The 57,671-nt window shown below is 70.6% G+C and carries 41 protein-coding genes and 1 tRNA gene (2 of these 42 running past the window's edge); 20 read left to right on the top strand and 22 right to left on the bottom strand.

Annotation, left to right across the window (positions count from 1 at the left end):
* On the bottom strand, positions 1-111 hold the start of the coding sequence (locus tag AB0H56_RS08930; protein ID WP_357159439.1) for a DNA-formamidopyrimidine glycosylase family protein. It extends 669 nt beyond the left edge of the window; 111 of the gene's 780 nt are visible here — the first part of the coding sequence; it begins with the start codon at positions 109-111; its stop codon lies beyond the left edge, outside the window.
* Between the two features lie 4 nt (positions 112-115).
* Positions 116-5,491, bottom strand: a complete 5,376-nt coding sequence (locus AB0H56_RS08925; protein ID WP_357159436.1) for a DEAD/DEAH box helicase — start codon at positions 5,489-5,491, stop codon at positions 116-118.
* An 80-nt stretch (positions 5,492-5,571) separates the two neighbouring features.
* Here AB0H56_RS08925 and AB0H56_RS08920 point away from each other — a divergent pair, with 80 nt between their 5' ends.
* On the top strand, positions 5,572-6,129 hold the full coding sequence (locus tag AB0H56_RS08920) for a histidine phosphatase family protein (protein ID WP_357159433.1): 558 nt from the start codon (positions 5,572-5,574) through the stop codon (positions 6,127-6,129).
* A 49-nt stretch (positions 6,130-6,178) separates the two neighbouring features.
* Here AB0H56_RS08920 and AB0H56_RS08915 read toward each other — a convergent pair.
* Together AB0H56_RS08915 and AB0H56_RS08910 are read right to left on the bottom strand one after the other, a co-directional pair.
* Positions 6,179-6,252: transfer RNA gene (locus AB0H56_RS08915), tRNA-Met, on the bottom strand.
* Positions 6,253-6,304: 52 nt separating this feature from the next.
* Positions 6,305-7,828: an aldehyde dehydrogenase family protein gene (locus AB0H56_RS08910; protein WP_357159430.1), complete on the bottom strand. Its 1,524-nt coding sequence runs from the start codon at positions 7,826-7,828 to the stop codon at positions 6,305-6,307.
* A 114-nt stretch (positions 7,829-7,942) separates the two neighbouring features.
* On the opposite strand from AB0H56_RS08910, the gene AB0H56_RS08905 reads away from it, so the two are divergent.
* Positions 7,943-8,395 carry an Lrp/AsnC family transcriptional regulator gene (locus tag AB0H56_RS08905; protein WP_071926582.1) on the top strand — a complete coding sequence of 151 codons (453 nt, stop codon included), beginning with the start codon at positions 7,943-7,945 and terminating at the stop codon, positions 8,393-8,395.
* A 65-nt stretch (positions 8,396-8,460) separates the two neighbouring features.
* Positions 8,461-9,801 (top strand): L-lysine 6-transaminase, encoded by a 1,341-nt coding sequence (lat, locus tag AB0H56_RS08900; RefSeq protein WP_357159427.1) that lies wholly within the window; start codon positions 8,461-8,463, stop codon positions 9,799-9,801.
* A 55-nt stretch (positions 9,802-9,856) separates the two neighbouring features.
* Here the strand turns inward: lat and AB0H56_RS08895 are convergent, their stop codons facing one another.
* The 5 genes from AB0H56_RS08895 to AB0H56_RS08875 all read right to left on the bottom strand — a co-directional run bounded on the left by AB0H56_RS08895 (position 9,857) and on the right by AB0H56_RS08875 (position 15,710).
* Positions 9,857-10,204, bottom strand: coding sequence for a hypothetical protein (locus AB0H56_RS08895; RefSeq protein ID WP_357159424.1), 348 nt, complete (start codon positions 10,202-10,204; stop codon positions 9,857-9,859).
* A gap of 21 nt (positions 10,205-10,225) precedes the next feature.
* Positions 10,226-11,605 carry a DoxX family protein gene (locus tag AB0H56_RS08890; RefSeq protein WP_357159421.1) on the bottom strand — a complete coding sequence of 460 codons (1,380 nt, stop codon included), beginning with the start codon at positions 11,603-11,605 and terminating at the stop codon, positions 10,226-10,228.
* A 103-nt stretch (positions 11,606-11,708) separates the two neighbouring features.
* A complete protein-coding gene (locus tag AB0H56_RS08885) occupies positions 11,709-12,677 on the bottom strand; it encodes a patatin family protein (protein WP_357159418.1) in 969 nt (322 codons plus the stop codon).
* Positions 12,678-12,825: 148 nt separating this feature from the next.
* Entirely contained in the window at positions 12,826-14,631 is a 1,806-nt protein-coding gene (locus AB0H56_RS08880; RefSeq protein ID WP_357159415.1) for an acetyl/propionyl/methylcrotonyl-CoA carboxylase subunit alpha, read from the bottom strand.
* Positions 14,632-14,819: 188 nt separating this feature from the next.
* On the bottom strand, positions 14,820-15,710 hold the full coding sequence (locus tag AB0H56_RS08875) for a sulfurtransferase (RefSeq protein ID WP_357160245.1): 891 nt from the start codon (positions 15,708-15,710) through the stop codon (positions 14,820-14,822).
* A 154-nt stretch (positions 15,711-15,864) separates the two neighbouring features.
* Between AB0H56_RS08875 and AB0H56_RS08870 the strand changes: the two genes are divergently transcribed.
* Positions 15,865-16,638, top strand: coding sequence for a transcriptional regulator (locus AB0H56_RS08870; RefSeq protein WP_357159412.1), 774 nt, complete (start codon positions 15,865-15,867; stop codon positions 16,636-16,638).
* Here AB0H56_RS08870 and AB0H56_RS08865 read toward each other — a convergent pair.
* The 3 genes from AB0H56_RS08865 to AB0H56_RS08855 all read right to left on the bottom strand — a co-directional run bounded on the left by AB0H56_RS08865 (position 16,564) and on the right by AB0H56_RS08855 (position 19,335).
* Entirely contained in the window at positions 16,564-17,199 is a 636-nt protein-coding gene (locus tag AB0H56_RS08865) for a nucleoside triphosphate pyrophosphatase (RefSeq protein ID WP_357159409.1), read from the bottom strand. The genes AB0H56_RS08870 and AB0H56_RS08865 overlap by 75 nt on opposite strands.
* A gap of 1 nt (position 17,200) precedes the next feature.
* Positions 17,201-17,530, bottom strand: coding sequence for an acyl-CoA carboxylase epsilon subunit (locus AB0H56_RS08860; RefSeq protein WP_357159406.1), 330 nt, complete (start codon positions 17,528-17,530; stop codon positions 17,201-17,203).
* Between the two features lie 164 nt (positions 17,531-17,694).
* Positions 17,695-19,335 (bottom strand): acyl-CoA carboxylase subunit beta, encoded by a 1,641-nt coding sequence (locus AB0H56_RS08855; protein WP_110036979.1) that lies wholly within the window; start codon positions 19,333-19,335, stop codon positions 17,695-17,697.
* A gap of 123 nt (positions 19,336-19,458) precedes the next feature.
* Between AB0H56_RS08855 and AB0H56_RS08850 the strand changes: the two genes are divergently transcribed.
* Positions 19,459-20,253 carry a biotin--[acetyl-CoA-carboxylase] ligase gene (locus AB0H56_RS08850; protein WP_357159403.1) on the top strand — a complete coding sequence of 265 codons (795 nt, stop codon included), beginning with the start codon at positions 19,459-19,461 and terminating at the stop codon, positions 20,251-20,253.
* Positions 20,254-20,336: 83 nt separating this feature from the next.
* Here AB0H56_RS08850 and AB0H56_RS08845 read toward each other — a convergent pair whose 3' ends face one another.
* Positions 20,337-21,302 (bottom strand): acyl-ACP desaturase, encoded by a 966-nt coding sequence (locus AB0H56_RS08845; protein WP_357159400.1) that lies wholly within the window; start codon positions 21,300-21,302, stop codon positions 20,337-20,339.
* Between the two features lie 127 nt (positions 21,303-21,429).
* On the opposite strand from AB0H56_RS08845, the gene AB0H56_RS08840 reads away from it, so the two are divergent.
* Genes AB0H56_RS08840 through AB0H56_RS08830 form a run of 3 tightly spaced genes read left to right on the top strand, consistent with a single transcriptional unit; the run spans position 21,430 to position 23,995 of the window.
* Positions 21,430-21,960, top strand: a complete 531-nt coding sequence (locus AB0H56_RS08840) for a PH domain-containing protein (RefSeq protein WP_110036976.1) — start codon at positions 21,430-21,432, stop codon at positions 21,958-21,960.
* A gap of 29 nt (positions 21,961-21,989) precedes the next feature.
* Positions 21,990-22,688, top strand: a complete 699-nt coding sequence (locus AB0H56_RS08835) for a response regulator transcription factor (protein ID WP_110036975.1) — start codon at positions 21,990-21,992, stop codon at positions 22,686-22,688.
* Positions 22,688-23,995, top strand: a complete 1,308-nt coding sequence (locus AB0H56_RS08830; protein WP_357159397.1) for a HAMP domain-containing sensor histidine kinase — start codon at positions 22,688-22,690, stop codon at positions 23,993-23,995. The genes AB0H56_RS08835 and AB0H56_RS08830 overlap by 1 nt, the downstream gene beginning before the upstream one ends.
* 1 nt (position 23,996) lies before the next feature.
* Here AB0H56_RS08830 and AB0H56_RS08825 read toward each other — a convergent pair whose 3' ends face one another.
* Positions 23,997-24,545 carry a GtrA family protein gene (locus tag AB0H56_RS08825; RefSeq protein ID WP_357159394.1) on the bottom strand — a complete coding sequence of 183 codons (549 nt, stop codon included), beginning with the start codon at positions 24,543-24,545 and terminating at the stop codon, positions 23,997-23,999.
* Between the two features lie 39 nt (positions 24,546-24,584).
* On the opposite strand from AB0H56_RS08825, the gene AB0H56_RS08820 reads away from it, so the two are divergent.
* From AB0H56_RS08820 to AB0H56_RS08795, 6 genes are all read left to right on the top strand, one after another.
* Positions 24,585-25,811, top strand: a complete 1,227-nt coding sequence (locus AB0H56_RS08820) for a 5-(carboxyamino)imidazole ribonucleotide synthase (protein WP_357159392.1) — start codon at positions 24,585-24,587, stop codon at positions 25,809-25,811.
* An 81-nt stretch (positions 25,812-25,892) separates the two neighbouring features.
* Complete coding sequence (gene purE / locus AB0H56_RS08815) at positions 25,893-26,396, top strand: 5-(carboxyamino)imidazole ribonucleotide mutase (RefSeq protein ID WP_357159389.1); 504 nt, start codon at positions 25,893-25,895, stop codon at positions 26,394-26,396.
* 36 nt (positions 26,397-26,432) lie between these two features.
* Positions 26,433-27,092 (top strand): TetR family transcriptional regulator, encoded by a 660-nt coding sequence (locus tag AB0H56_RS08810; RefSeq protein WP_357159386.1) that lies wholly within the window; start codon positions 26,433-26,435, stop codon positions 27,090-27,092.
* Between the two features lie 165 nt (positions 27,093-27,257).
* Entirely contained in the window at positions 27,258-28,415 is a 1,158-nt protein-coding gene (locus AB0H56_RS08805) for an acyl-CoA dehydrogenase (protein ID WP_110036969.1), read from the top strand.
* Between the two features lie 522 nt (positions 28,416-28,937).
* Positions 28,938-29,621 (top strand): DUF6875 domain-containing protein, encoded by a 684-nt coding sequence (locus tag AB0H56_RS08800; protein WP_357159383.1) that lies wholly within the window; start codon positions 28,938-28,940, stop codon positions 29,619-29,621.
* Positions 29,618-43,792 carry an amino acid adenylation domain-containing protein gene (locus tag AB0H56_RS08795; RefSeq protein ID WP_357159380.1) on the top strand — a complete coding sequence of 4,725 codons (14,175 nt, stop codon included), beginning with the start codon at positions 29,618-29,620 and terminating at the stop codon, positions 43,790-43,792. Before AB0H56_RS08800 ends, AB0H56_RS08795 begins: the two co-directional genes overlap by 4 nt.
* Here AB0H56_RS08795 and AB0H56_RS08790 read toward each other — a convergent pair.
* Both AB0H56_RS08790 and AB0H56_RS08785 read right to left on the bottom strand, forming a co-directional pair.
* Positions 43,789-44,073 carry a GNAT family N-acetyltransferase gene (locus tag AB0H56_RS08790; RefSeq protein WP_357159377.1) on the bottom strand — a complete coding sequence of 95 codons (285 nt, stop codon included), beginning with the start codon at positions 44,071-44,073 and terminating at the stop codon, positions 43,789-43,791. The two genes, AB0H56_RS08795 and AB0H56_RS08790, sit on opposite strands and share 4 nt — an antisense overlap.
* 37 nt (positions 44,074-44,110) lie before the next feature.
* Positions 44,111-45,484: an FAD-linked oxidase C-terminal domain-containing protein gene (locus AB0H56_RS08785; RefSeq protein WP_357159374.1), complete on the bottom strand. Its 1,374-nt coding sequence runs from the start codon at positions 45,482-45,484 to the stop codon at positions 44,111-44,113.
* Between the two features lie 298 nt (positions 45,485-45,782).
* Between AB0H56_RS08785 and AB0H56_RS08780 the strand changes: the two genes are divergently transcribed.
* Both AB0H56_RS08780 and AB0H56_RS08775 read left to right on the top strand, forming a co-directional pair.
* Positions 45,783-46,121 carry a hypothetical protein gene (locus tag AB0H56_RS08780; RefSeq protein WP_357159371.1) on the top strand — a complete coding sequence of 113 codons (339 nt, stop codon included), beginning with the start codon at positions 45,783-45,785 and terminating at the stop codon, positions 46,119-46,121.
* A gap of 59 nt (positions 46,122-46,180) precedes the next feature.
* Positions 46,181-46,684: a GtrA family protein gene (locus tag AB0H56_RS08775; RefSeq protein WP_357159368.1), complete on the top strand. Its 504-nt coding sequence runs from the start codon at positions 46,181-46,183 to the stop codon at positions 46,682-46,684.
* On the opposite strand, the gene AB0H56_RS08770 is transcribed toward AB0H56_RS08775, so the two are convergent.
* The 3 genes from AB0H56_RS08770 to AB0H56_RS08760 are packed head-to-tail and all read right to left on the bottom strand — an operon-like array spanning position 46,655 to position 48,611.
* Positions 46,655-47,326: a Type 1 glutamine amidotransferase-like domain-containing protein gene (locus tag AB0H56_RS08770; RefSeq protein ID WP_357159365.1), complete on the bottom strand. Its 672-nt coding sequence runs from the start codon at positions 47,324-47,326 to the stop codon at positions 46,655-46,657. The genes AB0H56_RS08775 and AB0H56_RS08770 overlap by 30 nt on opposite strands.
* Entirely contained in the window at positions 47,326-48,168 is an 843-nt protein-coding gene (locus tag AB0H56_RS08765; protein WP_357159362.1) for a maleylpyruvate isomerase family mycothiol-dependent enzyme, read from the bottom strand. Before AB0H56_RS08765 ends, AB0H56_RS08770 begins: the two co-directional genes overlap by 1 nt.
* Positions 48,165-48,611, bottom strand: coding sequence for an HIT family protein (locus AB0H56_RS08760; protein ID WP_357159359.1), 447 nt, complete (start codon positions 48,609-48,611; stop codon positions 48,165-48,167). The genes AB0H56_RS08765 and AB0H56_RS08760 overlap by 4 nt, the downstream gene beginning before the upstream one ends.
* 375 nt (positions 48,612-48,986) lie before the next feature.
* Here AB0H56_RS08760 and AB0H56_RS08755 point away from each other — a divergent pair, with 375 nt between their 5' ends.
* The 4 genes from AB0H56_RS08755 (at position 48,987) to AB0H56_RS08740 (ending at position 53,043) form a co-directional block, all read left to right on the top strand.
* The gene (locus tag AB0H56_RS08755) at positions 48,987-50,105 is read left to right on the top strand and encodes a Re/Si-specific NAD(P)(+) transhydrogenase subunit alpha (RefSeq protein ID WP_357159356.1); all 1,119 of its coding nucleotides are present in this window, start codon (positions 48,987-48,989) and stop codon (positions 50,103-50,105) included.
* Positions 50,105-50,407: an NAD(P) transhydrogenase subunit alpha gene (locus AB0H56_RS08750; protein WP_056818017.1), complete on the top strand. Its 303-nt coding sequence runs from the start codon at positions 50,105-50,107 to the stop codon at positions 50,405-50,407. Before AB0H56_RS08755 ends, AB0H56_RS08750 begins: the two co-directional genes overlap by 1 nt.
* Positions 50,408-50,424: 17 nt before the next feature.
* The gene (locus AB0H56_RS08745; RefSeq protein ID WP_357160242.1) at positions 50,425-51,846 is read left to right on the top strand and encodes an NAD(P)(+) transhydrogenase (Re/Si-specific) subunit beta; all 1,422 of its coding nucleotides are present in this window, start codon (positions 50,425-50,427) and stop codon (positions 51,844-51,846) included.
* Positions 51,847-52,026: 180 nt separating this feature from the next.
* Positions 52,027-53,043, top strand: coding sequence for a hypothetical protein (locus tag AB0H56_RS08740; protein ID WP_357159353.1), 1,017 nt, complete (start codon positions 52,027-52,029; stop codon positions 53,041-53,043).
* A gap of 103 nt (positions 53,044-53,146) precedes the next feature.
* On the opposite strand, the gene AB0H56_RS08735 is transcribed toward AB0H56_RS08740, so the two are convergent.
* The 3 genes from AB0H56_RS08735 to AB0H56_RS08725 all read right to left on the bottom strand — a co-directional run.
* On the bottom strand, positions 53,147-53,890 hold the full coding sequence (locus AB0H56_RS08735; protein ID WP_357159351.1) for a hypothetical protein: 744 nt from the start codon (positions 53,888-53,890) through the stop codon (positions 53,147-53,149).
* Between the two features lie 156 nt (positions 53,891-54,046).
* Positions 54,047-55,048, bottom strand: a complete 1,002-nt coding sequence (locus tag AB0H56_RS08730; RefSeq protein WP_357159348.1) for an ABC transporter substrate-binding protein — start codon at positions 55,046-55,048, stop codon at positions 54,047-54,049.
* A gap of 32 nt (positions 55,049-55,080) precedes the next feature.
* On the bottom strand, positions 55,081-57,671 hold the end of the coding sequence (locus AB0H56_RS08725) for an amino acid adenylation domain-containing protein (RefSeq protein ID WP_357159345.1). 6,658 nt of this gene lie beyond the right edge of the window; only the last 2,591 of its 9,249 coding nucleotides appear in the window; its start codon lies off the right edge, out of view; it ends in the stop codon at positions 55,081-55,083.

Here is a 57,671-nt window from a genome sequence, read left to right as displayed (position 1 = left end):
GTCCACCGTGGCGTAACGCGGCACGCGGAAGTCGCTGCGGGTGAGCGTCTTTCCGGCCAGGGCCGCGCGCAGGCGCTCGGCGGTACGGAACACGGTGTCGCCCTCCGGCATCCGGCTACACCTGCCTGCGCAAGCGCAATCCGCGCGGCGTCATCGAGAAGCCCGCTTCGACCAGGACGTCGGCGAAGGTGTTGCCGTGCACGGATTCCCCGTTGGCCTTGTCGATCACCAGGCTGTCGACGCGGCGGTCGTGAACCAGGCCGGCGAGCGCGACCGCGGCCGTGCGGCGGAGCCCGGGATCCTCCGTGAAACTGAGCAGCGTCTTGCCGCCGCGCTCGACATAGAGCACCAGCTCGCCGCCGACCAGCACCACCAGCGCTCCCGCCTTGCGGCCGGGACGATGCCCGCCCTCGGCGTCACCTTTCGGCCACGGCAGGGCGGCGCCGTACGGATTGGCGGGATCGCAGGCGGCCATGGCCAGCGCCGCGCCGGGCTCGGCGGCGCCGCGGTCGGTGTCGAACGAGCGCAACCGGTCGACGGTGTCGGTGGTGGAGAACTGGGCGCCGCCGAGGGTGTCGACGAAGTAGCCTCGCCGGCAACGGCCGCGGTCCTCGAACTCGGTGAGCACCCGGTACATGAGCGCGAAACCACCCGGGACGCCCTCGTTCTGCACCGATCCGCGCGTCAGGACGCCGTAGCGTTCCAGCAGCTGGTCGGCGGTGGCGTGGGCGCGCAGGGTGTTGTCCCGCACGCGTTCCGGCAGGATCGACCAGCGACCGGCCAGGGTCGGCGGGCCGGAACGGGTCGGCATGGCCGGGCGCGGCAGGTAGGCGCGTGCGCGGGGCGCCCGGCGCGGGGTGCGGTGCGCGGTGGTGCTGCGGGCGGTGCCGGACAGCAGGGCGCGGACGGGGGCGAAGGTGTCGCCGGAGACGTAGCCTGCCCAGACCAGCTGCCACAGGGCATCGCCGACGGCCTTGTCGTCGAGCAGGCCGGTGGCGTCGGAGAGCTGCCGGAAGAAGTACGCGCCACCGCCGCGCAGGGTCTTCGGCAGGATGAACTGTCCGCCCGGGGCCGCGTCTTCGGTGTTCGGGTCGCCGTCGTCGTCGGGCATGCCGCTGCCATCGCCGCGCACGCCGCTGCCATCGCCGCGCACGCCGCGCATGCCGCTGTCGACGCCGCGCACGCCGCCGGCGGCCCGCCGGCCGGGGGCGGTGTCGCGGGGCACTCCGCCGAGGGCGTCGAGGGCGCCATCCCGGTCACCCGCCCTTGTTGTCCGCGAGGCGGATTCGGGGGTCTGCCCGGTCGGGGCGCCTATCTGCCCAGTGGGTTCGGTGTCGGAGATGGATGTGAGTGGCTCGTGGCGAGCGGTGTCGCGGCGCTTCCTTCTGGACTCGGGCGTTGCATCTATGGCGTCGAGATCGACCGGTGGGTGTCGGTCGGCGCGGGCGGTCTGCGGTGGCTTCAGGTCGGCGCCGAGGGCGGCGAGCAGGCCGAGCTGGATGTCGGTGGGATCGATGTCGTCGGGCGGCGGCAGGGTGTACGGCGCCTGATCGGCCAGGTGCAGGGCGATCCAGCCGTCCTTGGCGGTGATCGCGCCGTGCCCGGACCAGATCACCTCACCGCCGGCCATCAGCTCGTCCAGCATGGCGGGGGAGTAGTCGCGGACGCGGGTCGGCAGGATCAGCGACTCCCAGGCGGAGGCCGGAATCGGCACGCCCGCGAGCTGTTCCACGACCGTCGCCACGCCGTCGATGCCACGCAGCTCGCCGGAGCCGACGTGCTGCCAGGTGGGCAGGAAGCGGCCGAAGGCTGCGGTGGTGACCGGCTCCACCTCGTGCCTGGCCGCCGCCAGCGACCGGCGGCGCAACCGGCGCAGGACCTGGGCGTCACACCATTCGGTGCCCGCGGTGGCCGGCGTGAATTCGCCCTCGACGACACGCTTCTCGGCCAGCAGGTGATGCAGCGCCGTTGCCGCGACGGCCGTGCCGAGCCCGAAGCGAGCCGCCACGTCGGCGGTGGTGAACGGTGCGTGGGTGCGCGCGTACCGGCCGACGAGGTCGCCGAGCGGGTCGGGCACCGGCTCGATGAACGCGGCGGGCACCCCGATCGGTAGCGGTACGCCCAGCGCGTCCCGCAGTCGCGCGGCGTCCTCGATAGCGACCCACCAGGTGCGCCCGGCGAACGAAACCTCCAGCGCGCGACGGGCGTCGCGCAGTTCGGCGAACCAGGCCGGGGCATCGGAGTCGTCGAGGGGGTCAGTGGCGTCGCCGAGGCGCCCAGCGGTGTCGCCGGAGTCGTCGAGGGGATCTGTGGCGTCGCCGAGGCGCCCAGCGGTGTCGCCGGAGTCGTCGCGGGGTGCAGTGGCGTCACCGGACTGGTCGAGCAGGCCGGCACCATCGCGTCCATCGCGCCGCACACAGCGGGCAGCGGCCTCGGTGGGAGTGAGTGGGCCGAGTAAGCGCAGCAGGTCGGCGAGGCCCTCGGCGTCGCGGGCCCAGCGTTCGGGGGTGAGGCGCTGGAGTTCGCGTTCGGTGAGCGCGATGACCTCGGGGTCGAGGAGTTCGCGGAGTTCGACCCGGCCGAGGAGTTCGGCCAGCAGGCTGGAGTCCAGAGCCAATGCGGCGGCGCGGCGTTCGGCCAGCGGGCTGTCACCGTCGTAGAGGAACTGGCCCACGTAGGAGAACAGCAGGGCGTTGGCGAACGGGGACGGGCTCGCGGTCTCGACATCGATCAGCCGCACCTCCCGGCGCGCGACCTTGGTCAGCAGGTCGCGCAGGGAAGGCAGGTCGTAGACATCGCGCAGGCACTCGCGCACCGTCTCCAGCAGGATCGGGAACTCCGGGAATTTGCGTGCCACATCCAGCAATTGGGCCGAGCGCTGCCGCTGCTGCCACAACGGCGCCCGCTTGCCGGGATCGCGGCGCGGCAGCAGCAGCGCCCTGGCCGCGCACTCGCGGAACCGGGACGCGAACAGCGCCGAACCGCCGACCTGCTCGGTGACGATGTCGTCGATCTCGTCGGGTTCGAAGACGAACAGCTCGGCGCCGGGCGGATCGTCGGTGGTGTCGGGGAGCCGGACCACGATGCCGTCGTCAGAGGCCGTCGGCGCGGCATCGATGCCGAAGCGCTCCTGCAAGCGGGCGCCGACGGCCAGCGCCCACGGCGCGTGCACGGGGGTGCCGAAGGGGGAGTGCAGCACCAGGCGCCAGTCGCCGAGCTCGTCGCGGAACCGCTCGACGATCAGCGTGCGGTCGGTCGGCAATTGGCCAGTGGCCGTGCGCTGTTCGTCGAGCAGGCCGACCATGTTGGCCGTCGCGTTCTGATCGAGGCCGGCTGTGCGCACCAACTGGTCGAGGCGGGCGGCGGGTTTGCTGAGTTCCCCGCCTCGCTTCGCTGACGAGCTGCCCTTGCCGCGGCGGCCGGCGGCCGACCGAGTGCCGCGACCGCCTCCGTCGCTGTCCTCGGCGCCCGCGTGTCCGTCGCGGTCAGCCGGGCGGTTCAGCGGGTCGACGCCCTGAGCCACCTCATCGCCCGCTCCGGCGCCGTCGCCAGAAGTGGGCGCGGTGGGTGCCTGGGCTTGGGGTAGCGGCGCATACGCACGATCCCCCGGGGCCATTCCGGCCACGATGCGGGCGAGCTCGTCGGCGGCCACCTGACCGGCGGTGCGCACGAATTCGCCCAGCGCGGAACCCAATTCGGCGGGTCGGCCCAGTCCGTCACCGTGCCAGAACGGCAGCCGTCCGGGCAGCCCGAAAGCGGGAGTCACCAGTACCCGGTCGAAGGTGATCTCCTCGATCCGCCAGCTGGTCGCACCGAGCGCGAACACGTCACCGACGCGCGACTCGTAGACCATCTCCTCATCGAGTTCGCCCACCCGCGAGGCCTTCTCGCCCACCATGAAGACCGCGAACATGCCGCGGTCCGGGATGGCGCCACCGGAGGTGACGGCCAGCCGCTGCGCGCCGGGACGGCCGGTGAGCGTGCCCGCGTCGCGGTCCCAGACCACGCGCGGCCGCAGCTCGGCGAACTCGTCGGAGGGATAGCGACCGGCCAGCAGATCGAGGACGGACTCGTAGGCCGAACGCGGCAGATTCGCGTAACTGCCGGTGGCGCGGACGATGTCGAACCAGCCGTCGACATCGATCGGCTCCAGGGCGCAGGCGGCGACGGTCTGCTGGGCCAGGATGTCGAGCGGATGCGCGGGGATCTGCAGCACCTCGATCTCCCCGGCCAGCATGCGCTGGGCCGCCACGGTGCAGTGGATGACATCGGTGCGGTGTTTGGGAAACAGCACGCCACGCGACACCTCGCCCACCTGGTGTCCGGCTCGCCCGACCCGCTGCAGCCCGCTGGCCACCGATGGCGGCGCCTCCACCTGCACCACCAGGTCGACCGCGCCCATGTCGATGCCGAGTTCGAGACTGCTGGTGGCGACCACGCAGCGCAGCCGCCCGCTCTTGAGATCGTCCTCGATGATCGCCCGCTGTTCCTTGCTCACCGACCCGTGGTGGGCCCGGGCCAGCAGCTGGTCGGCACCGTGGATCACCTCGGTGGAGGGGCCGAGCTGCGCGGGGGGCGCGTGCTCGGTCTCCACCGGTTCGCCCAGGCGGGTGGCGTAGGCCTCGTTGAGCCGGGCCGTGAGCCGCTCGGCGAGGCGGCGCGAGTTCGCGAACACGATCGAGGACCGGTGCTCGAGCACCAGGTCGACGATGGCCTCGTCGACGTGCGGCCAGATCGAGCCGGGCTGTTCGGAATCGCCCGGGTCGGTCATGTCGGCCACCGGCACCCGCACCGACAGGTCGAAGGTCTTGGGCGCGGGCGGCCGCACGATGGTGATCGGCGCCGACCCCACCAGGAACCGGCCCACCTCCTCGGGTGGGCGCACCGTCGCCGACAGCCCGATCCGCTGCGCGGGCCGCTCGGTGAGCTGGTCGAGCCGGGCCAGTGACAACGCCAGGTGCGCGCCCCGCTTGGTGCCCGCGATGGCGTGCACCTCGTCGACGATCACCGTGTCGACCTGTGCCAGGCTCTCCCGCGCGGCCGAGGTGAGCAGCAGGAACAGCGACTCCGGCGTCGTGATCAGGATGTCGGGCGGGGTGCGCTGCATGGCGCGGCGCTGCGCGGGCGTGGTGTCGCCCGAGCGCACACCCACCGAGATCTCCGGCGGATCCAGCCCGAGCCGTTTCGCGGTCTGCGTGACCCCGACCAGCGGCGCCCGCAGGTTGCGCTCCACGTCGACCGCCAGTGCCTTGAGCGGCGAGACGTACAGCACCGACGTGCCGCGCGGCGTCCCCGGCTCCGGCGCGGGGCGGTTGGCCAGCCGGTCGATGGCCCAGAGGAAGGCCGACAGCGTCTTGCCCGACCCCGTCGGCGCGATGACCAGCGTGTTCTCGCCCCGGGAGATGGCATCCCACGCGCCGAGCTGGGCCGACGTCGGGCCGGCGAAGGCCCCGTCGAACCACTGCGCCGTAGCGGGTGAGAACCGTTCCATGGGATTCAGTGTGCACCGCGGCACCGACAAACCCGTCCAGGTGAACGGCGTCACTGTGACCGGCGCTACTCTGGGCACTCGTGCAAACGGTGCTCAGAGTCGACCTCGTCGGCCACGGCCTGACCGAGGCGGTGCGCAAGGCGCGATTCCCTGTTGACGAACCCCTGGACGAATCAGGGCGGGCCGCGGTGCGGCGCGTCGCGGTGCGGCAGTACACGCCGCCTGCCGACGCCCAGGTGCGGACCGCGCCGGAGCGGCGGGCCCGCGAGACCGCGGAGGCGCTGGGCGTGGTGGGCGAGGTCGACGCGCGATTGCGCGACCTCGACGCGGGCTCGTGGCGCGGCACCGAGATGAGCTCGCTGGCACAGGATCAGTTGTTCGCGTGGCTGACCGATCCCGAATTCCGTGGACACGGCGGCGAATCGGTGATCGACCTGGTGGACCGGGCGCGCTTCTGGCTGGCCGAGATCGCCTCGGCCCGCCGCGACACGGTCGCGGTGACCCACCCCGCGGTGATCAGGGCGGCGCTGCTGGTGGTCCTCGACGCGCCACCGAAGTCGTTCTGGCGCATGGACATCCCACCCGGCAGCGTCACCCGGCTGCATTTCCGCGGCACGTGGACCCTGCGCCTGGGCTGACCCTGGACACGAAGAAAGGCCCCGGAAGAATCCGGGGCCTTTCCACCAGTAGCGGGAACAGGATTTGAACCTGCGACCTCTGGGTTATGAGCCCAGCGAGCTACCGAGCTGCTCCATCCCGCGTCGTAAATACCACTGTACACGGCCCGGCGCGGATGACGAAATCGCTTTCTGATCAGCCGAAATGTATGCCCTGTGCCAAGGGGAGCTCGGTGGAGTAGTTGATGGTGTTGGTCGCCCTGCGCATGTAGGCCTTCCACGAATCGGACCCGGACTCGCGACCGCCGCCCGTGTGCTTCTCGCCGCCGAACGCGCCGCCGATCTCCGCGCCGGAGGTGCCGATGTTGACATTGGCGATGCCGCAATCGGATCCGGCGAGGAACAGCTCGGCCTCGCGCTGGTCCAGAGTGAAGATCGCCGAGGACAGGCCCTGCGTCACATCGTTGTTCAGCGCGATGGCGGTCTCGACGTCGTCATAGGTGAGGACGTAGAGGATCGGCGCGAAGGTCTCCTCGCGTACCAGCTCGGTCTGCTCCGGCATGCGCACCACGGCCGGTCGCACGTAGTAGGCGTCCGGCCCGACCAGCTCCACTCGCTCACCGCCGCAGACGATCTCACCGCCGGAGTCGACCGCGCGCGAGAGCGCCTTCTGCATGGCGGTGAAGGCGCGCTCGTTGATCAGCGGGCCGACGAGCACCCCGTCGTCGAGCGGATTGCCCACGCGCAGTTGGCCGTACGCGGCGGCAAGGCGCTCGACGAGCCGATCCGCCACGGAGGTGTGCGCGATCAACCGGCGCAGGGTGGTGCAGCGTTGGCCGGCGGTGCCCGCGGCCGCGAAGACGATGCCGCGCACCGCCAGCTCCAGATCAGCGCTCGGCGCGACGATCGCGGCATTGTTGCCGCCCAGTTCCAGCAGGCACCGGCCGAACCTGGCCGCCACCTTCGGCGCGACCGTGCCGCCCATCCGGATCGAGCCGGTGGCGCTGAGCAGGGCCACCCGCGAGTCCTCGACCAGGGTCTCGCCGACCGCGACCCCGCCCTGGACCAGCTGGTGCACTTCGGGATCGGCGCCAACGTCGACCGCCGCGCGGCGCAGCAGCGTGTGACAGGCCAGCGCCGTCAGCGGGGTGGTCTCCGAGGGCTTCCACACCACCGTGTCGCCGCAGACCAGCGCGATCGCGGTGTTCCACGACCACACCGCGACCGGGAAGTTGAACGCCGAGATCACCCCGACCACGCCCAGCGGATGCCAGGTCTCCATGAGCCGATGGCCGGGCCGCTCCGACGGCATGGTCGCGCCGTAGAGCTGGCGCGAGAGCCCGATCGCGAACTCGCAGACGTCGATCATCTCCTGCACTTCGCCCAGCGCCTCGGCGCCGATCTTGCCCGCTTCCAGCGTCACCAGCTCGGCGAGCTCACCCTTGTGCGCGACCAGCAGTTCGGCCAGCCGGCGCACCAGCGCCGCGCGGACCGGCGCCGGGACGGTGCGCCAGCTCTCGAACGCGGTGGCCGCCCGGTCGATCGCAGCGTCGACGGCGGCGGGGGTGTCGGCGGTCAGCTGGAGCAGGGTGCCGCCGGAGATGGGTGTGCGGGCGAGCCAGGTGCCCGGCTCCGGCACGCTCGCTCCGAGGCCGTGCAGCAGGGCCCTGGCGCGCAGCGAGAGCTGCTCGGAGAAGTGCTCGGTCACGGTGTGGGTCATCGCTGCTCACCTTCTGCTCATTGGTACGGCTCACGGAAAAGTTGGGTCGAATTCGGTGGGGGAACAGAAAGAAGTTTTCCCCGCGCGACCCTCGCGCTGGGTTAGCCTTCGCTGATGGCGGATACACCGGCGAGACCTCAGCTCGACGACATCGATCGACTATTGATCAAAGAACTCATGAGCGACGGTCGCGCCACGTTGTCGAACCTGGCGGAGAAGGCCAGCCTCTCGGTCTCGGCGGTCCAGTCGCGGGTGCGCAGGCTCGAAGCGCGCGGGGTGATCCGCGGATACGCGGCACACGTGGACCCCGAGGCACTCGGGCACCTGTTGTCGGCGTTCGTCGCGATCACTCCTCTCGACCCGTCCCAGCCCGATGACGCGCCCGCCCTGTTGCAGCACATCCCCGGGATCGAGGCGTGCCACTCGGTGGCGGGCGAGGAAAGCTATGTGCTGCTGGTCCGGGTCGCCTCCCCGCGGCATCTGGAGCAGCTGCTGCAGGAGATCAGAGCCACCGCCAATGTGCGGACGCGCAGCACCATCATCCTGCAGACATTCTACGACAGGTAACGATTCCTCGTAATTGTTCCGCGATTTCGTAGAGGTTCCGTAAATATTTGCGTACCCTCGGTGGCGTGACCATCGAACTGGAGCGCCCCGGCGCGGCGGTCACCCCCGCCAACCGGGTCAACGAAATACTGTCCTCGCACATCCTCGCGGACGGCTTCGAGCTGGTGCTCGACCTACACAAGTCGCACGGCCGCACGCTCATCGACGAGCGCGACGGCACCGCCTACCTCGACATGTTCGGCTTCTTCGCCTCCAACGCGCTCGGGATGAACCACCCGGCACTGGCCGACGACGAACGCTTCCGCGCCGAACTGGCCACCGCCGCGATCAACAAACCCAGCAACTCCGACATCTACACCGTGGAGATGGCTCGCTTCGTCGAGACCTTCGCCCGGGTGCTCGGTGATCCAGCGCTGCCGCACCTGTTCTTCGTCGACGGCGGTGCCCTCGCCGTCGAGAACGCGCTCAAGGTGGCATTCGACTGGAAGAGCAGGCACAACGAATCACACGGCCGCTCACCGGAACTCGGCACCAAGGTGCTGCATCTGACCGGGGCGTTCCACGGGCGCAGCGGATACACGCTGTCGCTGACCAACACCGATCCGATCAAGACCGCGCGCTTCCCCAAGTTCGACTGGCCGCGCATCGAGACGCCACATCTGTTCGCGGGCCCCGACATCGAGGCACTGGAGGCCCGCGCCATCGCCCAGGCCGCGCAGGCCTTCGCCGATCATCCGCACGACATCGCCTGCTTCATCGCCGAACCGATCCAGGGCGAGGGTGGCGATCGGCACCTGCGTCCGCAGTTCCTCGGCGCCATGCGCAGGCTGTGTCACGACAACGACGCGCTGTTCGTGCTCGACGAGGTGCAGACCGGCGTCGGCATGACCGGAAGCACCTGGGCCTACCAGCAATTGGACGTCCAGCCCGATGTCGTGGCCTTCGGCAAGAAGACGCAGGTGTGCGGGATCATGGCCGGTGGCCGCGTGGACGAGGTGCCCGACAACGTCTTCCGGGTGAGCTCGCGGCTGAACTCCACCTGGGGCGGCAACCTCACCGACATGGTGCGCACCCGCCGCATTCTCGAAGTGCTGGAACGGGATCGGCTGATCGAGAAGTCGGTGCCGCTGGGCGCCTACCTGCTCGGCGAGCTCACCCAGCTCGCGGTCGCGCATCCGGACAAGGTGAGCGAGCCCCGCGGCCGCGGCCTGATGTGCGCGATCACGCTGGCGACCCCGGACCTCCGGGACCGGGTGGTGACCGCGCTGCGGGAACGTCAGCACGTGCTGCTGCTCGGCACGGGGGAGCGGGGCATCCGGTTCCGTCCGCCACTCACCGTCACCGAGGACGAACTCCGGCACGTCGTGGACGCGCTCGACGCGGTGCTCCTGCGCGAACACCTCTAGCGCACGGGGGTTGCCCGGCCGAAGCCGCCGCGCTTCGGCGGGCGGCCCACCGCCGCTATTCGACCGGGGTCACGGTGAGACCCAGTGCGCCCGCGACGAAGCGGTGCACCGAGGCCAGGCCGGCGGCCAGCGCTTCGTCCTCGCCGGGCCTGGCCCAGCCGGTGACGGTGGCTGTGCCGTCCGGGCCGGGTGTCACGCCGATCTCGGCGACCAGTTCGGCGGTGGTCGGCACGCAGACGGCCCAGGAGAAGTGGGTCTCGTCGGCCCACTGCGCGGCGCGGGTCGCGACGTAGCCGGGGTCGGTGACGCCGCCGTCGGCGAGCGCGGGGCGATCGTCGATGCGTTCGTCGGCGCGCAGGGCGCGCAGGTACCAGGCGCCTGCGTTGATCTCGATCGGTTCCACGGGCCGAGCCTAGTGCGGCGGCTAGCGGTAGTACGGCGTGGCCTGTACCCAGTGGAATCCGCGGGAGACGGCCGGGAAGCCGGCCAGGTCAACCAGGTCCAGCCGCATGCGCACCGCGCGGCCGCCGAGCGTGCCCGTCAGAACGAGTTGGTCGGGTTGCGGCCGAACGTAGTCGAAGACCGCGATCTTCCACTGGTGCCCGGTGTCCTTCGACAGCGTGATGGTGTGCCGTTCGGTGTCGACGCGTGCGGGGAAGGACACCAGGGAGTCGTCGAGCCGCTGGGCCGTCACGCCCTGCGGGATGTCGAAGATGATGCGGCGGAATCGTTCCGTGGCGCTCGGGAGCCTGCCGTCGTCCGGTGCGCGGAAGTCGACGACGGCGGGGACCGGCTCGCCCGCCACCGAGTACTCGGTGACGTTCCAGATGCCGTACAGCGGGGACTTCGGCCGCGCGCCGCCGTAGGTGTGCCACCCGTCGTAGGCCTCGACGGCGGTGGCGCACAGCAGCCACAGCCCGAGCAGCACCTGGGCGACCGAGAGGACCCGCCGGCCGCGCGGTGTGGTGAGCGGGAGCGCCTGCGTGTGGGCGGGAACCTGCTGCCCGAGCAGTGCCCGCACGATCCGGACGATGTGCGGCGCCGCCAGGATCGCGGCGTACAGGAGTACCTGCAGGGCGAACAGCTTCACCGGCACGTCGAAGGTGAGATTCACCAGTACCACCTGCAGCGCCACGAGCACGGCGAGCACCGCGCCGAGGCCGGCGGTGAGCGGCAGGATCAGCAGCAGCGCGGCGGTGACCTCCGCGGCGCCGAGCGCGATCTCGTAGGGCTCCGACAGCGAGGACTGCGCCCACAGCACCGCCATCGGGCTCATGTGCCCGAACGGTTCGACCAGCCGCTCGAGGTTGAACGACATCTGCGTGGGCAGCACCTTGATCATTCCGTACAGCAGCAGCGCGCTCACCAGGGTGAACCGCAGCAGCAACCGGAACCACGCGAACAGGCGGACGTAGTTCGGGCGGCGACGGTCGAGCACCGACCACGCGACGGTGACCGGCACCGCCACCAGCATCAGGGTTGACACGGCGACCCACTTCGCCGCGGTGTCGCCGCTGCCGGTGACCACGTAGTCGACCCGAACGTCGAACACGTGCGCGCCGATCCAGTCGGTGAGGGGATGCAGCGCCGCCCACTTGGCGACCCCGGCCACCGTCTCCTGCGACAACCCCAGGGTGCGCAGCAGTGCGTGCAGCAGCCACGTCCCCGCCATCCCGACACCGACCGTCACGAACGCGAACCGGAACAGGACGAGGGCAGCCGGATGCCACCGCTCGACGGATTCCGGACCGAGGTCGTGACGAGCGACCTCGGGCTCCCGCCGAGCCAACACCTCTGTACTCACCCGTCACTCCTCGTTTCGACCGCCCTGCGGGTGAAACGCTATGGGCGCGGGTCGAACCGGGAAATCCGGCAAAGTTGGTGCCCCGAGGATTCGGGCCAGTGGTTCAGGCGGGGCGCACCGCGGGGCCGAGCAGGGTGTGCACGGCGGTGCGGCCGATGTCGAGCGCGCGCGTGAGCAGGTCGGTGTCGCGGGCGGCGCTGTCGATGGCGGGGGAGTCGGCGGGCGGATGGACCTGGAGCACGCGCGTGCCGAGGCCGGCCAGGAAGTCGTCCTCCACTGCCTGCTGACCCGGTCGCTGCGACCATGCCCGGAACGCGCCGGGCGCGATGGCGCGCATGTAGCCGCCGCCGACGACGCGATGCAGCCACGGCGCGGGCGGGCGGACCTCGTCGGTGCGGCGGGTGCGCAACACCAGGGCGTGCGTGGTGCCCGCCGCGACCGCCGAACGGATCGGCACGGTCTCGGAGAGCCCACCGTCGAAGTAGCTGCGCCCGCCCAGATCCACCGGCGGACCGGCGAGCAGGGGCAGGCCCGCCGAGGCGCGCAGCGCGGTCATCAGCGTGGTCTTGTCGACGATGTGCGGGCCGAGGTCCACCGGTTCACCGGTGCGGACGTCGGTCGCGATGGGGTGGAAGGTGGTGGGGTTGGCCAGGATGGCCGGGAAATCCATCGGCTCGATGCCGTCGTAGACCTGGTGGACGAGGTAGCGCAGGTCGAACACAGGCCGTCCGCGCAGGATCCGCACCGGATCGACCACGCGCCGCATGATCGTCGCGTCGGTCCAGGACCGCATCCCCGTCGCCGCGCGCCCGCACAGCAGCCACGCGCCGTTGATCGCGCCTGCCGAGGTGCCGTACACCGCGTCGAACACCCCGGACAGCCCGAGCTCCTCGAGCGCCTGCACCATGCCGCTGGAATAGACACCGCGACTGCCGCCGCCCTCGATCACCAGCGCCAGCCGGTGCCCGTCGGCGCGCTCGCCCGTCTCGCGCCGCCCGCTGATCACCTCGGCGACCGTGGCCGGACCCGGGGAAGCCGACGGGTCCTGATCGATCTGCGCACTGCTGGTCACCCGATCCACGATACGACAGCGCGCGGGCGTCCGGCCTGGCACGAAGGCTGATCTTCGCCACTCGTTCACCCGGGCTGCGGGCGGAGTTGGGGTGGAACGAGAGCGGGCGCCGGTCGATGTCGACCGGCGCCCGCGCTACGTCTGCGTGCTACTTGATCTCCGCCAGGACCGTGCCCTGGGTGATCGCGGCGCCGGCCTCGACGCTCAGCCCGGTGACGACACCGGCCTTGTGCGCGTTGACCGGGTTCTCCATCTTCATGGCCTCGAGCACCACGATCAGGTCGCCCGCCTCGACGGTCTGGCCCTCTTCGACGGCGACCTTCACCACGGTGCCCTGCATGGGCGCGGTGACCGCGTCACCGGAGGCCGCACCGGCACCGGCACCGCCACGCTTGCGCGCCTTCGGCTTCTTGCGGATGACGCCCGCGCCGTTACCGGCCGAACCGGCCGCACCGCCACCGAGGGTGAACTGACCGGGCAGCGACACCTCGACGCGACGGCCACCGACCTCGACGACGACCTTCTGCCGGGGCAGGGCCTCCTCGTCGTCCTCGGCGACGCCACCGGCCGTGAACGGCTCGACGGTGTTCTTCCACTCGGTTTCGATCCACTTGGTGTAGACGTCGAACTTCTCGCCGTCACCGATGAACGCCGGATCCTCGACGATCGCGCGGTGGAACGGGATGACCGTGGCCAGGCCGTCGACCTCGAACTCGGCCAGCGCGCGCCGGGCGCGCTGCAGGGCCTGCTCGCGGTTCTCGCCGGTGACGATCAGCTTGGCCAGCATGGAGTCGAACTGACCGCCGATGACGCTGCCTGCCACCACGCCGGAGTCGACGCGCACGCCGGGGCCCGAGGGCTCGCGATAGACGCTGACCGGGCCGGGCGCGGGCAGGAAGCCGCGACCGGCGTCCTCACCGTTGATCCGGAACTCGAAGGAGTGCCCGCGCGGGGTGGGGTCTTCCTTGATGGTCAGCTCTTCGCCGTTGGCGATGCGGAACTGCTGACGCACCAGGTCGATGCCCGCGGTCTCCTCGGTGACCGGGTGCTCGACCTGCAGGCGGGTGTTCACCTCGAGGAAGGACACCGTCTCGCCCTGCACCAGGTACTCCACGGTGCCCGCGCCGTAGTAGCCCGCCTCGCGGCAGATGCGCTTGGCCGACTCGTGGATCTTCGCGCGGACCTCGTCGGACAGGAACGGCGCGGGCGCCTCCTCGACGAGCTTCTGGAAGCGGCGCTGCAGCGAGCAGTCGCGGGTGCCCGCGACGACGACGTTGCCGTGCTGGTCGGCGATGACCTGGGCCTCGACGTGGCGGGCCTTGTCCAGGTACTGCTCGACGAAGCACTCGCCACGGCCGAAGGCGGCCACGGCCTCGCGGGTCGCCGACTCGAACAGCTCGGGGATCTCCTCGATGGTGTGGGCGACCTTCATGCCGCGGCCACCGCCACCGAAGGCGGCCTTGATGGCGACCGGGACGCCGTACTCCTTGGCGAAGGCGACGACCTCGTCGGCGTTCTTGACCGGGTCCTTGGTGCCCGCGGCCATCGGGGCCTGCGCCCGCTCGGCGATGTGGCGCGCGGTGACCTTGTCGCCCAGGTCGCGGATGGACTGCGGCGAGGGGCCGATCCAGATCAGCCCGGCGTCGAGGACGGCCTGGGCGAAGTCGGCGTTCTCGGAGAGGAAGCCGTAACCCGGGTGGATGGCGTCGGCGCCGGACTTGGCCGCGGCGTCGAGGATCTTGTCGAACACGAGGTACGACTCGGCCGAGGTCTGACCGCCGAGGGCGAAGGCCTCGTCGGCGAGCTTCACGAAGGGAGCGTCGGCATCGGGCTCGGCGTACACCGCGACGCTGGTGATCCCCGCGTCCTTGGCAGCCCGGATCACGCGGACCGCGATCTCGCCGCGGTTAGCTACGAGTACCTTCGTGATCCGTGCGCTGGCATGGCTGGGCACTGAGCCTCCTGTGTGCAATCTTTGGTCGCTTCGGGGGACGGGTCGCCGTGTAGGCCCCGCGCCCGGTATCGACAACTTTCGTCTCGGGCGAGTGTAGGCAGTGTGCCAATTCGGCCCGCACTCGGCTAGCCCTACTGTCGAGTAGGTCGCAGGTCACACTACTCGCCGTACCTGGCTGTGAACACGTTTCAATTGATCCGGCTATGGCTGCCCGGTTCGGCGCCGCGCGCGATGGGCAGGCGAACCGAATTCCCCCATTCGATCCAGGAGCCGTCGTAATTGCGCACCGACCTGCGACCGAGCAGGAAGGCCAGGACGAACCAGGTGTGGCTGGAACGCTCGCCCACCCGGCTGTAGACGACCAGATCCTCGGCGGGCAGCGCGCCGTAGACCGCGTCCAGCTCGGCCCGGCTGCGGAAACGGCCGTCCGGCCCGCAGGCGGCGGTCCACGGAATGTTCACCGCCGACGGGATGTGCCCGCCGCGCAGCGCCGCGTACTCCTGATCGAGCGGCTTGTCCTCCAGCTCGCCGGAGTACTCCTGGGCCGAGCGCACGTCGACCAGCGGGGCACCGAGCCGGGCCAGCACATCGTCACGGAACGCGCGCGCGAGCGAGTCGTCCCTGGCGACGAGGGGGTAGTCGCTTGGCGCGAGGAGGGGCAGGTCGAAGGTGGTGTCGCGCTCCTCCGAGATCCAGGCGTCGCGGCCACCGTCGAGCAGGCGCACGTCCTCGTGGCCGAAGAGGGTGAAGATCCAGGCGGTGTGCGCGGCCTGGGCGTTGCCGCGGTCGCCGTAGATCACCACTGTGTCCTCGCGCCGGATGCCCTTGGCCCGCATCAGTTCGGTGAAGCGCGGGCCGTCGACGTAGTCGCGGGTCACCGGGTCGCTCAGATCGCCACGCCAATCGATCTTGACCGCTCCCGGGACATGGCCGATGTCGTAGAGCAGGATGTCATCGTTGGACTCGATGATCTTCACCCCGGGCACTCCGATGTTTGCGGAGAGCCATTCTGTGGTTACCAATCGATGCGGGACTGCGTAGGAACCGAAGGCGGGGTGCGGATCCGGGGCGACGGGCACGGTGTGGTCCTTCACGCGAGAGTATGGGCGGGTGCGAGGAGTGTGATCTCGTCGCAGCCGATGGTATGTCTGTGGTGGCACATCACGAATCGACACAATGGTCGAATAAAGCGCAGGGCCGTCCGATAAAGTCTCTGGAGAGGAGGGGTGAGCTATGTCCGATTCTTGGCCGCGGCGGCGACTGCTCGCGATCCTACGTGGCGCGACCGAGCCCCTCGACGCCCAGGAACTGGCCAGGATCACCGGACAGCACGTCACGACCGTGCGTTTCCACCTCGATGTGCTCACCCGCGAATCGCTGGTCCGCCAGTTCCAGCAACCCCCGCGCGGCCGTGGCCGCCCGCGCATCGGCTATCGCGCCGTCCAGCGCTCGGTGGGTTACCAGGAACTCGCCCAGGTCCTCGCCGATCACCTCGGACCCGATCCGATCACCCGCTCCGCCGCCGCGATCGCCGCCGGCCGCGCCTGGGGCGCGCGGATGGACATCGGCGCGCACCCGGTCGAGACGCTGGCCGACGCCAGGGACATCACGATGTCGCTGATGTCGGAACTCGGCTTCGCCCCCGAGAAGGACCCGGTCGGCGAGACCGAGGAACACGTGCAGATCACGCTCACCGCGTGCCCGCTGCGCGAACTGGCCCGCTCGCACTCCGAGGTGGTGTGCGGTGTGCACATGGGGCTCATGCGGGAGGTTCTCGACCGCAACGGCGCCCGCGGCCGCGTGGACGTGCGGCTGCATCCCTTCGTCGAGCCGGAGCTGTGCCAGGCCAGGCTGGAACTCACCCTCGGCGCGGAGAACTCCGCCACGGCACCCGGGGTGCCCGCCGCGGCCGACGAGCCGGTGATCGCGCCGTCAGGCCCGCGCGTCCCGCCACAGCTGCGTGACACCGACGCCGACATCTTCGAGCAGCCTGCGCAGCAGCGGTAGCCCGATCCCGATGACGCTGGACGGATCGCCCTCGATCCGGTCGACGAACCAGCCACCCAGCCCGTCGAGGGTGAACGCCCCGGCGACCTGCAGCGGTTCGCCGGTGGCGATGTAGGCGTCGAGCTCGTCCGGCTCGGGTTTCGCGAAATGCACGGTGGTGCCGCTGCATTCGGCCGACTCGGCCACGATCGCGCCGTCGCGCAGCCGCAGCACGCAATGGCCGGTGAGCAGGTCGGCACTGCGGCCCGCCATCTCGGCCCAGCGGGCCCTGGCGACCTCGGGCGTGTGTGGCTTGCCCTGCAGCCGTCCGTCGACGAGCAGCATGGAATCGCAGCCGACGACGACACAGTCGGTGGCGAACTCGGGAATCGAGGCCGCGACGTCGGCCGCCTTGGCGCGGGCCAGGGCGACGACGACGTCCTGCGGGGAGGTGCCGGGTGGGAGTGCGGCCGCGACCGCGTCCTCGTCGACGCCGGAGACCCGCACGACGGGATCGATGCCCGCCGTGCGCAGGACCCCGAGGCGGGCCGGGGACGCGGAGGCCAGGACCAGCCGGGTCACCTCAGCGCAGGTGCGACAGCAGCGGGTACGCGTACGGCGAGAACGGGGAGTTGCCCCGGTGCTGCAGCGTCGGCACACCCCAGCTGTCGGCCGGGCCGGCGGGGGCGCTCGCCGGTGCCGCCGCGGCGGCCGCGCTCAGCACGGCGACCAGGGCCGCGATGTCCTCGTCGGTGGGCGCGCCCTTGACGATGCGGAACAGGGGCTCACCGAGTGCCTCGGCGGATTCGCCGGTCACCGCGCTCGCGGACAGTTCGACCTCGTCGACGAGTGGTTCGACAGCGAGCTCGAGCTCGGCGGCGGTCAACACGTCTTCTTCTGCCACAGTGGTCACAGTGCCAGATCCTTCCTGCCTCATCCGGGAGGTCCTCCCGGGCGATGCTGTACTACTCCGAATGACTACAGCGCGGTTGCCGCGATCATTCCCGGTAGGGACGCGACGATCAACTGTTGCGTCTCATAGTCAAGTGTGCGCGGCCTACCGGGGATATCGCGTTTTCAGAGCGGAATGTTGCCGTGTTTCTTCGGCGGAAGGGTCACCATCTTGCGCTCGAGCAGGCGCAGCGCCGACACGATCTGACCGCGCGTGTGCGACGGCGGGATGACCGCGTCGACGTAACCGCGCTCGGCCGCCACGTACGGGTTGACGAGGGTGTCCTCGTACTCGTTCTGCAGCTCGAGGCGCAAAGCGTCCACGTCGGCGCCGCTCTTGGCGGCCTCCGACAGCTGCTTGCGGTAGACGAAACCGACGGCGCCCGAAGCACCCATGACGGCGATCTGCGCGGTCGGCCACGCCAGGTTCACATCGGCGCCCATGTGCTTGGAGCCCATGACGTCGTAGGCGCCGCCGTAGGCCTTGCGGGTGATGATGGTGATCTTTCCCACAGTGGCCTCGCCGTAGGCGTAGAGCAGCTTCGCGCCGCGGCGGATGATGCCGTTGTATTCCTGGCCGGTGCCGGGCAGGAAGCCGGGCACGTCGACCAGGGTGATGATCGGGACGTTGAAGGCGTCGCAGGTGCGTACGAAGCGCGCGGCCTTCTCCGAGGCGTCGATGTCGAGGCAGCCGGCGAACTGGGTCGGCTGGTTGGCGACGATGCCGACGCTGCGGCCGTCGACGCGACCGAAACCGCAGATGATGTTCATCGCGCGCTCGGCCTGCACCTCGAGGAACTCGTCGTCGTCGAGCAGCCGGGTGATGACCTCGTGCATGTCGTACGGCTGATTCGGCGAGTCCGGGATGATCGTGTCGAGCTCGAGGTCCTCGTCGGTGAGCGAGTCCTCGATCGCGCCGGTGATCGGGTCGCTCGGCTCGTGCCGGGGCGCCTCGGCGCGGTTGTTGCTCGGCAGGTAGCTGAGCAGGTCCTTGACGTAGTCGAGGGCGTCCTGCTCGCCGGAGGCCACGTAGTGGGCCACGCCGGACTTGGTCATGTGGGTGTGCGCGCCGCCGAGGTCCTCCATGGTGACCTCTTCACCGGTGACGGTCTTGATCACGTCGGGGCCGGTGACGAACATCTGCGAGGTCTGGTCGACCATCACCACGAAGTCGGTGAGCGCGGGGGAGTACACGTGGCCGCCCGCGGCGGGGCCCATGATCAGCGAGATCTGCGGGATCACGCCGGAGGCCTGCACGTTGCGGTGGAAGATCTCGCCGTAGAGGCCGAGGGAGACCACGCCCTCCTGGATACGCGCGCCCGCGCCCTCGTTGATGCCGACGAGCGGACGGCCGGTCTTGAGCGCCAGGTCCATGACCTTGACGATCTTCTCGCCGTAGACCTCGCCGAGGGAGCCACCGAAGACGGTGACGTCCTGGGAGAAGATGCACACGTCGCGACCGTCGATGGTGCCGTAACCGGTGACCACACCGTCGCCGAGCGGGCGGTTGTTCTCCAGGCCGAAATTCACGCTGCGATGCTTGGCGAGGGCGTCGAGCTCGACGAAGGAACCCTCGTCGAGCAGGGCCAGGATGCGCTCACGCGCGGTCATCTTGCCCTTGGCGTGCACCTTGTCGACTGCGGCCTCACCCATCGGGTGTTGCGCTTCTTCCAGCCGATTCCGCAGGTCAGCCAGCTTCCCGGCGGTCGTGTGGATATCGGGGGCGCCCGCCGATTCCGATGCGGGCTGCTGCTGGACACTCGTCATGGGTTGCGAGTGTAACGAGTGACACCTCGTCGCACTACGGCAGTACGGCTACTCGCCGGTAGAGAAATCCCAGCTAGGTGCGGCCCCAAGATCGTCGCCCGCGGGCCGAGTAGCGTGCCGGGAATGAACAGGGCACCGATCGATGCGCAGCGTCTGCACAGCTCCCTGGCCGATGGGCCGCTGTCGTTCTACGACCGGATCGACGTCGTCGAATCGACCGGATCGACCAATGCCGATCTGGTGGCCCGTGCCGCCGATACCGCCCTGGATCGGCACGCGCTGCTCGCCGAGACCCAACTCACCGGGCGCGGCAGGCACTCGCGCTCGTGGGTGAGTCCGCCGCGCGCGCAGATCTCGCTGTCGGTCCTGGTGCGACTGCCCGACATCGACCCCACCACGCTCGGCTGGCTGCCGTTGCTCACCGGCGTCGCCGTGGTCGACGCGCTGCGCGAGACGCCGGGTGTGCGCGCCGACCTGAAGTGGCCCAACGACGTCCTGCTCGGCGGCCGCAAGCTGGCCGGGATCCTGGCCGAGGTGGCCGCCACCGGCGCCGCGCCGGCCGTGGTGGTCGGCGTCGGGCTCAATGTCGATCTCGACGAGTCCGAACTGCCCGTCCCGCACGCGACGTCGCTGACGCTGTCCGGGGTGGACACCGATCGCACCGCGCTGGTCGCCGCGATCCTGACCCAGTTCGCCGCCCGCTTCACCGCGTGGCAGCGGGCGGGCTGGGCGACCGATGAACTCGCTGCGGCCTACCGCGAGCGGTGCGCCACCATCGGCGTCGACGTGCGCGCCGAACTGCCCGGCGGCCAGGTGATCACCGGCGTCGCGACCGGGGTGGACGACACCGGCAGGCTGCTCATCGGTGACCGGGCCGTCTCGGCGGGCGATGTGTCCCATCTGCGCGGGCAGTACTGACTGCTCGCGCGGCCCGGCCCGCCGGTCAGGCGCTCTTGCGTCGCGGTGGCGACTGACCGGTGGTCCGGGCCGCGAACCGGGACTCAGCGGGCCGCGACTCCGGCGTTGCGCTCGGCGACCTCGCGCTCGCGGGCGAGCAGCCGGTCGCGCTGCTCCTCGAACTTGAGCACGTCCTTCTCCAGCTTCACCAGGAACTGCGCGAGCTCGTCGCGCGCGATCTCGCCGGCGGGCCCGAAGTCGTTGCGGCCGAAGATGTCCCACTGCTTGAGCACGGGCCGCACCACCTCGTCGAGGTGCTGGCGCAGGTCGTAGATGCCGTGCTTGGCCATCAGCACGCCGTTGCGCCGCCAGTTCGGCATACCCGCGCCGGGCATCTCGAAGTTGGTGAGCACCTTGGTGATCGCGGGCATGGCCTGGTCGGGAACCAGGTCGAGGGCGGCCGCGCACAGGTTGCGGTAGAAGATCATGTGCAGGTTCTCGTCGGTGGCGACGCGCGCCAGCATGCGGTCGGCGATCGGGTCGTCGCAGACGCGGCCGGTGTTGCGGTGGCTGACCCGGGTGGCCAGCTCCTGGAACGTCACGTAGGCCACGTTGACCAGGAACCCGCCCCAGTTCGCCGGGGCGTGCGCGCCCTGGGTCATGTGGACCATGCGCGCCTGCTCCAGCGCCACCGGGTCGACGCCGCGGGTGACGACCAGATAGTCGCGGATCACGATGCCGTGGCGGTTCTCCTCGGCGGTCCAGCGGCCCACCCAGGTGCCCCAGGCGCCGTCCTGGGAGAAGTTCTCGGCGATCTCGCGGTGGTAGGAGGGCAGGTTGTCCTCGGTGAGCAGATTGGTGATCATCGCGGCCTTGGCGACATCGGTGAGCTTGGATTGCTCCGGCTCCCAGTCGATTCCGCCCATCGCGGCGAAGTTGCGGCCCTCGTCCCACGGCACGTAGTCGTGCGGGTGCCAGTCCTTGGCGATCGAGAGGTGCCGGTTCAGATTCTGTTCGGCCACCGGTTCCAGGGCCGTGAGGATTTCGAGCTGAGTCAGGGCTTTGGTCACGCGTGCCTCCACTGTCGGGTGTCGAGCAAGCAGAAATGGGCAAAACCTGGCAACGAGCGTCGAATCACAGTATCGCCTCGGCCGTGGCATCGAGAAATGCGGTGTGACAACGGGGTATCGTTCGGCCATGGGGTACCCGGAGGACGTTCTCGCGCCCGACGAACAGCTGATCCTGCACCGCCACCCGCATTGGAAGATGCTGGTGTGGCCGGTGATCACACTCATCGGCGGGACCGCGATCGCCGGGTTCCTCGGTGGCCTCGCCTGGCGCAACACCGAAGGCCACGTGCGCACCGTGCTGCTGATCCTCATCGGGCTGATCTGGCTCGGGCTCATCCTGTGGCGCTGCGTGGGCAAGGTGATCGCCTGGAAGTCCACTCATTTCATCATCACCGACCGGCGAGTGCTGGTGCGACAGGGCGTGATCACCCACACCGGCATCGACATCCCCCTCAGCCGCATCTCCAGCGTGCAGTTCCAGCACGGAGTGTTCGACCGGATGCTCGGCACCGGCACGCTGATCATCGGCTCCTCGTCGGAGGAACCGCTCGAATACGACGACATCCCGCAGGTCCAGCAGGTGCACGCGCTGCTCTACCACGAGGTGTTCGAGGCGGGCAGCCGCCGCGACCAGTCGTGGGGCGGCGGTTACCGGTGAGCGCGCGGCGGCATCCGTAATCTGAGCACATGACCGCCGTACTGCTCGCCGAGGACGACGAGGCGATCGCCGCCCCGCTCTCCCGCGCCCTCGGCCGCGAGGGTTACACCGTCACCGTCGAACGGTTCGGGCCCGCCGTGCTGCGCCGTGCCCTCGAAGGCGACCACGACCTGCTGATCCTCGACCTCGGCCTGCCCGGCATGGACGGGCTGGAGGTGTGCCGTCAGGTCAGGGCCAGCGGCGCCGATCTGGCGGTGCTGATGCTCACCGCGCGCACCGACGAGGTCGACTTCGTCGTCGGGCTCGACGCGGGCGCCGACGACTACGTCGGCAAGCCGTTCCGGCTCGCCGAACTGCTGGCCAGGGTACGGGCCCTGCTGCGGCGCAGCGGCATCGGTGACGACGCGGTGGAGGTCGGCGGTATCCGGCTCGAACCGGCGGCTCGGCGCGTGCTGGTCAACGGGGCCGAGGTGAACCTGGCCAACAAGGAGTACGAGCTGCTCAAGGTGCTCATCGACCGGGCCGGGCAGGTGGTGCCGCGCGAGACCATCCTGCGCGAGGTGTGGGGCGACGCCGACCTGCGCGGCTCCAAGACCCTCGACATGCACATGTCCTGGCTGCGCCGCAAGATCGGGGACGAGGGGCCGATGGCGGAGCGGCGCATCGTCACCGTGCGCGGCGTCGGCTTCCGGTTGAACACCGACGGACCGTCGACCGGCAGAGGCTAGTGCGTCGCCGCATCCTGCGCTCGATCCTGACCGTGCTGACCATCACCACGGTCGTGCTCGGCGTGCCGCTGATCTACACGGCCTGGCTCTGGGTCGAGGACATCACCCGCAACGACCTGCAGAGCAGGCTCGAGCGCATCGCCGCCGAGGTGATCGCCCAGGAACGCGCCGACGGCATCGTGCCCGACGGGCTGGACACCCGCGCGATGCGGGCGCTGGTGCCGGAGGGCGGCAAACTCACGATTGTCTATCCGGCGCCGCACGACAACGCCGCCCGCAGCGACATCGGCGTCGAGCACGTCGACGATCCGCTGGTGGAATCGCTGTCGATGGGCACCTCGGGGTCGCTGCGGCTGGAAGTGCCCGCGGGGCCGATGAAGGCCAGGCAGGAGCAGGCGGTGGCCGCCGTGGCGCTGGCCGTGCTCGCCTCGCTCGGCGCCGCCTTCTCGGTCGCGGTGGTGACCGCGCGGCGGGTTGCCGATCCGCTGCGTGACGTGGCCGCGCGCGCCGCCCGGCTGGCGATGGGCGACTTCCGGCCCGACCCGCGCAGGCACGGGATCGCCGAACTGGATCGCGTCTCCGATGTGCTCGACTCCGCGACCGTCGAGATCGCGGGCCGATTGCAGCGGGAGCACGCGCTCGTCGCCGACGTCTCGCACCAGCTGCGCAGCCGCCTGACCGCCGTGCGGCTGCGCCTGGACGAGCTGTCGACGCACGCCGATCCCGAGGTGGTGCACGAGGCCGAGGAGGCCATGGCGCAGGTCGACCGGCTCACCGACGCCATCGACGACCTGGTGCGCGCCTCCCGCGACGAGGACGCCGCCGACCGCGATCCCGTGCCCGTGATGGCCGAGCTGCGCGGGGTGATGGCCGAATGGGCGCATCCCTTCACCGAGGAGGGCCGCGAGCTGCGGCTGATCGGTGACGAGTCGCTGCGCGCGCCGATCACCGGCTCGCGGCTGCGCGAGGCGGTCGCGGTGCTGGTCGACAACGCCCTGATGCACGGCGGCGGCACCTGCACGGTGTCGGTGCGCACGGTGCCGACGATGAGCGCGCGTGACCCGCTGATCTGCGTGGAGGTGGCCGACGAGGGCGAGGGGGTGCGCGACGAACTCGCGCCGCACATCTTCGATCGCGGGTTCTCGGCAGGCGGATCGACCGGTGTGGGCCTGGCCCTGGCCCGTGCCCTGGTGGAGGCCGACGGTGGGCGGTTGGAGCTGCAGCGGCGGCGTCCGGCGCTGTTCGCGGTGTTCCTGGGGTCCAAGGTCAACCGGTCACCGAACGCGACCCTCACCGAGCCACGCTGACTCAGCTGTGGCCGAGGTGCTCTTGCTCTTCCTCGATCAGGTCCTCGAGCTCGGCGACGATCTCGTTCATCTCGTCGGGGAAGACCCAGCGGCGCATCGCCCAGAACCGGAACGCCATCTGCAGCAGGTTGCCGATGATGAACGCGCTGACGAAGTCGGCCACGTTCTCGACCAGGAAGCTCACATTCGGCTGCCGCAGATCGAAGACGTAGCTCGAGATCCACAGCGGGATGTTGCTCAGCACCACGCCGATGCCGCTGACGCCGAAGAACAGCAACGCCTCGTGATGCTTCTCGCGGCCGCCGCGATTCTTGAACGACCACTCGCGGTTGAGGATGTAGGACGCGATCACCGCGACCACGCCGGAGATGATCTTGGCGGTGACCGGCTTCTCGCTGAGTACGGTCCATTTCAGGAGGTAGAACAGGCCGCTGTCGATCACGAAGGTGGTGGCACCGACGATGGCGAACTTGATCAGCTCACGGTGCCGGTACGCGATATCGCGCAGGCGCGGGGGAAGGACGCTGACCACGTCGTCGACGATTGACACGAGTTCCGAGTGTACCGGTAGCAAAGATTCGCTTTCGACATGACAACATTGCACGACGTGAGTGCACGTTCGTTCGATCCGTCTGCCATGCCCACCGTCACGATGGTCGGTGGGGGCCAGCTCGCGCGCATGACCCACCAGGCCGCCGTCGCCCTAGGCCAGCGGTTGCGGGTGCTCGCCGAGCGCCCCGACGACCCCGCCGCGCAGGTCACCCCCGAGGTGGTCCTGGGCAGCCACGGCGATCTCTCGGCCCTGCGCAAGGCCGCGGTCGGCTCGCACGCGCTGACCTTCGACCACGAGCACGTGCCGACCGAGCACCTCGAGGTGCTGGTCGCCGAGGGCGTCAACGTGGCGCCGCCGCCGCAGGCGCTGATCTACGCCCAGGACAAGCTGGCCATGCGCACCAAGCTGTCCGAGCTGGGGCTGCCGGTGCCCGCGTTCGTCGAGGTCACCGCTCCCGCCGACGCGATCGCCTTCGGTGACGAGCACGGCTGGCCCTTCGTGCTCAAGGCCGTGCGCGGCGGCTACGACGGTCGCGGCGTGTGGATGCCCGCCGACGCCGCCGAGGCCGAGCGCCTGGTCACCGATCAGCTCGCGCACGGCGTGCAGCTGCTCGCCGAGGCCAAGGTGGACCTGGCGCGCGAGCTCTCGGCGATGGTCGCGCGGTCCCCGTTCGGGCAGGCCGCGACCTGGCCGGTGGTCGAGACCGTGCAGCGCAACGGCCAGTGCGCCGTGGTGCTCGCGCCCGCCCCCGACCTGGACGAGGACCTGGCCGCGCGCGCCGAGACGATGGCGCTGGAGCTGGCGGCCGGTCTCGGCGTGGTCGGCGTGATGGCGGTGGAGCTGTTCGAGACCCACGACGGCGAGATCCTGGTCAACGAGCTGGCGATGCGCCCGCACAACTCCGGCCACTGGGGCATGGACGGCGCCCGCACCGGTCAGTTCGAGCAGCATCTGCGCGCGGTCCTGGACTACCCGCTCGGTGACACCACCCCGCTCGCCCCGGTGACGGTGATGGCCAACATCCTCGGCGCGCCCGAGGCGCCCGCGATGTCGATGGACGAGCGGCTGCACCACCTGTTCGCCCGGCTGCCCGAGGCGAAGGTCCACCTCTACGGCAAGGGTGAGCGGCCCGACCGCAAGATCGGCCACGTCAACATCCTCGGCGAGGATGTCACCGAGACGCGGGAGAAGGCCGAGCGCGCGGCGCACTGGATGTCGCACGCCGTCTGGACCGACGGCTGGGACCCCCACGGCACCGACTGATCCACCCCGCACCAACCACCATGGTTTGCGGCGAGGTCACGAGGCCGAAAACCCGCGGCACCAGCCGCAGAAAGGTTCAGCATGAACAACGGTCCCCAGGTCGGTCTGATCATGGGCAGCGATTCCGACTGGCCGACGATGGAGGCCGCCGCCGAGGCGCTGGCCGAGTTCGGTGTGCGTTTCGAGGTCGGCGTCGTCTCCGCGCACCGCACCCCGCAGCGCATGCTCGACTACGCCCGTGACGCGGCCGGGCGCGGCATCCAGGCGATCATCGCGGGCGCCGGCGGCGCGGCCCACCTGCCCGGCATGGTCGCCTCGGCCACGCCGCTGCCGGTCATCGGTGTGCCGGTCCCGCTGAAGTACCTCGACGGCATGGACTCGCTGCTCTCGATCGTGCAGATGCCCGCGGGCGTCCCGGTCGCGACCGTCTCCATCGGCGGCGCCCGCAACGCGGGCCTGCTCGCGGTGCGGATCCTCGCCGCCGCCGACCCGGCCCTGCGCACCCGCATGGAACAGTTCCAGGCAGGCCTGGAACAGATGGTCCTCGACAAGGACCAGGCCCTGCGCACCAAGCTGCTGGGCTAGGACGGCGCCGTCGTGGGCGGTGACTACGGTGGGCGGGTGGCTCACGACGATGCGGCGCAGTTCCGGCTCACGGTGGTGGATCAGGCGTTGCGGTTGTTCGCCGAGCGGGGGTACGAGGCGACGACCGTGGACGAGATCGCGGTGGCGGCCGGGATCTCCCGGCGGACCTTCTTCCGGCAGTTCCGGTCCAAGGAGGACGTGATCTTCGCCGATCACGAATTCCAGCTCGCGCTGGCCGCCGAGTCGCTGGAGCGGTCGGCGGGCGATCCGTGGGACGCGGTGTGCGAGGCCGTGGTCGGGGTGTTCGAGCGGTTCACCCAGTGGCGCGATATCGCCGCGCGCCGGTATCAGGTGGTGCGCCGGGTGCCGGCGCTGCGTGAGCGCGAGATCGTCACCGTGTTCCGGTACGAGCGGCTGTTCACCGACTTCCTGCGCGAGCGGCTGCCCGAGGTGCCCGATCTGGTGCGGGTGCAGTTCACCGCGGCGGTGACCGCGACGCACAACTATCTGCTGCGCCGGATGGTGCGCGGGGAGCCCGCGGCGGCGGTCGCCGATCTGCGCACCGAACTGGCGCTGATCCCCCGTGGACGGCGGGAGCGGGCGGTGGGCGAGGAGATGGTGGTCGCGGTGTTCCCGCGGGACATGCCGTCGCGCCAGGTGGCGGACCTGATCACCGCCCGGCTCGATAACCTGTGAACGCGGCCCGGACCGCAGCGCCATGATGTGACACTGAGTGCCATCGACATATGCCCATGTCGTTCGCGACCGGCGAGGGTATAATCTGAGCCGAATGGCACTCGGTGCCGATTGTTCGACGCTGTCGACCGCAGCGATCATCACCCACGACCAGGAGCGTGCCCGATGGCGGGAAACCCGGATTTCAACCTGTTCCAGCTCGAGGACTTCCACGATGAGCTCCGCGGCGCCATCCGCGGCCTCGCCGAGAAGGAGATCGCGCCCTACGCCAAGGACGTCGACGGCAACGCCCGCTTCCCCGAGGAGGCGCTGACCGCCCTCAACGCGGCCGGCTTCAACGCCGTGCACGTGCCCGAGGCCTACGGCGGCCAGGGCGCCGACTCGGTCGCCACCTGCATCGTGATCGAGGAAGTCGCCCGCGTCTGCGGCTCGTCCTCGCTGATCCCGGCCGTGAACAAGCTGGGCACCATGGGCCTGATCCTCAACGGCTCCGAGGAGCTGAAGCAGAAGGTCCTCGGCGACCTGGTCGAGGGCAAGATGGCCTCGTACTGTCTGTCCGAGCGTGAGGCCGGTTCCGACGCCGCCTCCATGCGCACCCGTGCCAAGGCCGACGGCGACGACTGGGTCCTCAACGGCTCCAAGTGCTGGATCACCAACGGCGGCAAGTCCGAGTGGTACACCGTGATGGCCGTGACCGACGCCGAGAAGGGTGCCAACGGCATCTCCGCGTTCATGGTGCACAAGGACGACGAGGGCTTCGTCGTCGGCCCGCTCGAGCACAAGCTGGGCATCAAGGGCTCGCCCACCGCCGAGCTGTACTTCGAGAACTGCCGCATCCCGGGTGACCGCATCATCGGCGAGCCCGGCACCGGCTTCAAGACCGCGCTGCAGACCCTGGACCACACCCGTCCGACCATCGGCGCGCAGGCCGTCGGCCTGGCCCAGGGCGCCCTGGACGCCGCGATCGCCTACACCAAGGACCGCAAGCAGTTCGGCAAGGCCATCGCCGACTTCCAGAACACCCAGTTCATGCTCGCCGACATGGCGATGAAGGTCGAGGCCGCCCGCCTCATGGTCTACACCTCCGCGGCCCGCGCCGAGCGTGGCGAGAAGAACCTGGGCTTCATCTCCGCCGCCGCCAAGTGCTTCGCCTCCGACGTGGCCATGGAGGTCACCACCAACGCCGTCCAGCTCTTCGGCGGCGCCGGCTACACCACCGACTTCCCGGTCGAGCGCATGATGCGCGACGCCAAGATCACCCAGATCTACGAGGGCACCAACCAGATCCAGCGTCTGGTGATGTCGCGCCAGATCCTGCGCTGATCGCCTCGTCTCGCCGGCATCTCCGACGGCCCCCGACGTCTTCGTCGGGGGCCGTCGCTGTTTTCCCGGGCCGTCCGTCATAGTTGCGCCGTGTTATCTGAATTTCCCCTGCTCGGCGGGCGTTTGATGATCGAAATGTGGCCGTTGATAAAGCGGAAATCGTACCGGGAAATTTGTCCGCGATCGGAGGGTTATTTATTCGTAGCCCTGGAGCGAATCGTTTCGCGCTGTGCATGCCATATACCAGGACAGGTGGGATCCAACTGAGCCGTCGGGGCTGAGGTACGTGGCCGATGTCGAATCCTCCTGAAGTAGATAAGGGTCTGTGAGCTGGCCCTTTCGGCCGTCTATAGCAGGAGTCGACAACATGGTGCATAACGTTGAAACCTTGTGCGAGCGAGGCCTTTCCGGATATCAGGCCGGCCCCCTTCGCGTGTGCGCGGCGTTGTCGTCGGTGAATATCCGACCTCGTGGGTGGCGAGGTGAATCATGACCGACGTTATTTCTGGAACCCGTTCTGGTATGAGCTGGTATCCGTTGTCGACTTCCGACGAGGCGTCGCGTTTCACCCAGGCCACACTCGACGGACTCCGTGAATGGGCGCTTGACCATTTGACCCAGCCGCTGGACGAGATCGGCCGCGACGGCCCGGTCTGCCCCTATGTCGGCCCGGCGATGCGCCGTGACCTCATCTGGGTCGGCCGGGTCGCGGGAGCGCGGCCGTGGCCGCCGTACGTGCGGCTGGTGATCGAGGACGCGCTCGAGCTGTTCCCCCGCCTGGCGCCGGAATCGGGCGGCTCCGCCGTGCTGCGCTGCCTGGTGACGGCCGTGCCCCAACTACGCGACTACGCGCTGATCGACGAACTGCACGCCGAACTCAAGACCCGCTTCGTCGAACGCGGTCTGATGCTCGGCCAGTTCTATCCCGGCTGCAAAGAACCCGGCCTGTGGAACAAGGACTACCACCCGCTCGACGCGCCGATCCCCATGCTGGTGGTGCGCACGATGATGGCCACCGACTTCCCGTTCCTGCTCTCGCGCCCGGAGTGGATGTCGGCCTACGTCAAGAAGTTCGCGCCCGGCCTGCCCGCCCATGTGCGCGAGGTCGTGGTGGGCAGGCTCCTCGCGGGCACGAACAGGGAGGTGCCCGAGTACCACCTGGACGTGCCGCCGCAGCCCGTCGGCGCCGGGAGACGACAGCGATGACCAGCGAACTGTCCACCGCGCCGACCAGTGCTTCGGCAGCGGTCGAGGAGTTTCCGCTCTCGCCCGCTCAGCTGGGGATGTGGTACGCCCAGCAGCTCGATCCCACGGTGCCGCTCTACGAGGCGCAGTACATCGACATGCGCGGCCCGCTCGACCTCGACCTGCTGGTCGCGGCCTCGCAGCAGGTGAGTCGCGAGTTCGAGTCCGGGCTGCTGCGGCTGGTCGACACGCCCGACGGGCCGCGCCAGGTGGTCGACCGGCGCATCGAGCTGACCATGTCGCAGCTGGACTTCTCCGGGGCCGCCGATCCGGAGGCCGAGGCGCTGCGGTGGATGCGCGCCGACATCGCGGCGCCGATCGACCTGCTCGGTGACCGGCTCGTGCTCACGGCCCTGATCCGGATCGCCCCCGACCGAGTGCTCTGGTACTCGCGCGCCCACCACATCGTGGTCGACGGCTTCGCGTCGGCGACAGCGCTGTATCGCGTCGCCGAGCTCTACAACGCCGCGCTCGCCGGGCGGGAACCGCCGCCGGGCCGGGCCGCGAGCCTGCGCACCGTGCACGAGGCCGACCTGCGCTATCGCGCGAGCACGCGCTTCACCGCCGACGCCGAGTACTGGGCGCGGCGGACCGCCGACATGCCGGCGCGGTGCAGCCTCGTCGACGCCGCGGCGCCCGCGCACGCGCTCGGCCGCCAGCACCGCGCGGAGCTGCCCGCCGCGACGAAGGCCCGCCTGGACGCGGCCGCGGCCCGTTTCGGTGTCGGCACGCCGGGTCTGGCGATGGCCGCGCTGGCCGTGTATTACGCGCAGGCGACCGGCACCGACGACGTCGTCCTGAGCCTGCCCGTGTCCGGCCGCACCACCGCGACGCTGCGCCGTTCGGGCGGCATGCTGGCCAACGTGGTGCCGCTGCGGGTGCGGGTCGCCGAGGACAGCACCGTCGCCGAGCTGGTCGACGCGATCCGGGTGGAAGTCTCGGGCGCGCTGCGGCATCAGCAGTTCCGGCACGAGGAGATCCGGCAGGGCGAGGCCGGTCGCGGTTTCGTCGGGCCGGTCGTCAACATCATGCTGTTCCCGGCCGAGGTCGACTTCACCGACGTGCGGACGAGCCTGCACGTACTGTCCTCTGGCCCGATCGAGGACCTGTTCGTCAACTTCTATCAGCACGGCGCGAGCAGCCCGATCCACGTGGACTTCACCGCCAACCCGGATCTCTACGACTCCGACACCCTGTCGCGCCACCATCGGCGGTTCCTGACCCTGTTCGAGGCGATGATCGACGCGGACCCGGCGACACCGGTCCGTTCGCTCGAGTACTTCCTCCCGGACGAGCGGTCGTTGCGCGCCGGGCTGTCCGGCGCGCCCGCACCCGCCCCGCGCCTGCTCGCGGAGGTGCTCGACGACGGTCTGCGGGCCGCCGGTCCCACCGCGACGGCCGTCGTCTCCGGCGATCGAGCGCTCAGTTACGGTGCGCTGGAACAGGTTTCGGAACGTTTGGCGCGCCGGCTCGTCGCGTCGGGCGCGGGCCCGGAGACCCCTGTGCTCGTGGCGTTGCCGCGGTCGATGGAATCGGTGGTGGCGTTCTGGGGCGTCGTCCGTTCGGGCGCCGCCTATGTGCCGGTGGGGGTGGCGAATCCCGCTGAGCGGCTCGCGACCATGGCTGCGGAATGTGGTGCGCAGCTGGGCATCACGACCGCCGACCGCGTCGAGAAGTTGCCTCGATCGGTGAATTGGATTGTGCTGCAAGAAACCGATGTCGAAGCCGAGAACCGTGACGCGGCTGCCGCCGGTTCCGGTGCCGAAGGAACTGCTGATGCAGCGCTCCCTCGGCCGACGACGGACAACCCCGCCTACATCGTGTTCACCTCCGGGTCCACGGGTACGCCCAAGGGCGTCGTGGTGACCCACGGGGGAATCGCCGCGCTGGCGGCGGCAGTCCGCGATGCCTATGGCGCGGACCAGGATTCGCGCGTATTGCACTGTCTCAACCCGAGTTTCGACGCCTCACTGCTCGAATTGCTGGTCGCTTTCACCGCGGGAGCGACCCTGGTCATCGCCGATTCAGACGCGGTGGCGGGCACTGCGCTGGCGGCGGTGATCCGCGACGACGCGATCACCCACCTGTGCTCGACCCCGGCCGTCCTCACGACGCTGCCCGCGGGCGCGCTCGACGGTGTCCGGGCGGTTTCCACCGGCGGCGAAATCTGCCCACCGGAGGTGGTTGCCCGATTCGGCACCGGCCGGGCCCTGGTGAACTCCTACGGCCCATCGGAAACCACGGTCGCCGCCACCTTCACGCCGCCGCTGAGGTCCGACCGTCACGCGGGCCTCGGCGCGCCGATCCCCGGCGTCACCCTGCACGTCCTCGATCGGTGCCTGCGACCCGTCCCGGCCGAAACCCGCGGCGAGCTGTACATCGCTGGTCCCGGCCTCGCCCGGGGTTACGCAAGCCGCCCCGGCGCCACCGCCCAGCGCATGATCCCCAACCCCTACGGCGCCCCCGGCGAACGCATGTACCGCACCGGCGACCTGGTCCGGTGGCACGCCGCCGAAACCGCCGGCCACGCGTCACCCGACCGAGACGGCGCCGACCCTCACCGCGACGACGAGGCGATGGCATCGTCGGCGCCCGGTGCGGACCGAACGGTGAGTGGTGGAGTACTTCACGTCGACGGCGCTCGGTCGACCGGCTTCGTGCTGGAGTACCTGGGGCGCAGCGATTTCCAGGTGAAGTTGCGGGGGATGCGGGTCGAGCCAGGGGAGGTCGACGCGGTGCTGGCCAGCTGCCCGGGGGTGGAATTCGCGGTGACGGTGGTGCGGTCCGGGGCGTCGGGGCGGGACATGCTCGCCTCGTATGTGGTGCCGGTGCACGATGAGCCGATGTCGCTCGACGGGGCGATGCTGCGGGAGTACTGCCTGGAACGGTTGCCCGCGCACCTGGTTCCGGCGACGGTGACCGTGCTGGATGCGTTGCCGCTCACCGGAAACGGGAAGGTCGATCGGCGGGCACTACCCGAACCGGTGGCCGCGCCGGCGGTGCCGAGGGCCGGTGCCACCGCGGTGGAGCAGGCGCTGTGCGCCCTGTTCGCGCAGGTCCTCGGGGTACCCGAGGTGTCGGCGGAGGCGTCGTTCTTCGCGCTCGGCGGCGACTCGATCCTGTCGATCCAGCTGGTGTCGACGGGCCGCGCCGCCGATCTGATCTTCACGGCGCGCGACGTGTTCGAGCATCCCACCCCGGCCGGGCTGGCCGCGGTGGTGGCCGAGCCGGGGGAGCGGCAGGTCCTACGCGAATTACCCGGCGGCGGAGTGGGTTACGTGCCGCGGACGCCGATCGTGGACTGGCTGCTCGCCCGCCCGGGCTGGCAGCACTTCGCCCAGACCATGGTGCTCGCCCTGCCCGCCGGCATCGATCGCCCCACCCTGGTCCGCACCCTCCAGGCCGTCCTCGATCGCCACGACATGCTCCGCGTCCGCGTCGTCGACGGCGACCGTCTCGAGGTGGCCGCCCCCGCGATCATCGACGCCGCCACGGTGCTCGACCACCGCCGCTGCGCCCGGCTCGACACCTCCGCCATCGACGCGGCGACCGCGGCGGCCGTGGACCGCCTCGACCCCACAACCGGGACCGCCCTAGCCGCGATCTGGCTCGAGCAGGCCGACTGTGATCATGAAACGGCCGACCGCCCGGACAACGGCGCGGACGGGCTCGGTACGGCCGACCGTCCGGACAACGGCGCGAGCGGGCTCGATACGGCCGCCCGTCCGCAGGACGGCGCAACCCGGCTCGATGCGGAACACCCCGCCTCGCGAATGTCCGGAAACGGCGAGGATTGGTCCATCCCGGCGCGCGGCAGTGCGGTCGTCGACGAGTTCGACCCGGGGTGCGGCGGCGCGGCGTCGGGCAACGGCCTACACCACACCGTTTCCGCGGCCCGGCTCGACGGCGACCACGCCGACGTGGAGTACCGCGGGACCGGCGGGCGGCTGGTTGTCGCCGTGCATCACCTTGCCGTCGACGCGGTCTCGTGGCGCATCCTGATCGCCGACCTCATGACCGCCTGGAGCGCTGTCGCGGAGGGGAATTCGCCCCAGCTGCCGCCGGTCGGCACCTCCATGCGGACGTGGGCGCATGCGCTCGCGGCGGCCGCCGACGCGCCGAAGTGGCGCGAGGAGTTCGACTACTGGAGCGGCGTGCTCGAGACACCGCAGCCGCGATGGGGCCGTCGGGACCTGGACCCCGCGCGCGATGTGGGCGCCGGGCTGGACCGGGTGGAGATCACCCTCGCGAACGAGACGAGCGCGCAGCTGGTGCGGCATCTGCCGACGGCCCTGCGCTGCGGCGTCGAGGAGGCATTGCTCGCCGCGCTGGTGGCCGCCGTCTCCGAGCATCACGGCACCTCCGGCCCCGCGCTGCTCATGCTGGAACGTCACGGCAGGGACGAGACGGTGGTGCCCGGCGCCGACCTGTCGCGCACCGTGGGCTGGTTCACCAGCCAGTTCCCGATCGCGCTCGACCTCGGCGCCGACCCGGACCCGGTCGCCATGGTGGCGGCGGTGAAGGAGCAGCTACGCGCGGTTCCCCACGGCGGCTTCGGTTTCGGGCTGCTACGCCACCTGCGGTCGGACACGGCCGAACGGCTCGCCGCCCTGGGCGAACCACCCGTCGGGTTCAACTACCTGGGCCAGCTCGCAGGCACCGACGCCGGTCTCCCGTGGCTGCCCGTCGACGTCGCGGATCGGCTCGGCGCCGCCGGTGACGCCGAGCTCCCCGCGAACGCGGTGCTCGCCGTGGACGCGGTGACCATCGAGGACGCGGACGGGCCGCGGGTGCACGCGGTGTGGCGGTTCCCGTCGGAGGTGATCACGCGCGAGGAGGTGGCGCGGATCGCCCGGCTCTGGGCAGCGAGCCTGACGACCATCGCGCGGGCGATCGCCGAACCGGGCGCGGGCGGGCTGACACCCTCGGACATCACGCTGGTACCGGTCACCGGAACCCAGCTCGGCGACTGGCAGCGCCGCTACCAGGGTATTGAGGACGTCTGGCCGCTGTCACCGTTGCAGCAGGGCCTGCTGTTCCACACCCGGCTCACCGCGGGGCACCCCGACAAATACGTCGTGCAGGCCGTCTTCGCGCTCGACGGCGAGGTGGATCCGGCGCGGCTCGAGTCCGCCGCCGCCGCCCTCGTGCGCAGGCATCCGGCGCTGCGCACTGCCTTCGTGACCACCGCCGACGCGGCGGTGCAGCTGGTCGTCGACGAGGTCACCGTGCCGTGGCGGGTGCTCGACGCGAGCCCGGACGACTGCTCCCGCCTCGCGGCGGAGGAACTCGCCCGCCCGTTCGACCCCGAACGGCCACCGCTGCTGCGGTTCCTGTGTGTGCGGTGCGGGCCGGGCGATACCCGCTTGATCGTCACCAATCACCATCTCGTACTCGACGGCTGGTCCATGCCGCTGCTGTTCGGCGAGCTGCTCGCGCTGTACGACACCCCGAGCGCCGCCCTCCCCGAGCCGGTCTCCTACGAGCGGTATCTGAGCTGGCTGCACCGCCAGGACGCCGCCGCGGCCGAGGCCGCCTGGTCGGACGCGCTGACCGGACTGGCCGGACCGACCCTGGTCACCGCTGTCCGTCCGCCGCTCACCTACGACGGCGAGCCCGCCGAACTGCGCCGCGAGGTACCGCTGGCGCCGGGCACCTGCGCCGGGCTGGACCGTCATCGTGCCGAGCGTGGCGTCACGCTGAACACCGTCGTGCAGACCGCGTGGGCGCTGCTGCTGGCCGAACTGACCGGCCACACGGATCTCGTGTTCGGCACCACGGTGTCCGGTCGCCCGCCGGACCTGCCGGGAGCGGAACGCATCGTCGGCATGCTGGTCAACACCGTTCCGGTGCGCATCGGCCTGACCCCGGCGGAGCCGGTCGGCGACCTGCTGGCCAGGGTGCAGCGCGAGCAGGGTGCGCTGGTAGATCGAAACATCCTCGGTCTCAACGAGATCCAGGCGATCGCCGGACTCGGTCCGCTGTTCGACACCAGCATGGTCTTCGAGTCGTATCCCCTGGATGTCGAGGCCCTGCGGGCCGCGTCGGCCCAGGCCCAGCTGCGGGTCCGCGAGTTCCACGGCCGCGACGGCACCCACTATCCGCTGTGTCTGGCCGCGTTCGCCCACGACGGTCTGCGGCTCGAACTCACCTGCTCGGACCGGTTCTTCGACGAGGCGGAGGCCACGGCCCTCGCCCAGCGGCTGGCCAGGATCGTCGACCAGCTGACCGACCCGGCGCTGCCCACGGCGGCGGTGCGCGGTGTGCCCGGCGGTGAGGTCGTCCGCGTGCGGCCGCGGCCCGTGCGCCTCCTGCCCGACCTGATCGCGGACGGCTTGGCCGACGACCGGATCGCCGTGGTGGACCCCGTGACAACGCTCAGCTACACCGACCTCGACAGCCGGTCGAATCGGCTGGCCCGCGCCGTCATCGCCGCGGGTGCCGGCCCCGAGGACCCCGTTCTGCTCGCCCTGCCGCGCTCGGCGGACTGGCTGCTGGCCGCGTGGGCGATCGCCAAATCCGGCGCTGCCTTCGTCCCCGTCGACATCGACCACCCCGCCGACCGGATCGCCACCGTCGCCCACGGTTGCGGCGCCCGCCTCGGCATCACCGGCGACAAGTATCGAAAGAACATGCCCGACAGCGTTTCCTGGCTGAGCATCGACGGCCGGGTCGTCGCCGGAGACAGCCGAACGGATTCGGCGAGCGAGCCGACGACGCACGCTTCCCCCATCGACGCGGCGTCTGCCGGTGACGGCATCGCGGTGGCGTCGTCCACGCGGGACGAGCAGCGAAGGTCCGTGGCCGACTACTCGACGCGGCCGGTGACCGATGCCGACCGCGTCCGCCCCCTGCACGCCGGGCACCCCGCCTATCTGATCCACACCTCCGGCTCGACCGGAATTCCCAAGGGCGTCATGGTGTCCCATGCCGGCCTCAGCGGACTGGCAACCGGTATGGCCGAGCGCCTGCGAACCCGACCCGGCGACCGGCTGCTGCTGTGTATGAATCCGGCCTTCGACGCCGCGATCCTGGTGTGGCTCACCAGCTGTCACACCGGCGCGACACTGGTGATCGCCGCGCCGTCCGCCACGGCGGGCGACGCGCTGGCCGACACGATCACCAGCACCGGGGTGACCCACCTCGTCGCCCCGCCCGCGGTCCTCACCACACTGCCGACGGCCGCCGTCGCCGGCGTGCGCACGATCGTCACCGGCGGCGAATCCTGCCCGCCCGAACTGGTCGCGCGCCTCGGCCGCGGCCGCACGATGCTCAGCTCCTACGGCCCCGCCGAAGCCACCGTGGCCGTCACCATGAGCACCCCGCTGAGCAGGGACGACGCGGGCGACCTCGGCGCTCCGCTGCCCGGCTGCGGCCTGGCGGTCCTGGACAGCTGGCTGCGCCCGGTGCCACCCGGCGCGGTCGGCGAGCTCTATCTGATGGGGCCAGGACTGGCCCGCGGCTACGTGGGCGCGGCCGCCCGCACGGCGGAACGGTTCGTGGCCGACCCGTTCGGCGCGCCCGGCGAACGGATGTACCGCACCGGCGATCTGGTGCGCCGCACCACGGCCAATCGGCTGAACTACGTGGGCCGCAACGACTCCCAGGTGAAGCTGCACGGAATCAGGGTGGAACCGGGCGAGGTGGACGCGGCCCTGCTCGGCGCGCCGGGCGTTGCGCTGTCGGTGACCGTGCCACGGCAGGGCCTCGACGGGAATCAGACGCTGGCCTCGTACGTGGCACCGGTCGCCGGCGCCGAGCCGACCCCGACGGCACTGCGCGAATTCCTGGTGCGCAGGCTGCCCCGGCACCTGGTGCCCGCCACGGTCACCGTGCTCGACGCGCTGCCGGTCACCGGGAACGGCAAGGTCGACGTGCGCGCGCTGCCGGAGCCACGGGTCACCACCGCGCCCTATGTCGCGCCGGTCGGCGCCGAACGCCTGGTCGCCCAGGCCTATGGCGCGGTGCTCGGCCGGGACGGGATCGGCGCCGACGACGACTTCTTCGCCCTCGGTGGCGACTCGCTGTCGGCCACCCGGGTCGCCGCGCGGCTCGGCGCCGAACTCGGTGTCGAGGTGCCGCTGCGGCTGCTGTTCGAGGCGCCGACCGTGCACGGGCTGGCGGCCCGGCTCGGCGGCGAGACCGTCCTGCCCGCGAACGCGCTCGGCGGACCGTCCGCCGGACCGCGCCCCGACCGGATCCCCCTCGCCCCCGCGCAGCGCCGCATGTGGTTCGTCAACCAGTACGACCCCGACTCCGGCGCCTACAACGTCCCGGTCGTCCTGCGGCTGAGCGGGCGCCTCGATGTCGCGGCCCTGCGCGCGGCGCTGATCGACGTGGTCGGCAGACACGAGGCGCTGCGCACGATGTATCCCGATCACGACGGCGTCGGCTACCAGGTGGTGGTGGCGCCGGAGGAACTCGCCGACCATGTCGAGCCGATCGACATCGCCGAGGCCGAGCTGACGGATGCCGTCTTCGACTGTGTCACCGCCGGTTTCGATGTCGCCGCCGCTGTTCCGCTGCGCGTGCGCTTGTTCCGGCTCGCCGCCGATCGGCACGTGCTCGCCGTCGTCGTGCACCACATCAGCGCCGACGGATACTCGATGGGCCTGCTGGCACGCGACGTGATGACCGCCTACACCGCCAGGGTCGCCGATCGCACGCCGCGGTGGCCGTCGGACCCGGTGCAGTTCGCGGATTACACCCTGTGGCAGCGTGATCGGCTCGGTGACCCGGACGACCCCGACTCACCGGCGGCCCGTCAGCTCGCCTACTGGACCGAGACACTGGCCGGGCTGCCGGATCGCCTGGAGCTCCCGGCCGACCGCCCGCGCCCGCCCGTGGCCTCGCTGCGCGCGGGCACCGTGCACCGTGTCGTCGACGCGCGTACGCGGGCGGCGCTGGAACAGCTCGCCGCGACCGACCACTGCTCGCTGTTCATGGTGCTGCACAGCGCGCTCGCCGTGCTGTTCGCCCGGCTCGGCGGCACCGACGACGTGGCCGTCGGCACGCCGGTGGCCGGGCGCGGCATCGCCGAGCTCGACGAGGTGGTCGGCATGTTCGTCAACACCGTCGTGTTGCGGACCCGGGTCGGCGCCGCGATGCCGTTCACCGACCTGCTCGCGCGCGTGGGGCACACCGACCTCGACGCCTTCGCGCACACCGCGGTGCCCTTCGAACAGCTCGTCGACCTGCTCGACCCGGCGCGCTCGGCCGCCAGGCACCCGATCGTCCAGGTCATGCTGGTGTTCCAGAATCTCGGCCACACCGAATTCGCGCTGCCCGAACTCCAGGTCGAGCCCCTCGATCTGGAGCAGCGCAGCCTGCGCTTCGACCTCAGCGTCACTGTCGGTGACGACGGCGCGGGCGGCCTGTCTGCGCGCTTCGGCTACGCCACCGACCTGTTCGACGCGAGCACCGTGGCGCGCTTCGCCGACCGCTGGCTGCGCATCCTGCGCGCCGTCGCCGCGAATCCCGCTGTGCCGGTGGGTGATATCGATCTGCTCGACGCCCGCGAGCGCACCATCCTGCCCGGTGCGGCGCTCCCCGCCGTCGCCCCGCCCGCCCTGCTCCCCGACCTGTTGCGCGCCGCCGCCACCCGCAACCCGGACGGCGTCGCGATCGTCGACGGGACAACCGAACTCACCTACCGCGAACTCGACCGGCGCTCGAACCGCCTGGCCCGCAGCCTGATCCGCGCGGATGCCGGTCCCGAACGCCCGGTGGTCGTCGCCCTCACCCGCAGCGCCGGCTCCGTCCTCGCCGTTTGGGCCGTGGCCAAAACCGGCGCCCCCTTCGTCCCCGTCGACCCGGCCTATCCGACCGGCCGAATCACCCAGATCCTCATCGACTCCGGCGCGACCCTTGGCATCACGAGCACCCGAGCCGAAGGGCTCCGCCCCTGGACGGCGCCGCCTCGCGCGGAGGGGGCGACCGCTGACCTGGTGCCCGCCGAGATGACCGCTGGGTCGGCCGCTCACCTGCCGAAGGCCGATGCCGGGACCGCCGCGGCGACGACACACACGGTTGCGCCTCCTCCGTTGGCTGCTGGCGGCGTGTTGCCCGCTGGTGTAATACGCGGCGAGGGTGGCGTGGTGCCCGCTGGTGTGGTGTCTGGCGAGAGAGTCGCTGTGGCTGCCGGGGTTGTGCCTGGCGACCGTTCGGGTAGTGGCGGGGAAGCTGTGCGGTGGTTGATGCTCGACGACCCGGCCTTCGTCGACGAGCTTGCGGGCACCTCGGACGCGCCGATCGATCCCACGGAACTCCGCGGGCCCGCGCGACTGGCGAACCCCGCGTATGTCATCTTCACCTCGGGTTCGACCGGCCGCCCCAAAGGTGTGGTCGTGACGCACGCCGGTCTCGCCAATCTGGTCGCCGCGCAACGGGAACGGCTGGGCCTGACCGCCGACTCCCGGGTACTGCACGTGGCATCGCCCAGCTTCGACGCCGCCGTGCTGGAACTGCTGCTCGCGGCGGGTGGCGCCGCGACGCTCGTGGTCGCCGGGCCGACCGCGTTCGGCGGCGCGGAGCTGGGGGAGCTGCTCGCGCGCGAGCGGGTCACCCACATCGCGCTCACCCCGTCGGCGCTCGGTTCGGTCGAGGCCGTGCACCACGAACATCTGCGCGCGATCATCACCGGCGGTGAGCCGTGCCCGCCCGAGCTGGTGCAGCGGTGGGCCGCGCCGGGCCGCGTCCACTTCAACGACTACGGTCCCACCGAGGCCACCATCTGGGCCACCGGCACCGGATCGCTGCGCCCCGGCGGCGAGATCACCATCGGCACCGCGGTTCCCGGCCTCGCCGCGATGGTCCTCGACGAGCGCCTGCACCCCGTCCCCGACGGCGTCGTCGGCGAACTGTACCTGGCAGGCCCCGCGCTGGCCCGCGGCTACCACGGCCGACCGGGCCTCACCGCCGCTCGCTTCGTCGCCAACCCCCACGCACCCGCAGGCACCGTGGCGCGCGGCGAACGGATGTACCGCACAGGAGATCTCGTGCGCAGGCGCGCGCACGTTCTGGAGTACCTCGGCCGATCCGACCTGCAGGTGAAGCTGCGCGGTCTGCGGATCGAGCCGGGGGAGATCGAGGCGGCGCTCACCGCCGATCCGGCCGTGCATCAGGCCGTTGTCACAGTGCACGCCGACGACGCCCTCGGTGAGCTGCTCGTCGCGCACCTGGTGCCGGAACTCGGTGCCGCGTTCAGTATCGATGCGATCAAAGAGGCGCTGGCGCAACGGCTTCCGTCCTACATGGTGCCGACCGCGTTCGTGGTACTCGACGCGCTGCCGCGCACCGGCAACGGCAAGCTGGACCGGCGTGCGCTGCCCGCCCCCGACCTCCGGTCCGGCCGCTTCCGCGCACCGGTCACCCCCACCGAGCGGACCGTCGCCGACACCTTCGCAGAACTGCTCGGCGTCCCCAGGGTCGGCCTGGACGACGACTTCTTCGCCCTCGGCGGCAACTCACTGATCGCGACCAGGATCGCGGCCAGGCTCGGCGCCGCCCTCGACACCAGGATCCCGGTCCGCATGGTCTTCGACGCGCCAACGGTGGCCGAGCTGGCCGCCGCCGTGCGCACCGCCGCGGCACCGCCGGGCCCACGGCCGGGCCCACGGCATCGCCCGGACCGCCCGCCGCTCTCGGCGGCGCAGCGGCGCATGTGGTTCCTCAACCGGTACGACCCCACCTCCGCGGCCCACAATGTGCCGATCGCGCTCGAACTCGACGGCCCGCTCGATCTCGAGGTTCTGCGGGCGGCGCTCACGGACGTGGTGGCCCGGCACGAGTCGCTGCGCACGGTGTACCCGGTCGACGCCGACGGGGAGCCGTACCAGCAGATCCGCCCGGTGGCCGCCGCCCGGATCCCCGTGCGGGTCGCCGACTGCGCGCCGGAGCGGATCCACGAACGCGTGGCCGAGGAGATCGGGCGCGGCTTCGACCTCACCACCGAACTGCCGTTGCGGGTCACCCTGTTGCGCGTCGACGAGCACCGGTCCGTGATCGCGGTCGCGATGCATCACATCGCCTCCGACGGCTGGTCACTGGCGCCGCTGACCCGCGACATGCTGCTCGCCTACGCGGCGCGCCTGGCCTGCACGCCACCCACCTGGACCCCGCTGCCGCTGCAGTACGCCGACTACGCGCTGTGGCAGCACGAACTGCTCGGCGCCGAGGACGATCCCGACAGTGTGGCGCACCGTCAGCTCGCCTACTGGCGCACCACCCTCGACGGCCTGCCCGAGGTCTCGGCGCTGCCGACCGACCATCCGCGCCCCGCGGTGCTCACCCATCGCGCGGGGCTGGTGGAATTCGAGATCGACGCCGCGATCCAGCGGCGGGTCAGGGAGCTGGCGCGCTGGCACGGCGTCAGCGTGTTCATGGTGGCCCACGCCGCGCTCGCCGTGCTGCTCGCGCGGCTGTCCGACACCACCGACGTGTCGATCGGCTCGGTCATCGCGGGCCGTGGCGACGGCGAACTCGACGATCTGGTCGGCATGTTCGTCAACACCCTGGTGCTGCGCAGCCACGTGCATCCCGAGGCGACCTTCGACAGCCTGCTCGCCGCGACCAAGGACGGTGACCTGGACGCGTTCGGCAACGCCGATGTGCCCTTCGAACGGCTCGTCGAGGTGATGGCGCCCGCTCGGTCCACCGCCCACCACCCGCTGTTCCAGGTGCTGCTGGTCTTCCAGAACTTCGACCGGGAACCGGTGGAACTGCCCGGCCTGCGGGTCGAGCCGCTCGAAATGCCCCCGGTGGGAGCGAAATTCGATCTGGAGTGGATGCTGGCGGAGGACGTGGACCCCGACGGCGCGCCCGCCGGGATCTCGGGCACGCTGACCTTCGCCCGCGACCTGTTCGAGGAGTCCACCGCCCGCGGCCTGGGCGAACGGTTCGTCGACGTGCTCGCCGCGCTGACCGCGAATCCGAAACTGGCACTGGGCGACCTCGACGTGACCGCGCCGCCGGGAACGGTCGTGTACCCGGTCGCGCCGGTGCACCGGGTCGACCTGCCGTACCGGCCCGCGGTGACGCCCACCGAGCACGCCGTGGTCGCCGCGTTCGAAACGGTCCTCGATGTCGAACGAGTCGGCTTGGACGACAACTTCTTCGAGCTCGGCGGCACCTCCATGGTCGCCATCCGGCTGGTGGCCGAGCTGCGTGAGCGCCTCGGCGTCGCCATGCCGGTGCAGTGGATGTTCGGTGACCCGACGCCCGCCGCGCTGGCCCAGCGGCTCGCCGACGCCGAGCACCCGGCCGTCGATCCGGCGCTGCGCACGGTGCTGCCGCTGCGGGCGGGCGGCGCCGGACCCGCCCTGTTCTGTGTGCACCCCGCGATCGGCGTCGCCTGGTGCTACGCGGGTCTACCCGGCCACCTCGACCCCGGGTTCCCGATCTACGGCCTGCAGTCGCCCGGCATCGCGGCCGAACAACCTGATCGGCCGCTGCGCGAACGCGTCCAGCGCTACGCCGACGAGATCCAGGCACTCCAGCCCGCGGGCCCCTACCGGCTGCTGGGCTATTCCGCGGGCGGACCGATCGCGCACGCCGTCGCCGTCGAACTCCAGCACCGCGGCGCCGCCGTCGACCTGCTGGCGATCCTCGACGGCCGCGCCGACGTCGACCCGGCCAGCGCCACCGAACTCCCGCCCCCGGAGGCCCTGCTCACCGAATTCGGTGGCCTCGATCCGGCTGCGGCCCGCGACGCCGCCCACCTCGTGCGTGCCGACGCCGCATCCGATCGAATCGAGCCGCCAGCGTCGCCGGCCGATTCCGCGGCGGATCACGTGCCCGCCGCACCGCTGTCCGGCGCCGACAACGAGGTCGGCGCCGGCAACGAGGGTCTGCTCGGCGGCATCACCCCCGCCACCCTGCGTCGCCTCTACTCCGACTACCAGCAGGTGATCCGCGAGTGCGCCACCTACCAGCCCGAGGCGTACGACGGTGACCTGCTCTTCTTCAGCAGCACCAGTGCCCGCCCCGGCTACGAGCCCAACGCCGCCACCTGGCGTCCCTACGTCACCGGCGCGATCCTCGACAACCGGATCGGCCACGAACACAACCGCCTCACCACCCCCGCGGCCCTGTCCGTCATCGGGCCGATCCTGGCCCGATACCTGCGGAGCTAGGCCACCAGGTCGGCGTATTCGCGGTGTTCGGCGATGTATTTCTCGACGTACCAGCAGGTGGGGATGACCTGGTAGCCGTTGGCACGGGAGTCGTCGAGGCCGTATTTCACCACGTCGGCGGCCACGCCCCGGCCGCGGTACTCGGGGAAGGTCATGGTGTGGTGGAAGTCGCGGACCTTGGTGTCCTCGCGCTCGGCGTAGTCGGCGTAGCCCGCGAGGACGTCGTCGTGGTAGATCTCGTAGCGGGTGTCGGCGACGTTGTGCTCCAGCCTGGTGGTCATACCGGATGCTAACCCGGCCGCTCGGCCGGTTGTTCCGCTAGAGGACCGCGCCGGGGTTGAGGATGCCCTCGGGGTCGAGCGCGTCCTTGATGCGACGGGTCAGCGCCATCACCTCGGGCCCCACCTGATCGGGCAGCCACGCCTTCTTCAACCGGCCGACGCCGTGTTCGCCGGTGATGGTGCCGCCGAGGGCGATGGCCAGGTCCATGATCTCGCCGAAGGCGCGGTGCGCGCGGGCGGTGTTGTCGGGGTCGGTGGGGTCGTGCACGATCAGCGGGTGGGTGTTGCCGTCGCCCGCGTGCGCGATCACCGACACCAGCACGTCGTGGCGTTCGCCGATGGCGGCGACGCCGGTGATCAGGTCGCCGAGGCGGGGCAGCGGCACGCCGACGTCCTCGAGCAGCAACGGCCCGATCCGTTCCACCGCCGGGATCGCGAATCGCCGTGCGGCCGTGAAGGCTTCGCCTTCGGCGGCGTCCTCGGTGTCGAAAACCTCTGTGGCCCCGGCCTTCTCGCACAGCGACACCATGGTGCGCGCTTCGTGGGCCGCGAACTCGCCCGGCGCGTCGGACCGGGCGACGAGCAGCGCGGCCGCGGTGCGATCCAGCCCCATCCGCATCTCGTCCTCCACGGCGTTGATGGCGACCGTGTCCATGAACTCGAGCATCGCGGGCCGCAGGGTCGAGGTGATGGCCAGGATCGCGTCGGTGGCGGCGGTCAGCGTGCCGAAACTGGCGACCACCGTCGCCTGCGGCGGCTGGGCGGGCAGCAGCCGCAGCGTGAGCTCGGTGATCACCCCGAGCGTGCCCTCGCTGCCGACGAACAGTTTTGTCAGCGACAGCCCCGCCGAGTCCTTCAGCCGCGGACCGCCGAGCCGCACCGCGGTCCCGTCGGCGAGCACCACCTCCATGCCGAGCACGTAATCGGTGGTGACGCCGTACTTCACGCAGCACAGTCCGCCCGCGTTGGTCGCCGCGTTGCCACCGATCGAGCACATCTCGAACGAGGAGGGGTCCGGCGGGTACCAGAGTCCCTCGGCGGCCACGGCCCGCTTCACCTCGGCGTTGAGCAGCCCGGGCTGGACGACGGCAGTCCGGGTGACCGCGTCGACCCGGATCTCGCGCATCAGCTCGGTGCTGAGCACGATCCCGCCGTCCACCGCGGTCGCGCCACCGGACAGGCCGGAGCCTGCGCCGCGCGGCACCACCGGCACGCGATGCGCGTGCGCCCAGCGCAGGGTGGCCGACACATCCGCGGTGTCGCGCGCCCGCACCACCGCGATCGGCGTGCCCGCGTCGGGATCACGCGCCCAATCCTGGCGGTAGCCGGCGAGCAGATCGGGGTCGACGACCACCGCTCCGTCCGACACCGTGGCAATCAGCGCATCGAGGTCAACCCTGCTCTCGTCCACCTGTCAACGCTAACCCGGTCGGGGCGCCGGTAGGGGCGAGACGCTGGTGATCATCCGTCCAGGTCGGCTGCCCGGTGGGTGCCGGTCACCATGCCGGGAAGCGGCGAATTGTGATCCAGCGCGCCGGGTTGGTGTATACGGCGTCCAACCCGTCACAATGCTCGTAACGGGTGTGCCGGCCACGATTCCGCACCGGGCACCCGGCGTGTTTCGAGTTCCGCTCCACGGTGTGCCGCTCGCGCAGTGCGTTTCCTCCGAGACGCCGCGTCGCACCGTCTGTCGCCGGGAGGGCCGGAAGATGATGGAACCGCAGGACCGAAGCGAACTGGTCGCCGCCCTGCTGGCCGCCGAGTACGCCGACGCGGGCATCGATCCCGACGCGATGCGCCTCGTCCACGCGGGCGAGCACGAGCAGTGGCTGTCGGCGCTGGAAGCGACCGGCATGTTCGGTGTCCGCGCGCTGGCCGACATCGCCGCGGAGTGGACGGCCGACCCGGCCCTGCTGCGTGACGCCCTGCTCACCGAGGCCGACGAGTTCACCCGCCGCCGGTGCCTGAGCGTCTGGGCCACGCTGGATCAGCGGCCTGCGCCCGGCGGCGAGGCGGCGCGGGCGCGGGCCATCGCCCTGCACCGCTGAGCCCGGCCGTTCGCTTCCAGCTCACCCTGACGTCACCTGGCGCTGGCAGGCTGGGCCGCGTGGAGCAGCACGCGAGTGTCACCGACTCGATCGCCGACCGGTTCACCCGCTGGTGCGAGGCGGTCGTCGCCCGGCTGCCCTTCGGGCTGGACCGGATCGTCCCCCCGACCCTGCTCGGCTTCGCGCTCATCAACAGCTTCACCTTCGGCGTCGACCTGCTGTTGCTGACCCTGCTGCACGACGGGCTCGACCTGCCGGTGTCGCTGTCGATCTCGCTGGCCTACATCGTCGCCTTCGGCCTGGCCTTCCTGCTCAACCGCACCTTCAATTTCCACTCCCACGCCCCGATGGGCAAGCAGGCCGTCGTGTACGCGGTGGTGGTGCTGGTGAACTATCTGGCGTTCATCCTCGGCGTCGGCTCCGGATTGGTCGCGCTGGGGGTGGAATACCACGTCGCGAGGCTGCTCGCCGGTGCCTGCGAGGCGGTGTACATGTACTCGGCGATGCGCTGGATCGTGTTCCGGCGCAAGCGATCAGCGGATCCGGTCGCCGTCGACCGGTGAGCCGCCGCGCAGCACCTCGGTGCGCCCGCCCGCGACCACGACGACATCGTCGTCGGTGAGCGCCCAGTGCGCGACCCCCTCGTCTCGGTACCTGGCGAGCAGGCGCGGCGCCTCCCCGTCGGGATCGGTGGCCGAGTCGAGATGCACGACGAAGCGGCGATCCACCAATCCCAGTCCGTCCCAGCGTGGTTCGACGCCGGTGGCGGGCAGCACCTCGGCCGGATCGTCCATCGTCTCCAGGCCGCGCAACGAGGGCGCCAGCAGGCAGGCGCCCGCGGAATAGCCCGCGTAGGCCAGCGCGTCCTCGCGCAGCAGGGCGGGCAACACGGAATCCGCTCCGCTGCGGGCGAATTGGGCGCGCAGGACGAAGGTGTTCCCGCCGCGCACCCACACGGCGCCGAAGTCGCGCAGCCGCCGCTCCAGCTGTCCCGGCTGTCCGGCGTAGTCGCGCAGATCCACCACCTCCGGTGTGTAGCCCCGCTGCCGCAGCGGAGTCACGTCGCTGGTGACCGACGCCGACCACGCGGCGGGCCACGCGTCGCAGGCATTGGGGATCACCGCGATCCGCGCGGCCGGGCCGACGAGCTCGGCGAACCGGTCGGCGAACGCGCCGAAGCGATAGGACGCCAGGAACAGGCGCATCAGATGGTGAAGGCCAGATTCCGTACCAGGCGCTCGCCGAGGGCGGTGTCGCCGTCGAGGGTGATCTGGTCGCGGTGCGCGTCGGCGGTGGTCCGGCCGCCGCGCAGCCGCGCGAACAGTCCGGAGTCCAGGCCGATCGTCGCGGTGGGCGCGCCATCGGCCTCGTCGAGGACGGCGCCGCGCCCGTCGATCACCGCCAGGTTGATCTGCCGCGGCACCGCGCCGGTGAGCTCGATGGTGACCCGCGACCCCTCCGGCGCCTTGGCGCCCTTCACCAGCGGACGGCCAAGTCCCATGGTGAGTTCGGTGTAGGCGGTCTCGGCGCGCTCGCCGCCCTCGGCGACGGTGCGCCCGATCCCGTCGGCGAGATCGAGTTCGTGCATCCAGCAGTCGAACAGCCGTACCCGCATGAACCGGCCGTACGGCACCTGCCCGACCGGCGAGACCGTCGGCGCCTGCCAGGCCTGCTCGTCCATCGCGACGAGTGCCGCGCGCCGGCGATCGGTCACCTCGTCGAACAGGGCGAGCAGTCGCTTGCCCGAGAGCGGCCGCAGCCGATCGACCCAGATCTCGTTGAGCACCGCGACCTCGTTGCGCACGTGCGGCAGGGTCCGCACATCGGTCTTGGGCCGCAGCGGATCGTGCGGCGGCGGGGTCTCACCGAGCAGCCAGGACTCGGTGCCGACCACATGCGCGACCACATCGAACAGCGTCCACCCCGGCAGCGGCGACGGCCTGCGCCAGGCGTTCTCGTCCAGATCGGCGACCAGGATGCCGATGGCCTCCCACTGCTGTGCGAGCAGATCGGTGAGCTGCTCGCGGTCGGGCGTGCGTTGGGTCATCCCTGTGCTCCTTCTGCGTGGGCCAGCGCGGTGAGTCCGGCGCGGATCGCCGCCGCGGTCGACTCGGTGTCGTGCGGACGGCGCAACAGGAAGCCCTTCGCGAAGCTGAGTTTGTCACCGTGCCTGCGCGGAACCACGTGCAGGTGCACATGGCCGACGGTCTGAAAGGCCGCGGTGCCGTCGTTGAGCACGAGGTTGGCGCCGTCGCTGGCCAGGCCGCCGCGGCGCAGGGCGCGCGCGAGCCGATGACCGGTGCGGAAGACCTGCGCGCCGAGATCGGGATCGAGATCGTCGAGCTCGGTGGCGTGCCGCTTCGGGACGACGAGCGTGTGCCCGCGGGTGATCGGCCGGATGTCGAGGAAGGCGCAGACCGCGTCGTCCTCGAAGACCTTGGTCGCCGGCGCGGTACCCGCCACGATCCGGCAGAAGACGCAGTCGTTCACAGCCTCGACCCTACGGTGTGGACATGACGCGCGTCACGTCCGGCCGACTACCCGGTCGTTCGACCAGGATTCGGACCCGGAGGTAAGTAGCCCACCACGGTGTGCGTTCTTGTCCGGCCCTACCTGCGGCGACGAATCTGATCATGGACGCGGACCCGCGTCCGACGGCAAGAAGGGGCGTCAACTTGGCGAAACAGGTCGGCTCTGTCCGATTCGGGGTTCCGCTGTCCAGCACTCCGCTGTGACGGGCATCTCGGCTAGGCTCACCGCGAGCCGAGTACAGTTGCGAGGATTTCAGCCGAACTTACTCGCAAGTAATATCGGCTGACCCGTTGTTCCCAGGCTCGAAGCCAGCACGAAAAGGAAGTCTGACTAGTGGAGACAACGCAAAACGTTGGCGAGGGTTCGCCGCGCGGCGCGCGTGTCGGAGTCGTTCGCGAGTCCGGCGCGGGTGAGCGGCGGGTCGCTCTGGTGCCCAAGATCATCCCCGCCCTGACCAAGCAGGGCGTCGAGGTGGTCGTGGAAGCCGGTGCGGGCCTCGGCGCGCTCATTCCCGACGCCGCCTATGTGGAGGCGGGCGCGACCATCGGTGACCCGTGGTCCGCCGAGGTCGTCGTGAAGGTGGCACCGCCCAGCGATGCCGAGGTGGCCAAGCTGTCCTCCGGGCAGACGCTGATCGGATTCCTCGCGCCGCGCAACGCCGACAACCAGATCGGCGCGCTGAAGTCCGCGGGCGTGCAGGCGTTCGCGGTGGAAGCGATTCCGCGTATCTCGCGGGCGCAGGTGATGGACGCGCTGTCCTCGCAGGCGAACGTGGCCGGCTACAAGGCCGTGCTGCTCGCCGCGTCGGAATCGACCAGGTTCTTCCCGATGCTCACCACCGCCGCGGGCACCGTGAAGCCGGCGACGGTGCTGGTGCTCGGCGTCGGCGTTGCCGGTCTGCAGGCGCTGGCCACGGCCAAGCGTCTCGGTGGCCGCACCACCGGCTACGACGTGCGCCCCGAGGTCGCCGACCAGGTGCGTTCGGTCGGTGCCCAGTGGCTCGACCTCGGCATCGACGCCGCCGGTGAGGGCGGGTACGCCCGCGAGCTCACCGAGGAGGAGAAGGCCAAGCAGCAGCAGGCGCTCGAGGACGCGATCAAGGGCTTCGACGTGGTGATCACCACCGCACTGGTGCCCGGCCGTCCGGCGCCGCGCCTGGTCACCGCCGCCGCCGTGGAGGGCATGAAGCCCGGCAGCGTGATCGTCGACCTGGCCGGGGAGACCGGCGGCAACTGCGAACTCACCGAGCCCGGCGAGATCGTCGTCAAGCACGAGGTGACCATCGCCTCGCCGCTGAACCTGCCCGCGACCATGCCCGAGCACGCCTCGGAGCTGTACTCCAAGAACATCGCCGCGCTGCTGGAACTGATGCTGGTCGACGGCAAGCTCGCGCCCGATTTCGACGATCAGGTGCTCGCTGACTCCTGCGTCACCCGTGAGGTGGAAGCCTGATGTACACCGAACTTCTCGCCAATATCGCGATTCTCGTGCTGTCCGGCTTCGTCGGATTCGCCGTCATCTCCAAGGTGCCCAACACCCTGCACACCCCGCTGATGTCGGGCACCAACGCCATCCACGGCATCGTCGTGCTCGGCGCGCTGGTCACGCTGGGCAATGTCAAGGACCCGTCGCTGCTGGTGCAGGTGATCCTGTTCGTCGCCGTGGTGTTCGGAACGCTGAACGTCATCGGTGGCTTCGTGGTCACCGACCGCATGCTCGGCATGTTCAAGGGTAAGAAGAAGGCGGCCGAGTGATGCACGCAGTCGACAACATGACCTACCTGGTCAACGGCCTCTACATCGTGGCCTTCTCCATGTTCATCTACGGCCTGATGGGCCTGACCGGTCCCAAGACCGCCGTGCGCGGCAACCAGATCGCCGCGGTCGGCATGGCCATCGCCGTGATCGCCACGCTGATCTCGGTGCGGCACGCGGACATGATCAACTGGATCCTGATCGGCGCGGGCCTGGTCGTCGGTGTGGCACTGGGTGTTCCGCCCGCCGTGCGCACCAAGATGACCGAGATGCCGCAGCTGGTCGCCGCGTTCAACGGTGTCGGTGGTGGCACCGTCGCGCTGATCGCGTGGGCCGAGTTCATCGACAGCTCGGGCTTCTCCGCGCTGCACAGCGAGCCCAACATCCACATCATCATCGGTTCGCTGTTCGCCGCGGTGATCGGTTCGGTCTCGTTCTGGGGCTCGATCATCGCCTTCGCCAAGCTGCAGGAGATCCTGTCCGGCAAGCCGATCGGCATCGGCAAGCTGCAGCAGCCGCTGAACCTGCTGCTGCTGGTCGGCGCGATCGTGTGCGCCGTGGTGATCGGCCTCGGCGCCGACAACGGTGGCGTCTCGCAGCTGTGGATGATCGGCCTGCTGGTGCTGGCCGGTGTGCTCGGCCTGATGGTCGTGCTGCCCATCGGCGGCGCGGACATGCCGGTCGTCATCTCGCTGCTCAACGCGCTGACCGGCCTGTCGGCCGCCGCCGCCGGCCTGGCGCTGAACAACACCGCGATGATCGTGGCGGGCATGATCGTCGGCGCGTCCGGCACCATCCTGACCAACCTGATGGCCAAGGCCATGAACCGCTCCATCCCGGCCATCGTCGCCGGTGGCTTCGGTGGTGGCGGCGGCGCGGCCGGTGGCGGCGCCGGTGGCGAGAACAAGCAGGCCAAGGCCACCTCGGCGGCCGACGCCGCGATCCAGATGGCCTATGCCAACCAGGTCATCGTGGTGCCCGGCTACGGCATGGCCGTCGCGCAGGCCCAGCACGCGGTCAAGGAGATGGCGTCCCTGCTCGAGGGCAAGGGTGTCGAGGTCAAGTACGCGATCCACCCGGTCGCCGGTCGTATGCCCGGGCACATGAACGTGCTGCTGGCCGAGGCCGAGGTCTCCTACGACGCCATGAAGGAAATGGACGACATCAACGGCGAGTTCAACCGCACCGACGTGGTGCTGGTGATCGGCGCCAACGATGTCACCAACCCGGCCGCCCGCGAGGACTCCTCGTCTCCGATCTACGGCATGCCGGTCCTCAACGTCGACCAGGCCAAGAGCGTCATCGTGCTGAAGCGCTCGATGAACTCCGGCTTCGCCGGCATCGACAACCCGCTGTTCTACGCCGACCACACCTCCATGCTGTTCGGCGACGCCAAGAAGTCCGTCGGTGCGGTCACCGAGGAACTGAAGGCGCTGTAAGACACGCGGTCTCGCAGACGGGCCCCGCTGTTCTCCGGAACAGCGGGGCCCGTCGCTTTGTGTCCAGGGCCGCTCGATCGGTTGTGTCGCGCACCACATTCCCGTTACTCTCTTGATTGAGACGATGTCGTCTCAATCAGCGAGCCGGGCAACCCGGTGTGGAGAACGGAGCCCTCGACGATGAGGTCACCCACTCGCCGGGCCTGCGTGCTGTCGGCCGTCATGCTGGTCGTCGCGGCACTCGTCGCGGGATTGTCGAGTGCCACCGCCAGCGCGGAGGGCATCGGTCCCGGTACCACTGCGCAGAGCGTTTTCGACCAGCCCGGTCCACATCCGGTGGCCACCACGACGGTCACCAATCCCTGCCAGGAATCGGTCGCCGGGATGATCGCGCACCTCACCGTGCACCTGTTCGGCAACCGCGACGACGCGCGCTGCACCCAGGCCTTTCCCTACGGATTGCAGTCGCCCGTCGGCGTGAACACCTACTACCCGGCCGACATCGGCGAGCTGGACAAGGCGCCGCTGATCCTGTTCGAGGGCGGGATCACCGCGAACCCGGGCATGTACGACACCCTGGCCCGGCAATGGGTGAGTCACGGGTTCGTCGTCGTGATCCCGTACGACTTCGTCAATTCGCTGGTCCACCTGCCCGCGGCGGGCCTGGCGGCGGCGATCGTACAGAATCGCGATCCCGGCTCGCCACTGTTCGGCCGGATCGATCTGAGCCGCACCGTACTGGGCGGGCACTCCGCGGGCGGCGGCGCGTCGTTGCAGGCGGCGGCATTGTTCCCGCCGATCGCCGAGGTGATCGATCCGGACTTCGCGGTGATCGGTGTACTGGCCATCGAGCCGGGACCGGTGGGCATCGGCGCCCTGATCAATGTGCCGACGCTGTTTCTCACCGGCTACAACGATTTCGTCGTCCCCGACTTCGCCTGGGTGCGCTGGTGGCAGTACAACCTCACCTTCCACGCCCCCGCCTGGATCGCGAATGCCCGTGGGGTGAGCCATTTCTCGCCCGTGGACGGCCCCGGCGCCTATCTGTCGTCCGGGACGGCGGTGGCGTGGCTGAAGTACCTCGCCTTCGGTGACGAGACGGCCCGCCGATTCTTCGTCGGGCCCGACTGGCTGCTGCGGTCCGACCGGACCTACTACAGCGTCGAGCGCAATCCGCGGGCCGACGCCCTGCGATGACCTCGGGGCGGTGACCGGCTGATCGCCGCCGACTATCTGCGCGCGGCGACCACCGGCACCACCGCGAATGCGCTCGGCAACACCCCGCGCCGGCCCGACCCACTCAGAACGGCGGGTGGTACCCGCGGATCCCCGGCAGGTCCAGATAGGGACAGTCGGTGGAGCCGGTGCGCAGGGTGGCGGTGGTGTCGCCGGGCGCGATCCACAGGAGCTTGCCGCTGTCGAGCCAGGGCCGCAGCTCGAAGTCGCGGCTGTTGGTGTGCCAGTTGTCGTCCCAGGCGGCGTACCGGCGCGGCGCTACGGCCACGTCGTAATGGTCGCTGCCCCAGACCGGTTCGAGCGCGAGGCCGCGCGGCCGGTGGACCGAACAGTGGTAGGTGATCGCCCACCCGGTGTGCGGGCCGACCGGCACTTCGCTGATCACGGCCCGCATCTCGGGATGCTCGAGTGCTTCGGTGTAGACGTAGGGGACGCCGGGGCCGACTCTGCGCCGGAACGGCGCGGGGGCGGGCGGACCGTCGAGCCGCATCGCGCCACCCATCAGCAGCCAGGTGTGTGGCACCGGGTCGGTCCGGCGCACCGGGTTGCACGCGTTCCAGAACCACCCGTCGACGTCGACGATGTCGAGCGGCCAGTACACCAACCGGTCGCTGAACGGGCAGCGCGAGACCACGATGTCGGGTAGTAGTTCCCGGTACCTGGCATGCAGCGCGACGAACCCGTGGTACGCCGCGAAGCCGTCCTCGGTCGCGCCGAGCTCCTTGTACAGCGCGGTGAGCCGGTTGCCCTCCGCGAGCAACTCCGCGCGCTCGGTGCGAAACGGTTCGATTCCGACGATCTGACGCATCGCTGCCCCCACTCCCACGCGACTGTCGCGGAACCGACTGTGCCACAGCCTGACTCCGGCGCCAACTGTCGTGCTGTGTGGGCGCCGAAACAGCGGACACCCCGCCCACCGGAATTCCGGCGGACGGGGTGTCTGTGGTGTCGAAACCGCTGGACGCTACTTCTTGAAGCGCTCGGCCAGCAGGTCGAGGGTCGCCATGGCCTGGCGGTAGTCCGGGCGCTTGCTGGCCGCGGGCAGCTCGTAGACCTGGTTCTGCTGGAAGGCGGGCAGGATGGCCAGGGCCGGGTCGGCCTTCAGCTGCGGGATGTCGCGGCCGCCGTCGAGGAGCAGGACGAACAGGTTCGGGGCGTCGACGACGGTGCTCAGCAGTTCGGGGCTGAAGGTGACCCAGTCACCGGCCTGGGTGCGGGGCGGGTTGCCCGCCTTGGCCTCGATCTTGTCGTCGATGGTGAAGCCGACCGCGGCGAGCAGGTTGGCCAGCGGGGTGTTGGGGGCCAGCAGGACGGGTTTGCCGTCGGCCTGGGACTGCATCACCGCCGCGGCGCCCTGCGGCACCTTCAGCGCGGCCTTCACCTCCTTCACCCGGTCGTTGTAGGCGGTGATCATGGGCTCCACCTTCTCGGGGCGGTTCACGAAGTCGGCCACCGTCTTCAGCTGGTCCTGCCAGTTGGCCAGGTCGGAGGGGACCAGGGCGGTGGGTGCCACGGCGCTGAGCTTGTCGTAGTTCTTGATCGTCTGCAGGCCGGGGAAGCCGGGTCCGCCGCCGATGATCAGGTCCGGCCGCTGGGCGGCGATGAACTCGAGGTTCAGGTCGTCACCGGAGGGCACGGCTTCGACGCCCTGCTCCTTGGCGTCGGCGGCCCACGCGGGCGGGAACTCACCGGGCCCGAGGGTGACGCCGAGAATGCGCGGGTCCGCGGCCTTCACCTTGGCGTCGAGGTCGAAGAGGAAGCCGGCGAGGGCGCCGTTGAGGACCACGATGCGCTGAGGGTCGGCGGGCACGGTGATCGGGCCCTTGGCGGTTTCCACCTGGCGGGTGCCGGTGTCGGCCGCCTCGTCGGAGGTGGAGCTGCCGCAGCCCACGGCCGTCGCGGTCACCGCGACGATCAGGAGTGCGACGGCGGCACGCATGCGTGCCGTCATTCGGTGCGCTGACATGGAGTGTTTCCTTCTTTCTTCCAGGTGGAGGTTCAGGTGCGGATCGCGGGATCCACGTCGAGGAGCGCGGCGACCTCGGGCCAGCCGGCCGGCATCGCGATCTCGTTGTGTGTGTAGGGAAGTCGCCGGACCACGAGTCGCGCGCCCGCGGCCTGCCACCCGGTGAGCTGGGCGTGCACGCGTTCGGGTTCGAGGCCGTTGTCGGCGCAGTACAGGGCCATCGGTCCGTCGTACGCGGGCGACTCCGACTCGGTGACCATGCGCAGCAGCTCGGTCGCGGCGTGGACCACGACCGCCGCCAATTCGGCGGGGTACTCACCGATTTCGGGGACGAGCGCCTCCATCCCGGAGGGATCGGCGAGGGTCGCGGCGGCCCGCTCGGTCAGGTTCGACAGCGGATGCGAGTCGAGCAGCCCCACGTATCCCACCTGCTCACCCTCGGCGACCAGGATGTCGGCCATCGCGTGGGCGATGTTGCCGCCCAGCGAGTAGCCGAGCAGGTGGTAGGGGCCGTGCGGCTGGATGCGGCGGACGGCGTCCAGGTAGTAGCGGGCCAGGTCGTCGAGCGTGCGGGTCTGCGTCTCCGGTGCGGTGAGCTGGGGCATCTGCAGGCCGATGATCGGACGGTCGGCGCGCAGCAGGCGGGCCAGCGGCGCGTATTTCCATGCGGTGCCGCCGATCTGGTGAATGCAGAACAGCGGCGGAGCCGAGCCCTCGGCGCGCAGCTCGAGCACGGGGTCGAGGCGGCTGCGCAGACTCGCGAGACCGTCCTCCGGTCGCTGCCCGGTGTCGCCCTGCGCGCCGATCCGGGCCGCGAGTGCTCGCGGCGTCGACGCGGAGAAGACATCGTCGAGCACGGCGGGCAGGTCGGCGCGCGTCAACCGGCCGACAAGGCGTACCGCGAGCAGCGAGTGCCCACCCTGCTCGAAGAAGTCGTCGTCGGCGCCGATGTCGTCGATCGACAACACCGCGGCCATCGCCGCGCGGATGGTCGTGAGCAGTCCGCTGTCCGGTGCGGTGACCGAGCCGACAGCGGGGGCGTCGCCAGATATGGACCCTGCGGTGCCGGTGGGGGCAACGACCGTCCGGCCGACGTCTGCCGTGATGCGAACGGTGCCGACTGCCGCGGCGGTGCCGGGCGAGAACTGATCCGTTCCCCGGGACGCCCGGGTGGTGACGGACTCCGGCGCGGGGAGCTCATTGCGGGCGATCTTCTCCGTGGCGGTGCGCGGAACCTGGTCGAGGACCACGAACGCGGACGGAATCATGTACGCGGGCAGGGCGGTCCGGATCCGCTCGCGCACCGCGCCGGTGTCGAGCGTGACACCGGAGCTGGGCACGAGGTAGGCGACGAGGCGCTGGTCACCCGGTGTGTCCTCGCGCAGCAGCACCACCGCGTGCGCCACCCCGGCACAGCTCAGCAGGGCCGACTCGATGTCGCCGAGTTCGATGCGCTGGCCGCGCAACTTCACCTGGCTGTCGGTGCGGCCGACGTACTCGAGCTCGCCGTACGGATTCAGCTTCACCAGATCGCCGGTGCGGTACATCCTTTCGCCGTTGCCGCCGGGGTCGGCGACGAAGGCGGCCGCGCTCAGATCGGGGCGGGCGAGGTAGCCGCGGGCCAGCCGCACACCGGTCATGTAGAGCTCGCCGACAGTTCCGGCGGGCACCGGTCGCAACTGGTCGTCGAGAATGCGGACGGGATCGGCGGGGGCGCCCACCGGCACCGAGGCGGTGTCGGCGTCGACGGTCTCGTGGAAGGTGAAACCGATGGCTGCCTCGGTGGGACCGTAGAAGTTGTACACGGCGGTGCCGGTGAGCGCGCGCATGCGCTGGGCGGTCGCGGGCGGCAGGACCTCGCCGCCGGTGAGCACGCAGCGCAGATCGGCGCACCCCGACAGGTCGGCCTCTTCGGCGAGCACGGTCAGCATGGACGTGGTCATCCACATCGCGGTCACCCGCTCCGCGCGCATGAGCTCGGCCTGGTAGTAGGGATCGCGGTGACCGCCGGGCCTGGTCAGCACGATGCGGGCGCCGACGTGCAGCGGCAGGAACATCTCCATGAGCGAGGCGTCGAAGATCGGCGGGGTGCGGTAGAGCATCGTGTCGCCGGGCCCGAACCGGCACTCGCGCTGCAGCCAGGTGAAGGTGGAGACGATGGCGGCGTGCGACAGGCTCACGCCCTTGGGCGTTCCGGTGGAGCCGGAGGTGAACAGCAGGCACGCCGTGTTCGCGGGGCGCAGCGATGCGCGCCGGTCGGCGTCGGTGAGCGGGCCATCGCCGAACCCGGTGGTGTCCGCCTCGTCGAGCGAACGCAGAACCAGTGCGGGAGTAGCGGTGTCGAGGATCTTGTCGATGCGTTGCGCGGGCTGCTCCGGGTCCACCGGCAGGTACACACCGCCTGCCCGGCAGATGGCGTGCGCGGTGACGACGGAGTCGATGGTCCGTGGCATGGCGACGGCCACCACGGTCTCGGGGCCGACGCCGTGCGAGATGAGCCACCGGGCAAGGCGATTGGCCCTTGCCTCGAACTCCTGGGCATCGATGGTGATGCCGTCGGCCGTGATCGCCGGAGCCGTCGGAGCGACGGGAAGACCCCAGTCGGCGAGCGTGGTCCCTTGCG

It is taken from the genome of Nocardia sp. NPDC050717 (assembly GCF_040654275.1).
Classification (GTDB): Bacteria; Actinomycetota; Actinomycetes; order Mycobacteriales; family Mycobacteriaceae; genus Nocardia.
This window is presented reverse-complemented; position numbering and strand designations above follow the sequence as displayed.

What these genes read in the sequence shown, in the direction of transcription:
- AB0H56_RS08745 (WP_357160242.1), top strand. Translation starts at nt 50,425, where the DNA reads ATGACCTACCTGGTCAACGGCCTCTACATCGTGGCCTTCTCCATGTTC.
- AB0H56_RS08735 (WP_357159351.1), bottom strand. Translation starts at nt 53,890, where the DNA reads ATGCGTCAGATCGTCGGAATCGAACCGTTTCGCACCGAGCGCGCGGAG.
- AB0H56_RS08730 (WP_357159348.1), bottom strand. Translation starts at nt 55,048, where the DNA reads ATGTCAGCGCACCGAATGACGGCACGCATGCGTGCCGCCGTCGCACTC.
- AB0H56_RS08795 (WP_357159380.1), top strand. Translation starts at nt 29,618, where the DNA reads ATGACCAGCGAACTGTCCACCGCGCCGACCAGTGCTTCGGCAGCGGTC.
- AB0H56_RS08820 (WP_357159392.1), top strand. Translation starts at nt 24,585, where the DNA reads ATGACAACATTGCACGACGTGAGTGCACGTTCGTTCGATCCGTCTGCC.
- AB0H56_RS08750 (WP_056818017.1), top strand. Translation starts at nt 50,105, where the DNA reads ATGTACACCGAACTTCTCGCCAATATCGCGATTCTCGTGCTGTCCGGC.
- AB0H56_RS08870 (WP_357159412.1), top strand. Translation starts at nt 15,865, where the DNA reads ATGTCCGATTCTTGGCCGCGGCGGCGACTGCTCGCGATCCTACGTGGC.
- purE (WP_357159389.1), top strand. Translation starts at nt 25,893, where the DNA reads ATGAACAACGGTCCCCAGGTCGGTCTGATCATGGGCAGCGATTCCGAC.
- AB0H56_RS08770 (WP_357159365.1), bottom strand. Translation starts at nt 47,326, where the DNA reads ATGCGCCTGTTCCTGGCGTCCTATCGCTTCGGCGCGTTCGCCGACCGG.
- AB0H56_RS08765 (WP_357159362.1), bottom strand. Translation starts at nt 48,168, where the DNA reads ATGACCCAACGCACGCCCGACCGCGAGCAGCTCACCGATCTGCTCGCA.
- AB0H56_RS08850 (WP_357159403.1), top strand. Translation starts at nt 19,459, where the DNA reads ATGAACAGGGCACCGATCGATGCGCAGCGTCTGCACAGCTCCCTGGCC.
- AB0H56_RS08780 (WP_357159371.1), top strand. Translation starts at nt 45,783, where the DNA reads ATGATGGAACCGCAGGACCGAAGCGAACTGGTCGCCGCCCTGCTGGCC.
- AB0H56_RS08855 (WP_110036979.1), bottom strand. Translation starts at nt 19,335, where the DNA reads ATGACGAGTGTCCAGCAGCAGCCCGCATCGGAATCGGCGGGCGCCCCC.
- AB0H56_RS08805 (WP_110036969.1), top strand. Translation starts at nt 27,258, where the DNA reads ATGGCGGGAAACCCGGATTTCAACCTGTTCCAGCTCGAGGACTTCCAC.
- AB0H56_RS08840 (WP_110036976.1), top strand. Translation starts at nt 21,430, where the DNA reads ATGGGGTACCCGGAGGACGTTCTCGCGCCCGACGAACAGCTGATCCTG.
- AB0H56_RS08740 (WP_357159353.1), top strand. Translation starts at nt 52,027, where the DNA reads ATGAGGTCACCCACTCGCCGGGCCTGCGTGCTGTCGGCCGTCATGCTG.
- AB0H56_RS08925 (WP_357159436.1), bottom strand. Translation starts at nt 5,491, where the DNA reads ATGGAACGGTTCTCACCCGCTACGGCGCAGTGGTTCGACGGGGCCTTC.
- AB0H56_RS08905 (WP_071926582.1), top strand. Translation starts at nt 7,943, where the DNA reads ATGGCGGATACACCGGCGAGACCTCAGCTCGACGACATCGATCGACTA.
- AB0H56_RS08835 (WP_110036975.1), top strand. Translation starts at nt 21,990, where the DNA reads ATGACCGCCGTACTGCTCGCCGAGGACGACGAGGCGATCGCCGCCCCG.
- AB0H56_RS08800 (WP_357159383.1), top strand. Translation starts at nt 28,938, where the DNA reads ATGAGCTGGTATCCGTTGTCGACTTCCGACGAGGCGTCGCGTTTCACC.
- AB0H56_RS08910 (WP_357159430.1), bottom strand. Translation starts at nt 7,828, where the DNA reads ATGACCCACACCGTGACCGAGCACTTCTCCGAGCAGCTCTCGCTGCGC.
- AB0H56_RS08790 (WP_357159377.1), bottom strand. Translation starts at nt 44,073, where the DNA reads ATGACCACCAGGCTGGAGCACAACGTCGCCGACACCCGCTACGAGATC.